Source organism: Propionigenium maris DSM 9537 (assembly GCF_027925155.1).
Lineage (GTDB): Bacteria > Fusobacteriota > Fusobacteriia > Fusobacteriales > Fusobacteriaceae > Propionigenium > Propionigenium maris.
The window spans coordinates 1-57,413 of record NZ_BSDY01000016.1; the positions used below are offsets into that span (position 1 = coordinate 1).

Annotated in this window: 64 protein-coding genes and 1 tRNA gene (1 of these 65 running past the window's edge); 46 read left to right on the plus strand and 19 right to left on the minus strand. The window is 36.4% G+C overall.

Annotated features, from left to right (window positions below):
• Window positions 1-228 precede the first annotated feature (228 nt).
• On the minus strand, window positions 229-441 hold the full coding sequence (locus QMG11_RS14185; protein WP_281836857.1) for a heavy-metal-associated domain-containing protein: 213 nt from the start codon (window positions 439-441) through the stop codon (window positions 229-231).
• 157 nt (window positions 442-598) lie between these two features.
• On the opposite strand from QMG11_RS14185, the gene QMG11_RS14190 reads away from it, so the two are divergent.
• The 7 genes from QMG11_RS14190 to QMG11_RS14220 all read left to right on the plus strand — a co-directional run bounded on the left by QMG11_RS14190 (window position 599) and on the right by QMG11_RS14220 (window position 6,675).
• Entirely contained in the window at window positions 599-1,024 is a 426-nt protein-coding gene (locus tag QMG11_RS14190) for a Spy/CpxP family protein refolding chaperone (RefSeq protein WP_281836858.1), read from the plus strand.
• Window positions 1,025-1,225: 201 nt separating this feature from the next.
• Window positions 1,226-2,068: a fumarate hydratase gene (locus QMG11_RS14195; RefSeq protein ID WP_281836859.1), complete on the plus strand. Its 843-nt coding sequence runs from the start codon at window positions 1,226-1,228 to the stop codon at window positions 2,066-2,068.
• Window positions 2,068-2,610: a Fe-S-containing hydro-lyase gene (locus QMG11_RS14200; RefSeq protein ID WP_281836860.1), complete on the plus strand. Its 543-nt coding sequence runs from the start codon at window positions 2,068-2,070 to the stop codon at window positions 2,608-2,610. Before QMG11_RS14195 ends, QMG11_RS14200 begins: the two co-directional genes overlap by 1 nt.
• Window positions 2,611-2,628: 18 nt before the next feature.
• The gene (locus QMG11_RS14205; RefSeq protein ID WP_281836861.1) at window positions 2,629-3,513 is read left to right on the plus strand and encodes a LysR family transcriptional regulator; all 885 of its coding nucleotides are present in this window, start codon (window positions 2,629-2,631) and stop codon (window positions 3,511-3,513) included.
• A gap of 75 nt (window positions 3,514-3,588) precedes the next feature.
• Entirely contained in the window at window positions 3,589-4,785 is a 1,197-nt protein-coding gene (locus QMG11_RS14210) for an NAD(P)-dependent malic enzyme (protein WP_281836862.1), read from the plus strand.
• A gap of 544 nt (window positions 4,786-5,329) precedes the next feature.
• Window positions 5,330-6,544 (plus strand): putative manganese transporter, encoded by a 1,215-nt coding sequence (locus QMG11_RS14215; RefSeq protein WP_281836863.1) that lies wholly within the window; start codon window positions 5,330-5,332, stop codon window positions 6,542-6,544.
• A gap of 55 nt (window positions 6,545-6,599) precedes the next feature.
• Window positions 6,600-6,675: transfer RNA gene (locus QMG11_RS14220), tRNA-Thr, on the plus strand.
• A 114-nt stretch (window positions 6,676-6,789) separates the two neighbouring features.
• Here QMG11_RS14220 and QMG11_RS14225 read toward each other — a convergent pair.
• Window positions 6,790-7,380: a tyrosine-type recombinase/integrase gene (locus QMG11_RS14225; protein WP_281836864.1), complete on the minus strand. Its 591-nt coding sequence runs from the start codon at window positions 7,378-7,380 to the stop codon at window positions 6,790-6,792.
• 328 nt (window positions 7,381-7,708) lie between these two features.
• On the opposite strand from QMG11_RS14225, the gene QMG11_RS14230 reads away from it, so the two are divergent.
• From QMG11_RS14230 to QMG11_RS14265, 8 genes are all read left to right on the plus strand, one after another.
• The gene (locus QMG11_RS14230) at window positions 7,709-10,516 is read left to right on the plus strand and encodes a DEAD/DEAH box helicase family protein (protein ID WP_281836865.1); all 2,808 of its coding nucleotides are present in this window, start codon (window positions 7,709-7,711) and stop codon (window positions 10,514-10,516) included.
• A 308-nt stretch (window positions 10,517-10,824) separates the two neighbouring features.
• Window positions 10,825-11,157 (plus strand): hypothetical protein, encoded by a 333-nt coding sequence (locus QMG11_RS14235; RefSeq protein WP_281836866.1) that lies wholly within the window; start codon window positions 10,825-10,827, stop codon window positions 11,155-11,157.
• A 306-nt stretch (window positions 11,158-11,463) separates the two neighbouring features.
• A complete protein-coding gene (locus tag QMG11_RS14240; protein WP_281836867.1) occupies window positions 11,464-12,891 on the plus strand; it encodes a hypothetical protein in 1,428 nt (475 codons plus the stop codon).
• Between the two features lie 2 nt (window positions 12,892-12,893).
• Entirely contained in the window at window positions 12,894-13,697 is an 804-nt protein-coding gene (locus QMG11_RS14245) for a hypothetical protein (RefSeq protein ID WP_281836868.1), read from the plus strand.
• 303 nt (window positions 13,698-14,000) lie between these two features.
• Window positions 14,001-14,885 (plus strand): ArdC family protein, encoded by an 885-nt coding sequence (locus QMG11_RS14250; RefSeq protein ID WP_281836869.1) that lies wholly within the window; start codon window positions 14,001-14,003, stop codon window positions 14,883-14,885.
• Between the two features lie 20 nt (window positions 14,886-14,905).
• A complete protein-coding gene (locus tag QMG11_RS14255; protein WP_281836870.1) occupies window positions 14,906-15,463 on the plus strand; it encodes a DUF960 domain-containing protein in 558 nt (185 codons plus the stop codon).
• Window positions 15,464-15,517: 54 nt separating this feature from the next.
• Window positions 15,518-16,192, plus strand: coding sequence for a Rad52/Rad22 family DNA repair protein (locus QMG11_RS14260; protein ID WP_281836871.1), 675 nt, complete (start codon window positions 15,518-15,520; stop codon window positions 16,190-16,192).
• A 47-nt stretch (window positions 16,193-16,239) separates the two neighbouring features.
• Complete coding sequence (locus QMG11_RS14265) at window positions 16,240-16,776, plus strand: hypothetical protein (RefSeq protein WP_281836872.1); 537 nt, start codon at window positions 16,240-16,242, stop codon at window positions 16,774-16,776.
• A gap of 64 nt (window positions 16,777-16,840) precedes the next feature.
• Here QMG11_RS14265 and QMG11_RS14270 read toward each other — a convergent pair whose 3' ends face one another.
• The 6 genes from QMG11_RS14270 to QMG11_RS14295 form a co-directional block, all read right to left on the minus strand.
• Entirely contained in the window at window positions 16,841-17,353 is a 513-nt protein-coding gene (locus QMG11_RS14270) for a hypothetical protein (protein ID WP_281836873.1), read from the minus strand.
• Window positions 17,354-17,590: 237 nt separating this feature from the next.
• Window positions 17,591-19,285 carry a restriction endonuclease subunit S gene (locus QMG11_RS14275; protein ID WP_309302095.1) on the minus strand — a complete coding sequence of 565 codons (1,695 nt, stop codon included), beginning with the start codon at window positions 19,283-19,285 and terminating at the stop codon, window positions 17,591-17,593.
• 1 nt (window position 19,286) lies between these two features.
• On the minus strand, window positions 19,287-20,726 hold the full coding sequence (locus QMG11_RS14280; protein WP_281836874.1) for a type I restriction-modification system subunit M: 1,440 nt from the start codon (window positions 20,724-20,726) through the stop codon (window positions 19,287-19,289).
• Between the two features lie 19 nt (window positions 20,727-20,745).
• Window positions 20,746-21,012 carry a hypothetical protein gene (locus QMG11_RS14285; RefSeq protein WP_281836875.1) on the minus strand — a complete coding sequence of 89 codons (267 nt, stop codon included), beginning with the start codon at window positions 21,010-21,012 and terminating at the stop codon, window positions 20,746-20,748.
• Between the two features lie 11 nt (window positions 21,013-21,023).
• Complete coding sequence (gene hsdR / locus QMG11_RS14290) at window positions 21,024-23,363, minus strand: EcoAI/FtnUII family type I restriction enzme subunit R (protein WP_281836876.1); 2,340 nt, start codon at window positions 23,361-23,363, stop codon at window positions 21,024-21,026.
• Between the two features lie 29 nt (window positions 23,364-23,392).
• Window positions 23,393-24,217: a LexA family transcriptional regulator gene (locus QMG11_RS14295; protein ID WP_281836877.1), complete on the minus strand. Its 825-nt coding sequence runs from the start codon at window positions 24,215-24,217 to the stop codon at window positions 23,393-23,395.
• Between the two features lie 163 nt (window positions 24,218-24,380).
• On the opposite strand from QMG11_RS14295, the gene QMG11_RS14300 reads away from it, so the two are divergent.
• The 3 genes from QMG11_RS14300 (at window position 24,381) to QMG11_RS14310 (ending at window position 25,998) form a co-directional block, all read left to right on the plus strand.
• Complete coding sequence (locus QMG11_RS14300; RefSeq protein WP_281836878.1) at window positions 24,381-24,590, plus strand: helix-turn-helix domain-containing protein; 210 nt, start codon at window positions 24,381-24,383, stop codon at window positions 24,588-24,590.
• A 133-nt stretch (window positions 24,591-24,723) separates the two neighbouring features.
• Complete coding sequence (locus tag QMG11_RS14305) at window positions 24,724-24,909, plus strand: transcriptional regulator (protein ID WP_281836879.1); 186 nt, start codon at window positions 24,724-24,726, stop codon at window positions 24,907-24,909.
• Window positions 24,910-25,998, plus strand: coding sequence for a site-specific integrase (locus QMG11_RS14310; protein ID WP_281836880.1), 1,089 nt, complete (start codon window positions 24,910-24,912; stop codon window positions 25,996-25,998). It abuts the gene before it with no gap.
• Between the two features lie 232 nt (window positions 25,999-26,230).
• On the opposite strand, the gene QMG11_RS14315 is transcribed toward QMG11_RS14310, so the two are convergent.
• From QMG11_RS14315 to QMG11_RS14365, 11 genes are all read right to left on the minus strand, one after another.
• Window positions 26,231-27,355 carry a tyrosine-type recombinase/integrase gene (locus QMG11_RS14315; RefSeq protein ID WP_281836881.1) on the minus strand — a complete coding sequence of 375 codons (1,125 nt, stop codon included), beginning with the start codon at window positions 27,353-27,355 and terminating at the stop codon, window positions 26,231-26,233.
• Window positions 27,309-27,509, minus strand: coding sequence for a transcriptional regulator (locus QMG11_RS14320; RefSeq protein ID WP_281836882.1), 201 nt, complete (start codon window positions 27,507-27,509; stop codon window positions 27,309-27,311). Before QMG11_RS14320 ends, QMG11_RS14315 begins: the two co-directional genes overlap by 47 nt.
• A gap of 35 nt (window positions 27,510-27,544) precedes the next feature.
• Window positions 27,545-27,688 carry a hypothetical protein gene (locus QMG11_RS14325; protein WP_281836883.1) on the minus strand — a complete coding sequence of 48 codons (144 nt, stop codon included), beginning with the start codon at window positions 27,686-27,688 and terminating at the stop codon, window positions 27,545-27,547.
• 2 nt (window positions 27,689-27,690) lie between these two features.
• Window positions 27,691-27,966 (minus strand): hypothetical protein, encoded by a 276-nt coding sequence (locus QMG11_RS14330; protein WP_281836884.1) that lies wholly within the window; start codon window positions 27,964-27,966, stop codon window positions 27,691-27,693.
• 32 nt (window positions 27,967-27,998) lie between these two features.
• Window positions 27,999-28,970, minus strand: coding sequence for a hypothetical protein (locus QMG11_RS14335; RefSeq protein WP_281836886.1), 972 nt, complete (start codon window positions 28,968-28,970; stop codon window positions 27,999-28,001).
• Window positions 28,961-29,665: a ParA family protein gene (locus tag QMG11_RS14340; RefSeq protein ID WP_281836887.1), complete on the minus strand. Its 705-nt coding sequence runs from the start codon at window positions 29,663-29,665 to the stop codon at window positions 28,961-28,963. The genes QMG11_RS14335 and QMG11_RS14340 overlap by 10 nt, the downstream gene beginning before the upstream one ends.
• Window positions 29,666-29,690: 25 nt before the next feature.
• Window positions 29,691-29,903, minus strand: a complete 213-nt coding sequence (locus tag QMG11_RS14345; RefSeq protein WP_281836888.1) for a hypothetical protein — start codon at window positions 29,901-29,903, stop codon at window positions 29,691-29,693.
• Between the two features lie 258 nt (window positions 29,904-30,161).
• Window positions 30,162-30,416, minus strand: a complete 255-nt coding sequence (locus tag QMG11_RS14350; RefSeq protein WP_281836890.1) for a hypothetical protein — start codon at window positions 30,414-30,416, stop codon at window positions 30,162-30,164.
• Entirely contained in the window at window positions 30,406-31,461 is a 1,056-nt protein-coding gene (locus QMG11_RS14355; RefSeq protein WP_281836892.1) for a replication initiator protein A, read from the minus strand. Before QMG11_RS14355 ends, QMG11_RS14350 begins: the two co-directional genes overlap by 11 nt.
• A 1-nt stretch (window position 31,462) precedes the next feature.
• Entirely contained in the window at window positions 31,463-31,918 is a 456-nt protein-coding gene (locus QMG11_RS14360) for a hypothetical protein (protein WP_281836894.1), read from the minus strand.
• 70 nt (window positions 31,919-31,988) lie between these two features.
• A complete protein-coding gene (locus QMG11_RS14365) occupies window positions 31,989-32,195 on the minus strand; it encodes a helix-turn-helix transcriptional regulator (RefSeq protein ID WP_281836895.1) in 207 nt (68 codons plus the stop codon).
• A 155-nt stretch (window positions 32,196-32,350) separates the two neighbouring features.
• On the opposite strand from QMG11_RS14365, the gene QMG11_RS14370 reads away from it, so the two are divergent.
• From QMG11_RS14370 to QMG11_RS14505, 28 genes are all read left to right on the plus strand, one after another.
• The gene (locus tag QMG11_RS14370; protein WP_281836896.1) at window positions 32,351-33,031 is read left to right on the plus strand and encodes a helix-turn-helix domain-containing protein; all 681 of its coding nucleotides are present in this window, start codon (window positions 32,351-32,353) and stop codon (window positions 33,029-33,031) included.
• 211 nt (window positions 33,032-33,242) lie between these two features.
• Window positions 33,243-34,991, plus strand: a complete 1,749-nt coding sequence (locus QMG11_RS14375; protein ID WP_281836897.1) for a site-specific DNA-methyltransferase — start codon at window positions 33,243-33,245, stop codon at window positions 34,989-34,991.
• A 26-nt stretch (window positions 34,992-35,017) separates the two neighbouring features.
• The gene (locus QMG11_RS14380; protein ID WP_281836899.1) at window positions 35,018-37,633 is read left to right on the plus strand and encodes a DEAD/DEAH box helicase; all 2,616 of its coding nucleotides are present in this window, start codon (window positions 35,018-35,020) and stop codon (window positions 37,631-37,633) included.
• Between the two features lie 401 nt (window positions 37,634-38,034).
• Window positions 38,035-38,928 (plus strand): hypothetical protein, encoded by an 894-nt coding sequence (locus QMG11_RS14385; protein WP_281836901.1) that lies wholly within the window; start codon window positions 38,035-38,037, stop codon window positions 38,926-38,928.
• 16 nt (window positions 38,929-38,944) lie between these two features.
• Complete coding sequence (locus QMG11_RS14390; protein ID WP_281836902.1) at window positions 38,945-39,856, plus strand: DUF5655 domain-containing protein; 912 nt, start codon at window positions 38,945-38,947, stop codon at window positions 39,854-39,856.
• A 153-nt stretch (window positions 39,857-40,009) separates the two neighbouring features.
• On the plus strand, window positions 40,010-40,144 hold the full coding sequence (locus QMG11_RS14395) for a hypothetical protein (RefSeq protein ID WP_281836904.1): 135 nt from the start codon (window positions 40,010-40,012) through the stop codon (window positions 40,142-40,144).
• 163 nt (window positions 40,145-40,307) lie between these two features.
• Window positions 40,308-41,558, plus strand: a complete 1,251-nt coding sequence (locus QMG11_RS14400) for a DNA methyltransferase (RefSeq protein WP_496435407.1) — start codon at window positions 40,308-40,310, stop codon at window positions 41,556-41,558.
• Window positions 41,559-41,562: 4 nt separating this feature from the next.
• A complete protein-coding gene (locus tag QMG11_RS14405) occupies window positions 41,563-42,654 on the plus strand; it encodes a phage/plasmid replication domain-containing protein (protein WP_281836908.1) in 1,092 nt (363 codons plus the stop codon).
• 256 nt (window positions 42,655-42,910) lie between these two features.
• Window positions 42,911-43,099, plus strand: coding sequence for a hypothetical protein (locus QMG11_RS14410; RefSeq protein ID WP_281836910.1), 189 nt, complete (start codon window positions 42,911-42,913; stop codon window positions 43,097-43,099).
• Window positions 43,099-43,605: a hypothetical protein gene (locus tag QMG11_RS14415; protein ID WP_281836912.1), complete on the plus strand. Its 507-nt coding sequence runs from the start codon at window positions 43,099-43,101 to the stop codon at window positions 43,603-43,605. The genes QMG11_RS14410 and QMG11_RS14415 overlap by 1 nt, the downstream gene beginning before the upstream one ends.
• A gap of 123 nt (window positions 43,606-43,728) precedes the next feature.
• Window positions 43,729-44,199 carry a hypothetical protein gene (locus QMG11_RS14420; protein WP_281836915.1) on the plus strand — a complete coding sequence of 157 codons (471 nt, stop codon included), beginning with the start codon at window positions 43,729-43,731 and terminating at the stop codon, window positions 44,197-44,199.
• Window positions 44,177-45,955 (plus strand): phage terminase large subunit family protein, encoded by a 1,779-nt coding sequence (locus QMG11_RS14425; protein ID WP_281836916.1) that lies wholly within the window; start codon window positions 44,177-44,179, stop codon window positions 45,953-45,955. Before QMG11_RS14420 ends, QMG11_RS14425 begins: the two co-directional genes overlap by 23 nt.
• Before the next feature lie 10 nt (window positions 45,956-45,965).
• Entirely contained in the window at window positions 45,966-46,208 is a 243-nt protein-coding gene (locus QMG11_RS14430; RefSeq protein ID WP_281836917.1) for a DUF6148 family protein, read from the plus strand.
• Between the two features lie 8 nt (window positions 46,209-46,216).
• On the plus strand, window positions 46,217-47,722 hold the full coding sequence (locus tag QMG11_RS14435) for a phage portal protein (RefSeq protein ID WP_281836918.1): 1,506 nt from the start codon (window positions 46,217-46,219) through the stop codon (window positions 47,720-47,722).
• Window positions 47,723-48,868 carry a head maturation protease, ClpP-related gene (locus QMG11_RS14440; RefSeq protein WP_281836919.1) on the plus strand — a complete coding sequence of 382 codons (1,146 nt, stop codon included), beginning with the start codon at window positions 47,723-47,725 and terminating at the stop codon, window positions 48,866-48,868.
• A gap of 11 nt (window positions 48,869-48,879) precedes the next feature.
• The gene (locus tag QMG11_RS14445; RefSeq protein ID WP_281836920.1) at window positions 48,880-49,224 is read left to right on the plus strand and encodes a hypothetical protein; all 345 of its coding nucleotides are present in this window, start codon (window positions 48,880-48,882) and stop codon (window positions 49,222-49,224) included.
• Window positions 49,225-49,235: 11 nt separating this feature from the next.
• The gene (locus QMG11_RS14450) at window positions 49,236-50,243 is read left to right on the plus strand and encodes a major capsid protein (protein WP_281836921.1); all 1,008 of its coding nucleotides are present in this window, start codon (window positions 49,236-49,238) and stop codon (window positions 50,241-50,243) included.
• Window positions 50,244-50,600 (plus strand): hypothetical protein, encoded by a 357-nt coding sequence (locus tag QMG11_RS14455; RefSeq protein WP_281836922.1) that lies wholly within the window; start codon window positions 50,244-50,246, stop codon window positions 50,598-50,600.
• Complete coding sequence (locus QMG11_RS14460) at window positions 50,601-50,936, plus strand: hypothetical protein (RefSeq protein ID WP_281836924.1); 336 nt, start codon at window positions 50,601-50,603, stop codon at window positions 50,934-50,936. It begins immediately after the preceding gene.
• Entirely contained in the window at window positions 50,933-51,511 is a 579-nt protein-coding gene (locus tag QMG11_RS14465; RefSeq protein ID WP_281836926.1) for a phage tail protein, read from the plus strand. The genes QMG11_RS14460 and QMG11_RS14465 overlap by 4 nt, the downstream gene beginning before the upstream one ends.
• Window positions 51,511-51,990, plus strand: coding sequence for a hypothetical protein (locus tag QMG11_RS14470; protein ID WP_281836928.1), 480 nt, complete (start codon window positions 51,511-51,513; stop codon window positions 51,988-51,990). The genes QMG11_RS14465 and QMG11_RS14470 overlap by 1 nt, the downstream gene beginning before the upstream one ends.
• Before the next feature lie 9 nt (window positions 51,991-51,999).
• Window positions 52,000-52,296: a hypothetical protein gene (locus tag QMG11_RS14475; RefSeq protein WP_281836929.1), complete on the plus strand. Its 297-nt coding sequence runs from the start codon at window positions 52,000-52,002 to the stop codon at window positions 52,294-52,296.
• Window positions 52,296-53,717, plus strand: coding sequence for a phage tail sheath family protein (locus tag QMG11_RS14480; RefSeq protein WP_281836931.1), 1,422 nt, complete (start codon window positions 52,296-52,298; stop codon window positions 53,715-53,717). Before QMG11_RS14475 ends, QMG11_RS14480 begins: the two co-directional genes overlap by 1 nt.
• Window positions 53,717-54,235, plus strand: a complete 519-nt coding sequence (locus QMG11_RS14485) for a phage major tail tube protein (RefSeq protein ID WP_281836933.1) — start codon at window positions 53,717-53,719, stop codon at window positions 54,233-54,235. Before QMG11_RS14480 ends, QMG11_RS14485 begins: the two co-directional genes overlap by 1 nt.
• 48 nt (window positions 54,236-54,283) lie before the next feature.
• Entirely contained in the window at window positions 54,284-54,622 is a 339-nt protein-coding gene (locus tag QMG11_RS14490; RefSeq protein WP_281836935.1) for a phage tail assembly protein, read from the plus strand.
• A 156-nt stretch (window positions 54,623-54,778) separates the two neighbouring features.
• Window positions 54,779-57,163 carry a phage tail tape measure protein gene (locus QMG11_RS14495; protein WP_281836937.1) on the plus strand — a complete coding sequence of 795 codons (2,385 nt, stop codon included), beginning with the start codon at window positions 54,779-54,781 and terminating at the stop codon, window positions 57,161-57,163.
• Entirely contained in the window at window positions 57,156-57,368 is a 213-nt protein-coding gene (locus tag QMG11_RS14500; RefSeq protein WP_281836939.1) for a tail protein X, read from the plus strand. The genes QMG11_RS14495 and QMG11_RS14500 overlap by 8 nt, the downstream gene beginning before the upstream one ends.
• Window positions 57,365-57,413 carry the beginning of a phage late control D family protein gene (locus QMG11_RS14505; protein ID WP_281836941.1) on the plus strand. The gene runs 986 nt beyond the window's last position, so the window shows 49 of its 1,035 coding nt (coding positions 1-49); its start codon is at window positions 57,365-57,367; the stop codon falls past the right edge of the window. Before QMG11_RS14500 ends, QMG11_RS14505 begins: the two co-directional genes overlap by 4 nt.

Here is a 57,413-nt window from a genome sequence, read left to right on the forward strand (position 1 = left end):
GTAGTTTGAGGTATATACATTACTGGTCATATCCTTTCGAGTAGAATTTTGTGTGGTAACTCAATTATTACTCTATATTGGATATGATTTTTAATTTTTTGTGAATTACTTTTGCAACACTCTATTTTATTTTTATAATTAAGTAGATGAGGTATTGTATAGCAGGTTATGGAGGGGATTTTAAAAAAGGAGGTACCTTTTATTAGATACCTCCTTTTTTTCTTTAAGCTATCTGAGCACCTGGAAGACCTCGAAGCCCATAAGTTCGATCCTGTCCCTTATCTGCTGCTCTTCTACACTATCGTCCAGGATTATCTCTCCCCTCTTCTTGTGGAAGTTGATCTTGATATCCTCTACTCCTTCTATTTTCATCATACTCTCCTGAAACTCCAGCATCTGGTTTTCCGCCTGCATCCCGTGAATAAAAAAGCTTAATCTCATAGAAACACCCCCTTTATATTTTTTTGGCAAAAAGTAGATATTTTCCTCTCTTAAAATAATATTTAGCTTTTCCTGAAATGACAAGGTGGTGTCACTATCCCGTCACAGAGGGGAGGTAGACTTAGGCAAAGAGAACGATAGTAAAGGAGGGACAGTTATGAAGAAAGCAGTAGTAGCAGGAATGTTGGTGGTATCGGCTCTTACCTTTGCAACTAACGGGAGCAGCAGACCTATGGATGGACAGAGAAGAGGAGGAATAGAAACTCAGCTTGCAGGACTTACAGATGCCCAGAAAGAGGAGTTGACCACCATGAGGGAGGTCCACAGAAGGGAGAATCAGGAGCTGAGGCTGAATATGAGGGAAGCAGACCTGAAGATGGAGAGGGAGCTTCTCAGGGATAAACCCAACAGGTTGGCAATAAATAAGCTCATCGATGAGAAGGCCAAGTACAGGGTGGCTATGGAGAAGAACAGTATGGATTACAAGCTGGATGCCAGGGAGAAGTTTGGTATAGATGTAGGAAGGCATCACAATAAAAACAAGGGGCACACGGGTTCCAAGGGGAAGCACAGACACAATTAGAATGAAAAACAGAGACCGGATCTTAATTCGGTCTCTTTTTCTATGAAAACGGGACAAAGTGTGACAAAAGGATATAGTGGATATATAAGTGGGTAAGTCATTCATTTCATATATTTATTAGAAAAATAGCTGAAAAGGGTTTATAATAAGTAGAATAGCAAGGTTTAGAACTACATTAAATTATAGAAAAAGGGTGGTTATATGAAGGAGATCAGTTTAACTAGGGTAACGGAAGAAGTAGAAAGAATGTGTATCGAAGCAAACTACTTTATCGGAAGCGATGTGATAAATAAGATTAAGGAAGCACACGCAAACGAGGAGTCTCCAGTGGGGAAGAATGTACTGGAGCAGATCATCAAAAACGATGATATAGCTGCAACAGACAGAGTACCTATGTGTCAGGATACAGGTCTAGTGGTAGTATTTTTAGAGGTAGGTACAGAGGTAAGAGTAAATGGAGATATCTATGCATCTATCCAGGAGGGTGTAAGAAGAGGATATGAGAAGGGATTCCTAAGAAAATCCATCGTAAAGCACCCATTTGACAGGGTAAATACAAAGGACAACACTCCTGCAGTAATCCACACTAAGCTTGTGCCAGGATCTGACAAGGTGAAGATTATCGTAGCTCCTAAGGGTGGAGGAAGTGAGAACATGTCTCTAGTTAAGATGCTGAAGCCTGCAGACGGTATAGAGGGAGTAAAGCAGCTTGTGGTAGAGACTATTAAAAATGCAGGTGGAAATCCATGTCCTCCAATCATCGTAGGAGTAGGTATAGGAGGAAGCTTTGAGAAGGCAGCACTTCTAGCTAAGGAAGCTCTTATGAGAGATGTAAATGACAGCAGCTCAGACCCAATCAACGCAAAGCTTGAGGGAGAACTGTTAGAGCTTATCAACAACACTGGTGTAGGACCGCTTGGACTAGGGGGAAGAAACACAGCTCTAGCTGTAAAGGTTGAGACTCACCCATGCCACATAGCTTCACTTCCAGTAGCTATTAACATTAACTGTCACGCAGCAAGACACAAGGAGGTAGTACTATAATGAAATTAACAACACCTTTTAAAACTGAGGATTTAGAAAAGCTAAAAGCAGGAGATACAGTGGAGATCACTGGAGTAATCTATACAGCAAGAGACGCTGCCCACGCAAGACTTGTGGACCTATTAGAGAAGGGGGAGAAGCTGCCTCTAGAGCTAGAGGGACAGGTGATATACTATGTAGGACCTACTCCTGCTAAGCCAGGAAAGGTAATCGGAAGTGCCGGGCCTACTACAAGCTACAGAATGGATCCATATGCTCCAAAGCTTATCGAGCAGGGGCTAAAGGGAATGATCGGTAAGGGAGCAAGATCTGCAGAGGTAAAGGCAGCTATAAAGGAGCACAAGGCAGTTTACTTTGCAGCAGTTGGAGGAGCAGCAGCTCTTATTGCAAAGTCCATCAAGAAGGCTGAAGTAATAGCTTATGAGGACCTTGGAGCTGAGGCAATCAGAAGACTTGAAGTAGAGAACTTCCCTGCAATAGTAATTAACGATGTACACGGTAATGACCTTTATGAAGAGGGACAGGCAAAATACCGTAGATAATAAGGTGAGGTATGGAGTATGAAGTTATCTCAGATAAGATATTTTTTGGAAGTTGCTAAATGCAAAAATATAACCCAAGCCTCTAAAAAACTATATGTTTCTCAGCCTACAATAACAGTTGCTATAAAGGAGCTGGAGAAGGAGCTGGAGATAGACCTATTCCATAGAGAAAAGCAAAGGATATCTCTCACAGATGATGGTAGATTCTTCTATGAAGAGGTTCTCGAAATAGTGGAGAACCTCGATAATCTGGTAGAGGTAGTAAAGGATAGAAAGAAGGAAAGCAGCCTGAAATTAGGAGTACCGCCTATGACAGGTGCTTTTCTATTTTCAAAGATATTAAAGGGGTTTAGATCCAAGTATCCCCATATCAACCTGGAGATCTATGAGCACGGGACTATAAAATCAAGGGAGCTTCTTCAGGAGGAGGAACTGGACCTGGCCATAACAACCAGTGGTTACTCAAAGCCAAATAATACAAACTTTATTCCCATATTAAAAACGTCATATGGACTCTACACATCTAAGGATCAGCCTATACTGGAAACAGAGAATACTCTGAACTTTGAGGATATCAAGAAGGTTCCTTTGATCCTCTTTAATAAAGGGTTTAACATAAATCAAAAGGTAATAGAGGAGTTTGAAGGGATAGGGGTAAAACCTAATATTCTCCTGGAAACGGGACAGATAGAAACAGCTAAGCAGATAATATCAGAGGGCTTAGCCAGTGGATTTATAATAAAGGAATGCATAAAGGATAGTGATGGCCTCATAGAGGTTCCCTTTAAAAATCCAATGTCTGTAAGTATAGGAGTAGAATGGAAGAGGAAGAAGTATCAAAGCTCAAGTGTGGAATCATTTATAGAGTACCTAAAAAATAACTATGAACTAAATAGTATATGATAGTTAAAAACTATTAAGTTGATAAAAAACAAGTATTTTACATCTGATTTCAGATTGGTTATAATAAGTCATAAAATGTTTAATGGAGGAAGAAGAGTGTCAGTATATGAGGATTCATTAAAGTTACATGAAGAGAATAAAGGTAAGATCGAAGTAGTATCTAAGGTAAGAGTAACTTGCAAGGAGGAGCTATCCCTTGCATATTCTCCAGGTGTAGCTGAGCCATGCAGAAAGATATCTGAGAATAAGGAAGACGTTTATAAATATACATCAAAGGGTAACCTTGTAGCTGTTATCACAGACGGATCTGCAGTACTAGGTCTTGGAAATATCGGACCAGAGGCAGCACTGCCTGTAATGGAGGGGAAATCAATTCTTTTTAAGGAGTTTGGAGGAGTGGACTCTATCCCTCTTTGCCTGGATACTCAGGATGTAGATGAGATAGTAAGAACTTGTAAACTTCTTGCACCAGGGCTTGGTGGAATAAACCTTGAGGATATCTCAGCACCTAGATGTGTAGAGATAGAGACAAGACTGAAGGAGGAGCTGGATATTCCTGTATTCCACGACGATCAGCACGGAACAGCTATTGTAGTTGTTGCGGGAATGATAAATGCCTATAAATTCCTTGGAAGAGACCTTGCAGATGCAAAGGTAGTAGTTTGTGGAGCTGGAGCGGCTGGATCATCTATCATCAAGATGGTAAGGGAGCTTGGAGTAGCTGATATCCTGGCACTGGATGTAGATGGAATTATCGCAAGAGAGGATGCATCTAGAGAGTATGACTTCCTGACAAAGGAACTATCTGAAATTACAAACAAGGACAACGTTACTGGTGGACTAGCTGAGGCAGTGAAGGGAGCGGATATCTTTATCGGTGTATCTGCAGCTGGAATCCTTAAGCCTGAGATGGTTAAGACTATGAACAAGGACAGCGTAATCTTTGCCATGGCTAACCCTACACCTGAGATCATGCCTGAGCTTGCCCTTGAAGCTGGAGCTAAGATCGTGGGAACTGGAAGATCCGACTATCCAAACCAGGTAAACAACGTACTTGCGTTCCCTGGACTGTTCAGAGGAGCATTGGATGCTGGAGCTAAGAAGATAACTGAGGAGATGAAGATGGCAGCAGCTCAAGGTATCGCGGCGATACTTAAGGAAGAGGAGCTAAGAGCCGACTATATCATCCCAGATGCCTTTGATGAGAGGGTAGCAAGGGTAGTGGCAGACTCTGTTATGAAGATAGCTAGGGAGCAGGGAATCTGCAGATAGTCTTGGATATTAGAATAATATAATTTTAAAGGACCTGAGTTTATACTTGGGTCTTTTTTTATTGAGGGATTCGATACTTTTGTCTTGATACAAACGTATCCAAAAAATCAAGTCTTCCGGCAATTGTCTTTGGGAGTGATACAGACTTACCATTGCTCTCCTGGGCTCTCTACAGAGCCTGAAGAAGTTAAACACAATGAAGTAGGTTGTTGTTGTGAAGCTAGACGACAGCCTGCAGACGTCTAATTTAATTCAAAACCTTAATTCGTGTTAATTGGTGTAATTCGTGGTTGCTGATTTTAATTTATAGAGATTTCTTAACTAAAAACCTTTAAAGGTCAAAGATATTTATTCATTTACTAAAGATAAATAATCTTAATAGTTATGAGGTTTACAGAGGAAAAAATATAAACAAAAAATAGTTTACAGGAAAAGTTGACTTTTTAAGTAAGATATTATAAACTTGTAAAAAAGAGCAAGAGTGAAATATTTGAACTTCAAAATAAAAAAATGAACAGAACAGAATGAAGAAGAGGTGGCATAGATGAGGATACTTGATAATTTTTTAGACATAGCTTACACAGCAGCAGCAGATACATTTATAGCTGTGGGAAGTTTCGTGGGAATAACACTATTACTATTTGGTTATATTAACTATAGGTCGGAAGGAAGGCTTATAAGGGCTATAGAGGAGAGGAAGAAACTGCAGGTTGTCATAGGGGCCTTTCTGGGGCTTACACCGGGATGCGGAGGAGCTATCATGGTAATGCCCCTCTACCTCCTGGGAAAGGTAAGCTTTGGTACAGTGGTGGCTACCCTTATTGCCACAATGGGAGATGCCGCCTTTGTAATACTGGTGTACTCGCCGAGGCTGTTTATTCTGGTTTCCCTGGTGTCCTTCATAGTGGCTGTAGTCACTGGATACCTCATGGATCGGTTTAAGATCGGAGTAGATCTTGTGGAGAGGGTAAGATCCAGAGAGGAACTTAAGAACCTTCACAAGGCCTTTGAGGATGAGCCTACAGAGTTTGAGCTGGATGCAGAGAACGGTAGCGTGGCCTTTATGCACATAGGGCATGAGGAGGGGGATATTGTAGATATGGCCCTTCACCATGAGCACAGTGTCCAGGGGAACCTTCACAGGTTCAGACACGAGATAGGCTACAAGCTCTTCTGGATGCTCATAGTTCCGGGATTCATCCTGGGAGTTATGGACCTTATGCAGATAGACCTGGATAGCGGTCTGCCCATTAAAAATCTGACCCTTATAGGGGCAGTGGGAACATTCTTTTCACTTATCTATACAATTATCTCCAAGAAGGTGTTAAAGGATGACAACCATGCAGAAACGGAGAGCAAGATGCACTCATTAAAGGAGACCCTGGTACACAACGCCGAGGAGACAGCCTTTGTGATAAGCTGGGTATTCCTGGCCTTTCTACTATACGAGGTGGGCCTTGAGCTCATGGGGGGAGAGGAGGTTCTTACAGCCTTTATGAGTAAAAGCGGCTTCCTTGTGGTGCTTATAGCAGTCCTTGTGGGGCTTATCCCTGGATGCGGTCCCCAGATCCTTCTGGCTACCCTCTACGTCACTGGAGTGATACCATTTTCAGCCCTCATAGCCAACGCCATATGTAACGATGGGGATGCATTATTTCCTCTACTTGCCATAAATAAGAAGTCAGCTGTATGGGTAAGTGTGTATAACCTTATACCGGCTCTCATAGTAGGCGGAGGATTCTATCTTTTCGGGTACTAGAGGGGAAAAAGTGGTTGACAGTATCTGGAGAAAAGTGTATACTCTCAGTGGAAGTGCCGCCTTAGCTCAGTAGGTAGAGCAATACCATGGTAAGGTAGAGGTCGCCGGTTCGACTCCGGCAGGTGGCACCAGTAAAAATGGTATCTAGAGCAGACCTTGGTCTGCTCTTTTTTTTATCTGGCAAACTTTTGGCAAACCAATTAAAAAAAACTTTTCTGATAACTTATACTAGCCTTCTTTCTATCTTATAAGTTAAATTCTTCTATTATTTTATTCATTTTTTCTTGCGTTATCCCAAGGTACTTCAATGTAGATCTTTCTGAACTATGATTCAGCCTTTCCATTACAAGGGCAATGTTCTTAGTTTTTTGATATACCTGAACTCCCCAGGTTTTTCTGGCTGAATGTGTAGCTATATGGATATCTAAATTTAAGTAGTCAACCACTTCCTTATATACCCTAAATACCTGGATTCTGCTTATGTGTTTCACCGAATTTCTACTTCTATTGGATCTCGAGACAAAAAGATAGGGATTATTTTCATTCATCATAGTAGATTTTAACTCTAAAGCTCTAATAAGTGCTGCCTTAGTATTTTCATTTAACTTCACTCTATTGGATTTATTTGTTTTTCGATCCTTGCCGAGATAATATCCAGTCCTAATAAACCTTTGGGCATCTTTCTCTGTTATTGCAAGTGTATCTGAAATTCTCAACGCTAAATTGAGTGAAACCTTCCAGATGAGATATACTAGTTCATTATTTTTAAGAAGCTCCTTCTCAAAAGCTTTTATCATTTTAAGGTCCTCAAACCCTTCAACAGTTTTATTAATCATTTATCATCACCTTAGCCCTATTTTTTTAAGTTTTCTATGTAACGTTTTTTTAGATGTAGATATTTTAGTATGATGCTGAAATAAATACAAGTACTTTCAATAAATTCTAAGTAACATAATGTGATAATGTTACTTAGCTTCAAAAGGTTAAATATTTTACTTTATATTAATTTTTATAGCTGCATCATTATGGGTTCCGCCTTATTACTGGTGTAGCTATAGAAAATAATATAGGAGTAAGTTATATCCTGCCCCTATGAAGGAGGATAGTGTATGGAAATTATTGATTTAATGGATGGCTAATAATTACAGAGTAGGAGAAAACAACTTGCATCAGACACTGCAATACTTAGAAAAAGAAGGGATTCAACATCAGCTGTTGTATGAAAATCTTCACTATAGCATATTAAAAGGTAAAGCAAACCACGAAGCCTTTAAGGTAAAGCATTCAGAAGAAGAAAAAGTGAATGCAACTGGTGTAAAGGTTATGTATGGCAAATTGCAGGAAAATATATATACAGTTGGCGGGGACATAGATGTTGCAGGTAATTGGAAGTTAGGAGAAGAGATTTTTGAAGAGCTTGTCAGACTATTTCCTTTTATGAGGGATACTGGGATAGCCAGAACGAAGTCTGGAGGCTACAGGCTAAACTTTAAGACGGACTTTAAGGCAGAGTTTGATAGTAAAAAGGTTGCAAAATATGTTTTCAAAAGTCCTTTGCCAAGAGTAGAGGTGGCACCAGATGAAAAGGGAGAGATAGAGTTTTTCTTTAATGCACCTGCTACGATAGCTCCTACAAACGCAACAAATTGGAGGGTGGACAGACCAGGGGTCTACAAAGAACTGAACGATAATGGGTTCCCTTTTATCCCAGGAAAAAAAATTAAAGAGATGCTACTATTTCTTTCAGATAAAGCGACTAACCCTTTAAACAAACAAATAATGGGGATAGGGGGTACTACTGGTGGTGATTCTACTTCACTTTCTATTCAAGGAGAGGACCTGGAGCGACTGATTAATATCCTAAATCTTAACAAACTGAAATATCAATTTAAGGGTAAAGATGTGTGGGTATACAAGTACGACGATGGGAAAAAACCTGATTTAAAGGTTAATCTTTATTCAAAGGGAGGCTTATTTTTTCTTTGGGATAAAAAGGTTATGTTTGGTGAAAAGTTGACTATCAGGGGATATGTGGAAAGTTATGGTAAAGAGTATATCCTTACTCCAGAGGAATTGACAAGAGGGTTAGACAGGAGAAGTAGAGAAGAAGTAGAGACGTACTATTTGAAAGAGGGGGAGAGGGTTACACAAAACGAGGAGTTTATGGCAGCTATAAAGAGTCATACAGAAGGCACTCTGATGATTGATGGTGGTTGTGGCATTGGAAAGACCACAATGGCTGTAGAATGGTTGCCAAGGGTATATAAACGCCCTATTTTAATAGGAGTTCCAACAACAAGTATAAAGGACCAAATTAAAGAGGGGCATGAGGAGATAATTCTGGTTGGAGGAAAGGATAAGAGTGGAAAGAAACTTCCAAGTTTCAATTCTATAAAGGATGAGCTACAGCCAGGGGATGTAGTTGTATTCTGTTATGAGGCTCTAAGGGAGACTGATCCTAAAGAGCTAGAAGGGTTCGTTCTAATTATTGACGAGGCCCACAAAATAACTGACGATGCAGGATACAGAGAATTACTATTCCTTGTAACAAGGTTACAATATGCAGATATAGGAATCCTTCTGTCAGGTACAACATTTGATATTCCAAAAGTCTGGAACAGGTTGATAAGGGTGAAAGGTGGAGTTAAGTTTCCTGTAAAGCTTCATATGTTTACTGGAAAGAATGGGAAAGAGCTGACAAGAAGACAGAAGTTCATAGCCTTTCAGAAGCTCAGAGCTAACTGTCAGAAACATAATATACCAATTTTAGTTGTATGTGATACCAAGCTTGACTCTAAAGAGAAGTATCTGGGGTTTAAAATTCTTACTGCTAGAGATAAAGACCATGAATACTATCAAAACATCTTAAAAGGGATACAGCCTGATCTTGTTGGCTTCACCATGTTGATAAGTGAGGGGGTGAATATCATGACACCTGGAAGGGTTGCTGTGTGGTTAGATGTAGAGCCTGTAAATACCAAAGCAAGCACATTTATTCAGTTACCTCAGAGGTGGAGAAAGGCAATCAGGATAGACATGTATGTGGTGGAGAAGTTACCAAAGCAATCATGGGCATCTGAAAAAGAGATTCGAAAAGAAATTGGAAAAGTACTAGATAGTTTCAATAATAAAATGAATTTCATCAACATAATGCAAGATATAAAAGCTTCTATAATGCCCTATCTATATTTAGAGGATGGAAAGTTTAAGTTCAAAGAAGAAGTATTTCATGTGTATTATACCCTTCTGAACAGTGGAGCAAGCAGAACCAGGAACGTTTTGAATTTTGTAAGTGAAGATAGAGGATGGCCTTTATCAATAAAAACACTAGATGATTTTGAAGATGAAGATAAAGAAACAGAAAAAGAGGTACAACCTAAGAAGGCTCACAGAAAGCTCTTGATGAATGGAGATAAGTTGAGAGAAGGAGCGAACCTCTTAGTGAGTGTCCTAAAGGCTGGAAAAAAACCAGAAGAGAACCTGAACCTTAAAGATTACTATTCAGATATAGTAGCTGATTATTTTAAGATGATATTGGAGCCAAAAGTTCAGGTGAACTTCAATAGAAAGTTGAAAGAGTGGAGAGAAGATAGAGAAAAGACAACAGAGGAGCAGATACTGGATTACTTCAAAGTGGAAAAACAGTTCACATTCGAGGTTGATGAAAAGATAGTTGAGAAGATTTTGGGAAAGAATAACTATAGAATCGACACTAGAAGGTTCCTGGAAACTAAGGATATTATAATAAGTGTGATAGGTTATGTCTTTACCAGAGGACAAGATGCTAAGAATGAAAAGATAGTTAGGTACATTCTAAAGGAAGCTGGTCTTAAGGTTAGAGAAGAGAAATCGATTAAAAAGGTTATTATTTATAGAAATGTAGTTGTCGGTAACAGAGGAACTAAGGAATATAAAGCTTCAAAAGCTATGGAAAAAGAAATGTTACTAAGAGCCAGGAGTGAAATATCCTAATATTGCAAAATTACCCACAGAAAATGCTATAAAGTCTCTATATAAGATTTTATAGCAAAACTTGTGGGTAAAAAAGCAAGATTCATACCTCAGGTGGAAATCATGGAAATAGAATTCTATGATGGATTAAATCAGGAGACATATACATTCCTAAAGGTAATATGGTTTTCAATTTTGAGAAACCAGTTATCTTAAATAAATTATCTGGAAGATTTTTAATTGCTACTAAGACAATGTATATTAATGTTTTGAAAGGGCAATTAGATTTATAAATATCACTATTTTTAAAATTATGGGAGGGATCTAGCATGTTTAAGATAAGAATTATCGATGATGGTGTCTATAACTATTTTATGACAGAGAAGGTTGATGTTTTCAATTATAGTGACACAAGGAAGGTGACAATGCTTGATGAAGGTCTTGAAGGTGATGATACGTCTCAAGAAATGGAGATGAAAATTGATCTCTGTTCAGTTCACATTTATCTAAAGGAAGACAAGGAAAAAGAGTGTTACATATACGAAGTTCATAAGAATATAGACCCTCTAAAAATAAGTGTAGAGGTTCAAAACTGTACGACCGTTGTTGATGATCTCTTGATAGATGGGATTTCAGTGCTTTCGGTTCAAGAAAAAAGTTAGAAACTCTATATCTAACTTTATATAGTAGGAATGTTTGTAAAAGGGTTAATTTTTACTCCTCTTCTGTCATAATATATATAGAAGGGTGTCAATATGTTTATTTTAGAGAATTTCTTGACTCAGATTATTTATAGGATCTTATATAGCCTGGTAGTTGCACATATGCCGCTGCCAGGTTTTTAATATGTTTTATAAAGTAATCAATTATAAAGAAGGAATACATACGATTACTTTATAAAAGCTATATATGGTTCATTTTAAAGCTTTAATGTTAATGGTTTCTAAATTTTATTTTAGGAGGTGACTATGAGTAGGCAGTTTTTAAAAGATGTTACTACAGAAGGTGTAACGCAAGTAATTGTTGATAGCAACTGTATAGAAGGTCTTCCAAATACTTTGTTATCTGATACATTAAATGAACTTAAGAAAAGAGGTATAGGCTATGAAGAAAGTAATGACCTTCTTAAAACAAGTATGGAGTATGGTGAAGATGAGGGAACTAAGAGGATCTTCATTATATCGAACTCGACACAGTATCGAAGGAAGATAGCAAAGATAATAGGTAGGAGGGTAGATTTTTACAGCCCCTTAAACCTAAAAAAGATACGGGATAAAAGAAATTTAACCTATGTAGCTCTTGGGATAGCTGCCCTTGTGCTAACGATAATTAGTATAAATAACTATGATATCAAGAGGGAGCTACAAAGTGATAGGGGACTCATAGATGTTAAACCACAGACTAAACATCAAGTAGCACCTGAAAAAAGTGAAGATAAGGAAAAAGAGAGAATAAGAGCATTAGAGGAAAAAGAGAGGATAAGAGCATTAGAGAAAAAAGAAAGGGAATCGTTAAAATCTGAAAAAAAGAAGTTAAAGACTAAGATTCAGATAAGTGAAACTATTTATAGGGAGCAGCAGCGGCAAGCAAGGGTTAAGACTGAAAGAAAAATTGAAAGAATAATAAATGGCACTCAAAATAAGTTGTTGTCAAATTTAGGTCCATTTTATAAAGAAACATTCGCTGCTTCTTCAGTTACTAAAATATCAAAACTATATTTAGAAGATGTCTGGAATAAGTTGGTTCATAAAAAAAATACTAACTTCGCTGAGGGGAAGATAAATTCACTGACAAACAAGTATTTTACTAGTATTATGCTGGAAGGGGAGAGACAAGTTAGCAGAGAGATTAATCTCTATATAGGGAGTACAAAGGAAAAATTATTTAACAGGTCTGTAGAGGTAATCGGTGAGTTTGATCGGTTCAACACTCAAAATTACACAACAATAAGTGCCGAGACCTATATAGTGGACACGGTAATGCTTACGAGCACAATTAAGAAAAACATTAATTCCAGGGTTCTTTTGGTACCCCTATCTATATTTGACCTTATTGAGCTCTCAAGGACTGTAATCGTTATAAAAAAAATAAGTGCCTATCTAGGAAGGTTAGTGATCAAAAGACTAGCAAAGGGAGGAGCGGTGGCAGCGGTAGACGGGAACCTCCCTATTGCAGATCTAATTGCCGCAGGGATATTTGCCTGGACTATATATGACATAAAGGAAGCATTTTTTGATTTTAGGTCTGAGTTGGAGATAAAGTTAAAAGAAGATATATTGAGGTATGCTGACCAATCTAAAAGGGAAAGGAAATCAAACCTCGATAGTGTCGATAAGAATTTTTCTGAATTAAACAAGGAAATGACAAATAAATCATTAGCTAAACTAGGAGTGTAGATATGAAGAAGACATTACTATTATTTATAATGGTTTTTAATATCATTTACTCAGCACCGGCTTCTGTCATCGATGATGTAATAGAAATGATATTTAAGTCCGGAGATGAAGTGGTAGAGTTCAGCTCGAAAAAAGCTGCAAGAGAAACTCTGGAGAGAGGTGTAGGAAAATATGGCGATGAAGTATTAGATGTAGTAAGAAAGGGCGGAATAGAGCTGCTGGAAGCTTCCGGAAAGTACGGAGATGAGGTTTTGGAGTTAGCGGTTAAAAATCCAGATGCCATATACAGCCTCACCCATAACACCGATGAGATTCTCGGTCTGGTCAGAAAACACGGAGATAAAATTTTAGAGTTAGAAGGTTTTGCACCGGGAATATCCAAAAGGATAATCGATAACTTCGGAGATGATGCAATAGGCAAACTGAGTAAAGTTGGTAATAAGTCGGAGTTATCTAGGGTCATCGCATACGGCGAGAAAGCTGATTCACCTGAAACACGGAAGCTATTATGGAAAAATTACGAGAAAAATGGTGCTAAGTTTCTAGATAAAATAGACTATAAAATGGTAATGGCAGGAGGGCTTACAACATCAATGATAATAACGGCAAATAATATCAGTGGAGGGGTCGAAGAAGGGATTAAGATAGTTGCTGAAGAAAACTCTGAAGTACTTTCAGATGTAGTTTCTGAGCCAATTAATGCGGTGATGAAACCCTTTGTACCTGCTATTACAATTTTTACAGTAGGTCTGGCACTTCTATATCTAGTAAAGGTTTATAAAAAGCTATTTTCAGGAAATAAATAAAGGAAGAGCTTACAGTACTTGCTTCACAGCTGGATTTGATGGATTAGTCCGGGATTTATATAGACTTCCAGAATGCCTTTAAAAGCAAACCTGAGAACAGCTCATATAAGTCTACTAGTTTAAAAAGTACATATAAATTTCAAGAGGAGTCGAGACGGACTCCTCTTTTTATTTCACTTAAAGGCCAGTTTTTCGACAGTAATTATAAACCTCTTTCCCTTATAAGGTGGGTGGTATTTTTATTTACTGAAATAATAATAGAATCTATATTGTAATTTTTAAGAAATGATGGAGGTGGTGAATATGGTAAGACAACACACTAAAGAAGAAAAAAGAGAGGTTTTCAGAAAACAAATGGATGAACTTAAAGGTGGCATCGAAGATAAAATACAGGACTTTCTAGATAATTCAGAGGAACTCAACAAGTTTATAGAGTTCAGGAGGAAGCATTTCCACAGTTACAGTCTAAATAACAGTCTCCTCATATTTAGGCAGTATCAAAAAGCTACGTATGTTGCTGGATATAAGAAATGGAGTGAACTAGGCTACAAGGTGAAGAAGGGATCTAAGGCACTAGCTATACTCATTCCTCTAATCAAGAATGAAGAAAATAAGGATACTGGCGAAGTGGAAAGGAGGCTTTATGGCTATAAGAAAGGTAATGTCTTCGATATCAGCCAAGTAGAGGCTACTGAGATGGCCCAAGAGCTACCGAATATAGATGTAGGCATAAAAGCAACTAAAGATATCTCGTATACTCCTGTACAGCTTTTCAGTGCTACTAGAGAATTTATAGAACAGTATTGCCCAGTGATAGAGTCTAAGGAATTGGGACAAGCTATGGGGATGACTAATGGTAAGGAGATCTTTATAAAGCCTACTAAGAATCTGATGGACATGGCAGGAGTGTTGATACATGAGTTTCACCATTACTATAATCACTATAAAGAAAATAGAGCGGAACTTACAAAGGACCTGAAAGAGACAGAGGCAGAACTATGCACTCTCATCTTTGGGTCCTTTTTTAATCTCGATATAGAGGGAACCTATAAATATCTAGCTATGTACAGAAAAGATAGATACCTAACCTACTGTTTTGAGAAAGCATACAATACTTTCATTGAAATATTGGAAGGTTCTGAAAATAAGGTAGGGCTAGAGAGCATCCTAGAAGCCCAAAGTTATTAAATTTTAAAGGAGGATTAAATATGAAGATACAACATAAAGACTTTTATAGGATGAATGAAAATCTTGAAGAAAATACTTTGGCTGAATGGGTTAAAGTATTGGAAGAAAGAGCTATTGAATTATTAGATGATGGGAATCCTATAAGTACGGCTATGATGGAAGCTTGGAGTAACTTATATGAATTAATTCTAGAGGATAGTGAAAGGTGGAATTTTTATATATTAGACTTACGGGAAAGATTTTTTGATGGTTCTATAGGAAAACTTAGAGAATATCAAGTTTCTTTAAATGATAAAGAAGAACAATTCCATTTTTATATTACAAAAAATGTCGGCGATTCTTTAGATGGAAAATTACTTATCTATATTCAGAGTTTAATAGAATCTATGAACGTAGAGAAAGACTATCTCCAGGTGTTTGAGATCTCAGGTAATACACTAACCCATAGTCAAGAGGAGCCAGAGTACTCAAAGGAGTACAAACTAAATGAAAAATATGAGAATGGTAAGCTCTTCTGCATAAGGACTGCTGAAGAAGAAAGTAGTTTTTGGACACTTATGTTTGCCTATGAATATTAATATTTTTATGTATGGTTATCATCATTTATAAGTATAAGAGAATGGAGGTATATTATGAACAAATCAATGGAAGATATTGTAAAGGAACTTAAAGCTCCATTTGATGAAAATAAAATAGAGTTTAAAGTAGGAGCAACAAATCAGGAAAAGACTATGGGGCTGGCGTTAGCATATGTAGAAGCAAGAGCGATTCAAGAACGGCTAGATGAAGTAGTAGGTTTCACAAATTGGAGTGTGTCATATAGAGAAGTCCAAGGCGGCTTCCTTTGTTGTTTATCTCTAAGGATAAATGGGGAATGGATAGCAAAAGAAGATGGAGCACAAGTTACGGAATATGAATCTCTAAAGGGAGGCATTTCTTCAGCGTTTAAACGTGTGGCTTCAAGTGGATGGGGAATTGGAAGATACCTCTATGACGTAGAGAGCCGGTGGTATTCTATACGAAAGAGAGGAAAATCCTATGAGTTTACTATTAATCCAACTATCGCCACACAACCTAAAGGCGAAATGCCTCCTAATAATAGACAGTTAAATAATCAAGAAGAGATACAGGATAAACTAAAAAAATCTCTGCTCATGAAGGTTTCTTTTGGGAAGTATAAGGGTCTGAGCCTGGGAGAAATTTTTGAGCTAGACTATAGATATATTCAATATCTTATAGATAAATCTAGAGATACCTCTTTGGTCAATGCTTGCAGCTATCTTAAACTAAAATATGGTAAAAATTAGAACTAGGAAATTTCCTGGTTCTTTTTATTTTTAAAGGAGGGTTAATTATGAGATGGAATGATAAAAATAGCGATTACGCCAAGGAAAGAAGAGGTGAAGATAAGGAGCTAGACTGGAGAGAAGATCATGTAGCAGGTTGGGATCGGTGGTCTTTAGCTTGCTTAGGTGCAGGAGGAGAAGAGAACCTTTTAGAAGAAATTAAACAAAGGAAGGTAGAAGAGCTGGATATTCAGATTAAAAGGTTGGAATTGAAGGTGTCACAAATAGTAGAAGCTCCCTTTGAACTATACTGTATTAAAGATAAACATGACAGGATAGCCGCTAAACTAAGAGATAAGCATCAAGAAGTTGAAGATGGTGAGGTGATTTATTTTTATAGAGAAAGGTATTGGAGAGAGATAGAAGAAGTAGAGGTGAATATGGATTGGCATAACATTCATCGAAAATTAGAAGAATATGAAAAGAAGAGTGAGTATATTGAGACATTAGAAAAGATGTATAGTAAAAGAAAAAAGCTCAGCATGGATTTATCCAGAGAGGAGCTTTTTTCTTTTACTGTAAAATATAATTTAAGACTTAATTAGGAGGTGGTTTTATGGAAGGGGTGCTGAAGGTTAAAAAAAGGGGCTTCTCAGCCCCTAAAATCCATTATTCGTTTACTTCTTCTAGTAATTCTATAATCCTATTATAATCTTCCTCATTTATTTTGCAAAATGTACGCCCTCTAAAAAACAATTTCTGTAAATCAATATCTACCTTATTTTTAGGTAGAAAATTTTTATAGCATCTTACATCGGCAAAATGTATATAGCCTCTATCTTCGCTATTTAGCTCTTCTCCGATAAAGGTATCAAATTCTTTAGTAGAATAGTCATTTAGTTCTTCGTTGTTAATTATTGTATCCCTCACATAAGCTACTGTCGCATGTCCATATACGTTATTTCTAGCAGAATCAAATAATATTATCTTCCATCCTTCTTCAATCTCATTGAGGTGGCTTCGGTATGCTCTTTGTCGAATACTGGAAATAATATCTGTTCCTTCTTCATACTTGATAGTCTCTTTCCATGTTCCCAAACTTTCTTCGTGATCGGGGTTATGAAAATCCTCAGGATCCCATCCTTGAAATACATTAATGTTTCTGTTCATAATGCCATACATAACAATACCTCCTTTTTAATATGAGATAATTAGTTAGCTTATTTTTAAATTAGGGATCTTATACATCACGCCATGCTTATATTAATAAAATAACACATAGTTAATTTATTTTCTATAGTTTTTTAAAATTCTAAAACCTTGTAATTCCCTCTCTAAGGACCAATAAATACAGTAAATACTACTCTGAGTAAAGGGGACCCTAAAAAGGGTTCTTAGATAAGAGAAGTTATCTTCTTATCAAAGCTGCATAACACTCCCCATAAGTGCTTCCATCTCTCTCTGAGATTTCTCCACCTGCTCTTCCAGCCTGTCACAAAGCTCCATAAGCTTGTCTACCCTCTGGACGATCCTCTTCTGTTCTGCTAGAGGAGGTAAAGGTATTGTCAATTGATTTATAATACCTAAATTAATATTTTTTTGTGCTGTTGCAGGCGCAAAACTCTCAATATTTTTTTGAGTTAATTGAAAGAATAACTTAACGTACTTAGGAGTATACTCGTCGCTTAAAGATATAAAACCTACAACACTATCAGGGAAACAGGCGTCAATACCCAGAAATCCTACCTCAGCTATATTAGCAGCTATTGTTATACAAAAAGTCCCTTTTTTCCAAAGCCGACTCTGCTCTAATCCAAATTCATTATAAGTTTTTGAATAATTCTCTATAACGTAGCCGTTAGATTTTGATCTAGCAACATCACCTGTTTGCACAAATGGGTAAGTTCCATTTGTAAATAACTTCTCGTCATTTCTAGGTCTATGCTTAGATTTTCCTCTTTCAAATAGTCCAACATTACCTAACCTTGCCCATTCCCAGCTCTCAGGAAGGTCAAATGGCTTCTCCTCCTCAGAGATGGAAGCAAGCTTCTTAGACCTCTTTATCTTCTTCTCAGCAACTAGCCTTGCTTTCTCCTCCTCTATCCTCTCCAACAGCACACTGGCAGGCTCATCTGAGCTGTCCTGTGGTACCAGTTTTCCCTTCACTGCCATGGAAAGCACCAGGTCTCTGATATCCTTAATATCCTCCTTCCTCTTCACCACGATATCGAAGTTCTGGAAGATTAGCTCCAGGTTCTTGAGGAGTTCCTTATCATCAGATGACTTCTCAATCTCAGCCATGATAGATCTCTTAAGGCCTTCTCTTGTTTTTTCTCTTGTTTGTATCTCATCTCTGAGGTTATCTATGATGCCTTTTAGAGAGTCTATCCTTTCCACTATTCTATTTTGTTCAGATAGAGGAGGTAGAGGAAGTATTAAATTCTGTAATTTCCCTAAATATATCCCTAACTGAGCAGTTCCTTTTGCATTAGCTATCATTTGAGAGTTAAACATATTAGAGGTAAATAAATAACTTAAAAAATATGGATTGTTTAACGTCTGTATTACAGCAACACTTCTTTGTAAAGTAAATTTCTCTTGAATCTTACCTACTACAGCTGATCTTCCTATGCTTCCAACAATATTTAATAATATATCCCCTGATTGTATTTGTGTCCTTTTATCTTCTTTTTCAAACTCTTCCTCTGATATTAACCTACAGCTTTCATCAAAATCTATATAATGCTCTTTTATGTTCTTAGCACTTAACATTTTGAAACCTTCATCTTTTTTTCTAGGAGGGTTATGTGAGCCATCAGTTAGTTTATTAGTTATCTTCCCTAGTCTTACCCACTCCCAAGAGTCTGGAATGTTGAAGGGAATCTCTTCCTCAGATATGGGTTCTAGCTTCTTACTCTTCTTTATCTTTTTTTCAGCTATGAGTCTAGCCTTCTCCTCTTCTATTCTCTCAAGAAGTACACTTGCTGACTCATCTGATTCGTCTTGAGGTACTAACTTCCCTCTTACAGCCAGATCTAGGATTATCTCCTCTAACTTCTTTAGGTTTTCTTCACTGTCAAATAGCATATTAAAATTATCTAGTATAAAATCCATCTTACTCACCCTTTAATGCCATCTCCAGCTCAGATTTCAGCATCTCCTTTAACTTTTTTATCTCATCTCTTGTAGCATTGTACCTCTCCAGTACCTCTTGTGGGTCTCCGTATACAACCTCTTCTTTTGTAGGATTCTTGAAGTCCAGGTTATAGTTCTTAGCTGCTATATCTTCAGCACTTACCTTCCATGCATACTCGCTTCCCTTTCTCTCATTCCACCATTCCTTCTCCAGGTCAAACTCAGAGAGCTTTATAGGCTTGGTCTTGGTATAGTTCTTGTATCCCTTAGGAAGTGGATGCTCAAAGAACCATACATCCTTGGTAGGAGTTCCCTTATCAAAGAATAGCAGGTTTGTGTTGATTCCTGTGTATGGAGCAAATACACCGTTAGGCATTCTTACTATTGTATGTAAATTAAACTCTTCCAGAAGCTTCTTCTTGATATTGGTCTTTACTCCCTCACCAAATAAAAATCCATCTGGAAGTACTACTCCTGCTCTTCCTCTGTCCTTGAGTTGATACATTATCCTTGTCATGAAAAGATCAGCAGTTTCACTAGTCATAAAATCATTAGGAAAGTTCTTTTTTATCCCCTCTTCCTCACTTCCACCAAAGGGAGGGTTCATAGCGATTATATCCATCTTCTCACTTGCAGGGATCTCTCTTACCTTTACTGCAAGTCCGTTATCATGACGGACATTTGGTGTATCCACATCGTGGAGGATCATATTAGTTAAACATAACATATGGGGCATAGGTTTCTTCTCGATCCCATAGATAGATCTTCCCAAAATCTCCATATCTCCTGTATTTTCTTTCTTTCGCATTTTTTTCATATGATTTAATGCACTTACAAGAAATCCTCCTGTACCGCAAGCAAAGTCTCCTACTTTATCACCTATTCTTGGATCTAGTCTATCTATAATGAAGTCTGTAACAGCTCTTGGGGTATAATACTCTCCTGCATTACCTGCACTCTGGAGATCTTTTAGGATGCTCTCATATATATCATTGAAGGCGTGCCTTTCCTCATAGTCATCCAACTCTATTTCATTTATCTTATTTAGAAGCTGCCTAAGAAGGGTTCCTGACTTCATGTAGTTATGAGAGTCTTCAAAGAAATCCTTAATTAGTGCCTTTCTAGGATCAGTATCTGCAGAGACCTCTAAGTTCTTTAGGTCTTTAAACATGCTCTCTACAAATTCAAGAAGTTCTTCTCCGGTGATGCCTTCATCATTAGCAGCCCAATTTCTCCATTGGTATTTCTTAGGAATGATAGCTTTATAGTCATCTTCTAACTCCCACTCTTCCTCCTTTACATCAAACATCTTAAGAAACAGGACCCATACAAGCTGTTCTATCCTCTGAGCATCTCCGTTTATCCCTGCATCCATCCTCATTATATCCTGTGTACCCTTTACAAAATTTGTTAATGACATCTCTATCTCCTAATTACTCTTATTTTTTATATCTTATCTTATATATATCGTCAAAAATTTGATATGTTGTTCTGCCTTTTTCTATATTTACATCCAACTTATTGTATTCCACATACTCAATTAATATCGTTTTAATAGGAGTCTTAGACACTACTCCATTGACTAATACCTGCATGGCATGCTTATTGTCCTCTCTTCTGATATAGATGACTACAATTTCCTCATCTACTTTATTTATAACTAAACTCTTCATCTCTTTGAAATCAAGCTTAAGTGTTTCCTTCATTTTCAGCCTCCCTATTGTGCATAAATCTCTTGTTCTAATTCCCTTACTGCATTCAAGTATCCATCCTTGCCACCAAACATCTTTACAACTTTTGCCGGAGATCCTCCTATTTTCTTAAATTCATCCAACTTAAGCACTTTGATGCCCTCTATCTGGGAGATCCCCTGGTTTGTATATTTAGTTAGAAGTGCTTCTAATACCTCTCTGGCCTTTCCCTCATACTTAGAGAAGTAATCCTTCTTTTTTACATTTTTAGCCCTCTCCCTTCTTGTAAGAGGCTTCCTGTCAAAGGCAAGGTGGCATATGAGATCAAACTCATCCATATCTCTTCCTATCTCCTCCTTGAGCTCATCAAAGAAAATTCCCTTCTCGTGAAGTTCAGCCAATACTGCTTCCTTCTTCTGACTTCTATTCCAGATGCTCAGGAATTCATCTAAGGTTGCAAATTGCTTCTTGATATTCTTCTTAGAGTAATCTACCAGAGACTCTGTAATCAACTTTCCAGAGGCATCCAGGTACTGTACCCTCTCATTGATTAATTTTACCTCTACATCGTCCACATAGAACTTCTTAGGTGCACCTCCATATTCACCTTCAGGTTCATCATCCTCATCGCCCTTACCCTTTGGAGGTTTCTCACCACTATAGCCACCAATACTTGTTGGATCAAAATCTTTATCTGGTATAGGCTCACCGTCAAAATCCGGATCCGAGAAGAGTCTGGTTACATCTCTGAAGTCCATTATAGTAAAGTATGACTTACCGTAGGCTTCGTCTACCCTAGTTCCCCTTCCTATGATCTGTTTAAACTCAGTCATGGAGTTTATATTACTATCTAATACTATAAGCTTACACGTCTTTGCATCTACCCCTGTAGTCATAAGTTTAGATGTAGTAGCTATTACTGGGTAGGCAGTTCCAGGATCAATGAAGTTATCTAACTGTGCCTTCCCCTCTGGGTTATCTCCAGTTATTCTCATTACATATTTAGGATTTTCTCTGACTAGGTCACTATTTTCATTTATAAGTGCTTGTCTCATCCTTTCAGCATGATCTATATCTATGCAGAATACTATGGTCTTACTGAACCTGTCGGTAGCCTTTAGAAATTTTGTTACTTCCTTAGCTACAGTTTTAGTTCTCTCCTCCAGTACTAGACTCTTATCAAAGTCAGTTACATTATACTCACGGTCGACTATCTCATTGCCGTATTTATCTACCTTTCCTCTTTCAGGTCTATATCCAACTAGATCCTTGTCTAACCCCTTTCTCATAACCTTATAGGGAGCTAGGAATCCATCCTCTATTCCTTCTTTTAGTGAGTAGGTATAGAGAGGTTCACCAAAGTAGTGAATATTGCTTACTTCATTGGTTTCTTTAGGAGTAGCTGTAAGGCCTATATGCGTAGCGCTGGAGAAGTAATTAAGGACCTCCCTCCAAGCACTATCCTCCTTGGCACTTCCTCTGTGACACTCATCTACAACTACTAGGTCAAAGAACTCTGGACTGTACTCCTTGAAGACCTGCTGCCACTCTTCTGTACCTGTCATAGATTGATAAAGTCCTAAATATATCTCGTGAGCCTTGCTGATATTTCTTCTATTAATCTTTATCATCTTGTCGTCAAAATCTCTGAAATCATTGGCCATAGTCTGGTCGATAAGTATGTTTCTGTCTGCAAGAAAGAGGATCCTCTTCTTTTCCCTAGCCTTCCAGAGCCTATGTATAATTTGGAAAGCTGTATAAGTCTTTCCCGTTCCAGTGGCCATTACTAGAAGTACTCTATCCTGTCCCTTGGATACAGCCTCTATAGTCCTGTTAATGGCTATTCTTTGATAATATCTAGGAGTTTTATTACCTAATTTAAAAAAGTAGTCCTGTTTAACTATTCTTTCAGCTTCAGGTGTAATCCCTCTCCCAACACAGTATCTCCTCCATAGCTCCTCTGGTGACGGGAATTCATCTAAACCTAGCTCCACTTCTCTTCCAGTAAGTCTGTCGTGCTCTATGAACCCATCTCCATTACTGGAGTAGATAAATGGGATATCTAGCTTCTCAGCATGCTGAAGCCCCTCTGAGTAATCTATTCCCTGTTGCATTCCTGATCCCATAGAATGTTTATTGCTCTTGGCTTCCACTATTGCTAGTGGCATATTAGCCTTGTAGTAGAGCATGTAGTCCACCTTCTTTTTAACTCCTCTGGTAGCCCCCTTCTTGCTTACGATTATCCTACCATCGGTGAAGCTGTGCTCTCTCTTTATTTGGTTTTCGCTCCATCCCCTCTTTAAAATAGAAGGATCTATATACTTACTTCTTATATCTGTTTCACTTAATTCTTTCTTGTTAAACATACAACCACCCCGTAATTGATTTGAATGTGCTAATACTCTTTTTCTGAAACGGCTTTAACAATTCGACCTTCTATCGTCAGTTTCTTTACATCTTCATTCATAATATATCTATCTGGATACTTAGTATTGTTGAAGTTTTTTAATATGACCATACTTTTAGCTGGAGTAGCTATCTGAGTGATAAAGGTCTTTTCTTCATAAGTTACAAGGTATATCTTATTCTCTATGATTTCTTTTTCGTCAGGATCTACTATTATCCAATCCCCAGGATTAATCTCAGGGCTCATGGAGTCATTTAAAATCTCAATTATAAAAGAGTTTTTTAAAGCTTTATTCGTAAAGATCTCTTTAGTTCCGACTTGTTTACTTTTGTTTATATTTATTCCACCTGTTTTTGTTTCTTTATAAACAGGCAACTTAAGATTAATCATTCCGTGTATTTTTGTGATAGATTTTTTAGTTTCTATTTTATTTTTGCTATATGAATTGATTTTCTGTAGTAAATCATCATAATTGCATGTAAATAAATTAGAGAGCATTTCTTTAAAAAGCTTTGTTTCAGTTTTTCCTTCAGCTATAAAAGTAATGATTTTTTTAGCATCAGAATTTTCTTTTCTTATACTTTCTGGAGTCCTTTTGTAATCCTCATACTTTTTTATATTTTTAATATCTTCATCAGAAATTTTTAAAACCTTGATGAGTTTATCACCAATTTCTTTCTTAGGGAAATTACGTCTTCCTTTTTCAATATCGTTTATATATCCGACACTTTTATTAACTTCTTCAGCTAATTTAGTTAAAGTATAGTCTTGCTTTTCACGATACTCTTTGATTATATCACCTGTTTTTTTCATTTGCAGAATCCCCCAATCCCCTTAAATTTACTAAGACTATTTTACATCTTACGCTAAATAAAAGCAAAATAAATTGACTTTTAGAAAAAAAACTTTGACTTTACGCAGAATAAATGGTAAAAAATATGGTGTAGAGTTTTTTAAATAAGTCAGGAGGAATGTAGTGAGTGAGCATTATGAGGTAGCAAATAATATTAGGGCAGAAATCCGAAGGAGAGATATGACTTTAGAAGATGTAGCAAAAAAAATAGGTTTGTCTAGACAGAGTTATACAACTAGATTAAATCGTTTTGCCAGGGGTGAAGATGTTTTATTTAGTTTTCTCGAGAAAACAGCCATGGCTTTAGAGGTACCATTAACTATATTTTTTTAGAAAAAAATTACGCTTTTTTAGCGTAAAAAACAGGGTGGAGATTTTTTTAAGTTTTACCGATTTATAAAACATAAAAAAATAAATTATTAGAGTTTTATTATTAGAAAAAGAAACAAAAGAGAAGGGGATAGGAATGAAACAGCTATTAAAAGTAGAAGATGTAATGGAGGTATGTCAGGTAAAGGTTGGAAAAGCATATCAGATAATGAAAGAAGTGAACAGAGATATGGAGAATGCAGGATACATTACTATAAGAGGAAGGGTAAATTCTAAGTTTCTTTGTAAAAAATTAGGAATAGATATAGAAAGGAAAAGGTAGATGCCGGTTTATAAAGATGGTAAAAAATGGAGAGTAGTTTACACTTACAAAGAAAGAGGGGTTGTAAAACAATCTCAGAAGAGAGGGTTTCTTACTAAAAGAGAAGCAAAACTTTGGGAAAGTGAGTATAAATTAAAAGGAAGTAGGTCAGTCAATATGACATTCGCCTCCTTCTATAAATTATATATGGCCGATGTAAAACCAAGAGTAGAAGATACTACCTATCATCTGAAAGAAATTATATTTCAAGGTAGTATTCTTCCTTACTTTAATAATATGAAGATGTCAAAAATAACCCCGATTATTGTTAGAGATTTTCAAAACCGGCTCATCACAGGGGTCAATCCAAGGAATGGGAGACCATATAAGGCTCACTATATTCAGAAGATAAATGCACAACTTTCAGCTCTTATGAATCATGCAGTGAATTTTTATGAATTGAGTGAGAATCCATGTAAGAAGGCAGGACCTTTAAAATTAAGGTATGAAAAGAAGGTAAAGTTTTGGACACTGGATGAATTCAATAGATTTGTGAAGGTGATAGAACATAAACCAATGAGCTATATAGGTTTTCACGTACTCTTTTGGACTGGTATTAGGACAGGCGAACTCTTAGCGCTTAGTTTGAAGGATATAGACTTAATTAATGGAACGATAAAAATAGACAAATCATATGCTAGGTTGAATGGAAAGGATATAATTAAATCAACTAAAAATGAAAGCAGTGAAAGAGTTATAAAAATGCCCAAGGATCTTGTAAAGTTGTTAAAGAAATATATTAGAGTGCTCTATGGGATAAGTAGTGATGGCAGACTCTTTAATATGACAAGGGAAGTTTTTAAAAATGATCTCTCTAGGTATTGTCATAAGGCAGGTGTTAAAAAGGTTACACCTCATGATTTAAGACATTCTCATGCAAGCCTGCTGATAAATGAGGGGGTGAACCCTTTGGCAATATCCAAAAGATTGGGGCATGCTAAGGTAGATATGACGCTTAACACATACTCACATTTATATCAATCTACTGAGGATAAAATGGTGGACATTCTAGATGCTGCTTATGGCAAAGTTTTGGCAAAGAAAATATAAAAAAAGGGTGTAAAATGTTACAAAAAACAAATAAATAAAAAAGAAATAAATGAAAACAAAGGGATAGAAGGTATATAAAAAATCATAAAAGCATGGTAAGGTAGAGGTCGCCGGTTCGACTCCGGCAGGTGGCACCAGTATTTATAATCATTAGAGCAGAGCTTACCATCTGCTCTTTTTTTATTGGTAACAAAATGGTAACATTTTGAAAAAATAAAAAAGCAGCAAGATTTTAAACCTTGTTGCTTTCATTTATTATATCTATTATCTTTTCTTCTTTGGATGGATATAGGTGAGCATAGGTGTTAAGAGTAATATCCACCTTGGCATGTCCTAGCCGCTTAGAGATGATAAGTGGATTAACATCCTTATTGATAAGGAAGGATGCGTGGCTGTGTCTTAGATCATGTACCCTGATTTTTTTCACACCGGCTTTTTCATGGTATCTGGTGATATCATTTCTAAAAAGGTGTTGTGTGATAGAGAAGAGCCTTTCCTTCTCCTTTATCTTGTAGAGCATACCAATATATCTCTTTAAGATTACTGCTAAATGATCATCGATCAATATAGTCCTCTCACTTGACTGGGTCTTAGTGGTTCCTATTACCTCTTCTCCTCCGACCAATTTACTATAGTTTCTCCTAATGTGTATTTTTCTATTTTGCAGATCCATATCTTCCCTAGTAAGTGCCAGTAGCTCACCCACTCTCATACCTGTCCAAAAGAGGAGATTAAATCCTGTATAGCTTATTGGTTTATGTTTTATGACTTGAATAAACCTGTTGAATTCTTCCACACTCCAGATCTTGATCTCCTTTTTTTGCTCCTTAACATGCTGCCTGAGGCTCTCGACTTTTGTGAAGGGGTTAGAATTTAAGCCATAGTACCTTACTGCATAGTTGATGAGTGATTTTAGCTGAGCGTTTATTTTCTGAAGATAAGCAAGTGTATAGCAACTTCCGGTCCTTGGGTTGGTTTGACTCATTAATTCATTCTGAAAGTTTCTGATCTTAAGCGGGGTGATATCTGTTAGCTTTATTTCTCCAAAGAAGGGAAGTATCTTAGTGGAGAAGATATATTTTTTAGTTTCCAGAGTTTTAGGTTTTATCCTCAAGGAAATATCTTTTAAGTACAGATCATAAAGAGTATTGACCTTCATATCGGTACTACCTTTAACTTTATAATGGAATTCCCTTTCATATTTGAGAGCATCTTTTTTTGTTTTAAAGCCTCTCTTCTTTTTCTGGATATTCTTATCCAAGATCTCATCTTTGTAACGGAAGAGAAGGGTCCAGGTCCCATTATCTTCCTTATATGCTGGCATTGTCTCTCTCCAAGTAATCCTCTTTGAATCCAAACTTTTCAACCAGGTAGATCTTGTTGACCTTTCCACTTATGGTTAGGTATCCCTTGGATGCCATTTCTTTATTTATTTCTTTGATTACCTGATAAGCTCTAGCTCTTGATACACCTAGTAGCTTCTCCACTTCCTTAGCTCCATACAATAACATATTTACTCCTTTCCAAATAATAAAATATCTATTTGTTACTCTTCAACAAAATATGGACATCCGCTATCATGGGCATTCATATTAGCTTCTACAGTATCACAATAACCATCTGCCCCGTAGTTTTTACAATTACAACACATTTCACTGACTATTAAGCTGCTGCCATCTAATATGTTCACGTCTATTCCACCTCTTTTGTATGTACATCTATTGTCCAAACGGGCTCATTACTAACTGTATATCTATCAAGAGCCCACTCCCAACCTTCATGTTTACAGTGTTCAGCATCTCTATGGACATAGCTTTGCTTAGGTTCTGCTGGATTTGTAACAATACAAGCTCCTGAAGCATACCCCTTTAAAAAACCTTCAGCTTTTTTTACAGCATCATCCCATGTACAATCTTTAGTTACAACAACACAAGCCTCTTCATTGTCTATATAAGCCATTTCTACCATTTTTATTCCTCCTTTAATAATTCTTTATTTGACTATACACAATATTTTTCTTCAATTTCATACCATTGAAGTCCCAGAGTGTCTTTATTCTCTTGCCACCATTCATATGCCCTGCTTCTCCACCAATCATCTTTAAGATCTATTTTAGTATGAGTCATGACACCTTTCCTCTTGTTTTTAATTTGTATTAAATGCTCCATCAGATTTTTATAAACTGGGTCTTCATTGAAATCTAACTTAAGGTTATTAACTTTAGATAGCTCCTCTACAACCTCTGCCCTCTGCTCCCTCAATCTTTTTAGCTTTCTTTCAGTTTCCAGCAGTTCGGTTATTTCTCTATCTATATCCTTCAGTTCCTTGGTAAGCTCCTTTACCCTCTCGCTCCTTCTGTCATCTTCAATGACAGCAGCCTTTAATGTCTTGCCGGGAGTGATGATTTTTCTTTCATTTTTAATTTCTGTAGCTGTAGTTATCTCTCCGGAATAAAACTTACCTCTCACTTCTTTCGGAGACTTTTCAAGTTCTCCGATTATTCGTTGTGATGCCCCCTCCAGTTTTTTGCCTATCATCTCCGGATTGTCCACAGTGCGGACAATCTCAGCTTCTTCTATTTCTTCAGGTTCATTCACTAAGGAAGAAGTGGTTTTCTCTGGAGGATCTAGAAGGATACTTTCTTCTGTACCAGCATCAAGAAGAAATAAGTCATACTTTTTTATGAAGGTATAAACTTCCATCTTCTTAAAACCTAATTCACTGTATCTCTTTTCAAACTCTCCACTTCCTTTTTTGGAATATCTCTCCTGTAACTCCTTTAATCTCCTCCCAATCTCTCTAAAGGAAAGGATAGTAGTTCCTCTTAGATGCTTAAGTTCATTCCAGAGGATGTTCTCATCACTGTCTGTTAGGTCCCTGGTCAAATATTTGATCTGTTTGGGGGTATGAACCAATGAAACTTTTAAAGCCTTAAAACCTTCTAAGTCACTATTAATATCCATTACTCCCATGTGATGATCACATCCATAATTTCGTCATATACAGCTTTTGATTCTAAAGTTTTCTTAGACCTAGAATCATAGATACTCTTACCTTTTAAACATAGCCGTCTTTCAAAAGCGGTATGTTTAATTGCTTTAGTGAGATACACATTGGTAGATTCAAAGAATTGATCAAGAGCATCATAGATATCTGTTTCATCTTTTGTTCCTAAGAAGAGGTTAGGAACTACACAGCTAACCTTTTCTATATCTACAGTCTCCTGGAGTCTCTTAATTGCTTTAATAGATGCACCATCAAGCTGAACCGGGATGATGATTTGGTGTGTGACTTCTGCTGCAATTTTAGAAAGCTGGTCTTCTTTGGATGGGGCTCCATCAACTACTACAATGTCATACTCCTTATCGAGTCTTTCAAAAGCTTTAATAACCTTTTTCCTCAATCCTGTTCCTATGGAATTAGTTTCCAGAGGGTAATAGTCAAGGTCTTTTCTAATCCTGATTTCGATATCTTCTCCGTATTGAGAAAAGTATTTCAAACCTTTTTTGTCTGTAAATTCCTGCCCTAGAAGGATGAGAGAATCATTCTGAGAGTCACCACTAACCAAAGCAGTTCTAAACCCTTTAGTAGTAAGGCCATGGGCTAAGTTCCTTGAGATTGAAGACTTTCCTGTACCTCCCTTATTATTTTTCACATATATGATCATAAACTTCCTCCTAATTTTTTTATTTTTAATAGGACTGCTTTCTTTCGTAGAGGTCCAGGGTATCAAACTTATCATTGAAGAACTTATCCCTCATGGCTAAGATCTGCTCATCTGTAAAGTCCTCTGTAAGATCATCATATTTACTGTCCCATACCTCTTTCATGGCCTGGTCAGCTACCCATCCCTGATCTATATAGCTCTTGCTTTCCTTTATTAATTCCTCTATAGTTCTCTTCATCTATAAGCCTCCTCTATCACTTAAAAACTTTGATGATAACTTCTTTCTGTTGATAGGTAGTTACAAACCTGGCCCCGCAGGAACACTTGTAGTACCTTTTTTTCTTACTGCCGTATAAATATTTGGTCGAGTAGTGTTTTACCCTTTCTGAGCAATTTGGGCATTTTTTCATGTGAGCCCCCTAAAATTATATTTATAAGTAAAATCTTGTGTTATACTAAGAGCAAGAACTTTCTTCAGGTCTTCTTTGGTCGGGATTCACTGAAGGTTATAGTTCTTTCTTACGAGAGCAGCTGTCAGTCCCTTAATATCTTTAATCTCACGGTTAAAGGAGTATAGGTCCCTGAGGGCTGCTTTTACATTTTCCTCCCTGTATTTGTGGGAGAAGATCCTGAGGTATTCCAGATACTCCCATGTTCCCCTCTTGAGCCTGGACACGGCTTTGGATACATAGATATTCTTTCTTGCTCTGTTTAGAGCCTTTTCCAGATCTTTGTTATAGCTACTGCACATAGACACCTCCCTTGGCTAGATATTCGTTAAACTTTCTGCAGAGGATGTTTCCCAGTTGATCATCTACTCCAGTGCATTCAAAACCAATTTCACTTAATACTAAGCCCCTCAACCTTCTCACTTCAGTTTCTCCTAACTTAGATGCCATAAACTCTATTTTTTCATCTCGTCTGATCTCCTTTGGGGTTATGCTTCCAGAGTTTTTATAGTCTCCATCCCTTAAGATGGCCACAAGGATACCTGGAGTCATGCTCTTATTCTTGAGTTTCATAAAAGCTATGGCTCTTTCTACCTCTTTGATGTCACCATTGGTTAGGGTAGTGATATTTTTTAGGGTATTGGAGTTGGTGTTTTTTACAGCTGACTCCAGGAGGAGGTTCTTCAGGTTTTTAGTAAAGTCATCTTCAGGGGCAGCAGTATGATTTTCCTTCCTCTCTGCTACTACTCTTTTATTATCTCTAATAGGTAATACTCTAATAGGGTCGAAACTTTCGACCACCTCCAAGTCGAAACTTTCGACTGGTTTATCAGAAACTTTCGACGGGTCGATATTATCGACTTCGAGGATTTTAGGAGTCTGAATTTCATCTTTTATCCTGCTTTCCACCTCCATAACGATATCCTCTTCAGGTCTATCTTTTACTTTTCCCAGGTAAAAAGTATCTGCTTTATGTTGCTCCTTTATTATTTTTAACAACCCTACTGTTTCTAATTGTTTTTTACATTTGATAATAGTGTCTCTGGATTTATTCAGCATCTCTGCTAAGGTAGTAACAGAGAGCTTGATATAGACCTTTTTATCTTTATCAAACCATCCATTCTGAAGAGAGTAATTCAAGTACCGGCACATAACACCGTATACAATTTTAGATGTATCTGATAGCAGTTCCTCGGTAGTATTAATTTCCTTGGGAACCATTAAACTCTTTTCTTTGACTTTTTTGATTTTTTTGACCCTTTTCTGGTAGTGTTTATTGTTAAATAGTTTTTCTGGAATAGGGTAAAACCCCTGATTGGCTATATCTCCAACTGTGAAATATTCCATGCTACTTCTCCTTTTTTCTCTTTTTCTTATTCAGGTTCTCTCGGATCATCTGCATATCTATCTTTGAACTCTCATTCTGGGTCCTTTCCAGGGAGGTGGCCAGGTATTCCATGAGCCACTCCCTCAGCTTGTCGTCCAATTCTTCATAGTGCAGCTCCAACTCATGAAGGGATTTCTTCTTGTCTGTGTATTTTTTCTTAAAGTCTGATATCTCATCCTTGGTTTTCTTTACTAGGTTCCAGTTTTCCAACTCTATGGCTTTGTCCAGAAGTCTCGTGAAGTAGATAAGCATATCTTCGGTATGCTTATCGAAACCAAAGGATTTAACTCTTCTATCATCATCTGATTTATCTATAACACCTCCATATCTCATGTAATCCTGTATAGTCATGATCCTGACTTGAAGATTCATTCTTTGTTCCAGTTCTAAGGACAAGTAACACTCAGGTCTACTCATAGCTTCCCCCCTTATGATTAAATTATTGTTGTATTTTATTATTTACTATTTGTAAGTAATAAAATTTTACTTACAAATTTGATATTAAGTTTAAATAGTCTATATCAAGAACTTTGGCCCACTTTTTTATAGTTTTGACAGTTGGAGTGTGACCATTTTCCCAACGCTCAAGGGAGTTCCAGACGTGTTGGCGTGTTACCCCTAATCTTTTAGATAGTTCTGATTGAGTCATATTTATCTCAGACAAACGATCTTTTACAACTTTACTTAAAGACATTCTTTCCTCCTGTGTAAACTTTTTTTATTTACACTTGGATTTTACAACCTTGTACTCAGTTTGTCAACTTTTTTTGTTTACACTTTGTAATCAATTTTGTTTACAAAGTCATTAAAAAACAATAAAATCTTTATATCAAGTAAAAAGGAGAAGCTATGAGTTTTGGAAATTTTTTAAAAGAAAAGAGACAAAAAAAAGGTTATACACTTCGACAAATGGCCTATAAGACTGGATTTTCACATACCTATATTTCTGATATTGAAAAAGAAGTAGCTGCTAAAGTGGAAACTATAGAAAAAATTGCTGATGTATTGGAGTTAACCAAAGATGAGATAGCTTTTTTAAAAAGAGAAATTGAATATTTTAAAACCCCTAAGAGTGTTTTAGAAGAACTTAACCGTCTTAAAAAAGAAAAAGAATGTAAAAAAGAGGAAAGTAATATCAGCCACATAGTAGAAGGTGACTATATACAAATACCACTATATGATAGTGTGTCTGCCGGAATGGGATTAGAACCAGATCCTATGCCTGTTGATTTTATTCCTATGCCTGCAAGTATGGGAAAGGGGTGTGTTGCCATCAATGTAGAGGGAGATTCTATGGAGACTACTATTAATAATGGATCTGTAGTACTTGTAAAAAAGGATACTGAGGTTGGGAACAATGAAATTGGCGTATTTCTCCATGAAGAAGAGGCTGTGGTTAAAAGGTATAGATGCATCGATAAGAAGTGCTATTTGGTTTCAGATAATAAGGAATATCCAGCCAGAGAAGTAAGGAAAGGGGACAACTTTAAGGTTTGTGGTAAGGTTGTATGGATAATGAATAAGGCTTAATTAGTGGGGGAAAACATATAATTTGAGATCTTATGAATGGAAGTATCTCAGTTGGAAGAAAGCTAGGAAGGGGAGAATAAAATTTAACAATCTAATGTATTATAAGAAATGATAAATATTTTCTAAATTCTATAATGATTGAAATAGAATGGAATTTTAAGTGAAAAAATTAAATTAAAGAATAAAAGAATCAATGAAAGGATAAATAAATATGCCAATGCTTGAATGGATAGGAAAAGATAAAGTTATTAATCACCATCAAGAGATACCATTTAGAATACTGAAATATAGGTATGGATTTGATAATGGGAAGGAAAGCAAAGAAAAAACTGAAAGTGAGAATAAAATAATACATGGAGATAACCTAGAGGCACTAAAATCATTACTTCCAGAATATGAAGGAAAAGTCAAATGCATTTATATAGATCCACCTTATAATACAGGAAAAGAAAATTGGATTTATAATGATAATGTTAATCATCCTAAGATTAAAAAATGGTTAGGAGGAGTAGTAGAAAAAGAAGGAATAGATTTATCTCGACATGATAAATGGCTTTGTATGATGTATCCTAGGCTCAAGTTATTGCAAAAATTATTAAAAGAGAATGGTGTTATTTTTATTAGTATTGACGATAATGAAGAAGCAAATTTAAAATTGATTTGTGATGAAATATTCGGATCCAATAACTTCGTTTCGAAATTAGTTTGGAGAACAGAAGGGCATAGTGATAATCAATTTCATATAAAAGTTAATCATGAATACATTTTAACCTATGTCAAAAATAGAAATTTTATAGATTCAGCAATTGGACATGCTATTGATCCAACAACTCGTGAAGAAAGTAATATTTGGAAAGGTTATGCAGAAAATTCAATTACAAAAAATGGGAAAAAAAATCCCCCCTCATTTATAGATTTACCTGTTGGGTTTCCATGTTTAGAAAGGAATGTGAAAATAGAAAAAAGTACGATTTCTGATGATTTTTATATAGAAGTTAATGACCAAAAGTTTATCTCTAAGGAAATAAGAAATAAATATAATTTAAACAATAAGATGCCTGTTAAACTTAATGACCTAATTGTATCGAATTACAAACTAGAAGAAAAATGTACGGTTTATAGTGGGTGGGCAAACGCAAATAAATTAAAAGACTTCATAGATAATGGTTTTAAACCACTAAAAGAAAAAGATGGAGAAATAACTTTTTATTTATCAAAAAATGGTGTGATTTATTATAAAAAAACAAGAGAAAAAGCAAGAAATATATTATCAGTGATAACCGAAATGGGAACAACAGAGCAAATGAAGACAGAATTAGAAAGAATGGAGATAAAAAAATTTGATTATCCAAAGCCTAACAAACTTATTGAATACTTGTTAAAAATTGGTGCTCCGAATTCTGAGGACATTATACTTGATTCATTCGCCGGATCAGGAACGACAGGTCATGCAGTTTTAAATTTGAATCAAGAAGATGGTGGGAAGAGGAAGTTTATTTTAATAGAGTTAGAAGAGTATGCTGATACTGTAACTGCAAAGAGAATTAAAAAAGTAATAACTGGTTATGGAAAAGGTAAAAGCTTCATAAAAGGAATTAAAAGTAACTTTAATTTTTATGAGCTTGGAGAAAGGTTATTTACACCGGATAACATATTGAATAAAAATATCGATGAAGAAACTTTGAGAAATTATATTTATTATACAGAAACAGGGGAACAATTAGTCAAAGAGCAAGTAACAAAAAATAAATATTATTTAGGAAGTAAAAATAATTCAGATTATTATTTTTATTACGATAGTGATAAAATCACTAAACTTAATTATGAATTTCTATTAACTATAGATAAGCCGTCAGAACAGTATATAATTTACGCTGATGCATGTAGTATCGATAAAAACGAATTACTAGAAAAAAATATTATTTTTAAAAAAATTCCAAGAGATATCACACAGCTATAATAAAAATATATTTGGACGGAGGAGAAATGGAATTAAAACAATATCAACAAAAAGTAATGTACGATTTAGAAGATTTTTTAGAAATTTTGAATGAAAAGAAAAAAATTAATATTTCTTATGAAAAATTTTGGAATAAAAGAGGAATTGCTATAGGACATGGAGGGATGAAACCTTACAAAAATAACATAGCTGGAGTGCCTCACATCTGTTTAAAAATACCAACAGGAGGTGGAAAGACTTTTGTTGCTTGTAACTCTATCCAACCTATATTCAAAGCAATGCCTTCTATTAAAACTAAAGCTGTAGTTTGGCTTGTACCTTCAACTACAATTTTGGAGCAGACAATAAAAAACTTAAAAAATAGAGAACACCCTTATAGACAAAAGATTAATACTCATTTTAAGAATAGAGTAGAAATCTATACAAAAGAGGAACTTTTAAGTGGTCAGGGTTTTGATCTTGGTACAGTAAGTGAACAGTTAAGTATATTTGTACTTAGCTATGACGCTCTTAGAAGTAAAAAGAAGGATGATAGAAAAATTTATCAAGAAAATGGTTATTTGTATAGTTTTGATAAATTAAATGGAAATAATTCATTTAAAATAGAAAATGCAGATGAAACGTCGTTAATTCAAGTAATTAATAAATTAAATCCTCTCGTAATTGTGGATGAAAGTCATAATGCAGAAACTTTTTTAAGCCTAGAAATGCTCTATAATTTAAATCCGTCCTTTATACTTGACTTGACAGCAACTCCTAAAGCGAATAGTAATATAATCTCTTATGTTGATGCAATGCAATTAAAAAAGGAAAATATGGTAAAGCTACCAGTTGTTGTATATAATCATCATGACAAAGAGGAAGTACTAATTGATGCTATTGAACTCCAAAAAAATCTTGAAATTAAAGCTATTCAAGAAGAAAAGTTAACTGGGAATTATATTAGACCAATTGTTCTTTTTCAAGCTCAGCCTAAAAGAGGAGAAGAGAGTGAAACGTTTGATAAGATTAAGGAAGCATTAATAGAAATTGGGATACCTAAAGAACAGATAGCTATAAAAACTTCTAATAAAAATGAGTTAAAAGGATTGGATTTATCAAAAAAAAGTTGTGAAATCAGATTTATTATAACTGTTAATGCGTTGAAAGAAGGATGGGATTGTCCATTTGCTTATATTTTAGCCACTCTTGCAAATAGAACATCACAAGTTGATGTTGAGCAGACATTAGGGAGAATTCTAAGGCAGCCTTATGTAAAAAGACATCAGGAAGAACTATTAAATTTATCATATGTTTTTACTTGTTCAAATGATTTTTATGGGACTTTAGAGAATATAATAAAAGGACTTAATAAGTCTGGTTATAGTGAAAAGGACTATAGAATAGTTGGTGACAATATTCAAGAAAATAAAATTAATAATAATGAGCTTTTTAATTTGAAGCAACAATCAATTTCTCCATTAGTCCCAGAAAATGGAAATAAATTTGAATTTCAAACCAATAAAATAGTTGAAAATACTGAAAAGACTATAGAATTTACGGAAAAAATTATTGAAGTAGCCAAAAAAGAAGAAAGTAAATTCAAAGAAAAACTTCATGAAATAAAAGATGAAAATCCTTTTGACTTGGTTGCTGAGGAGTTGAAATCCAAAATGAAAATATATCATATGAACAAAGAATTTGAAGAAGAAGCTAGAAAGTTAAAGTTACCTCAATTCTTTATAAAAACAAAACAAAATAGCCTTTTTGATATAAAAGCTGACAAAAAATTATCTAAAGAAGATTTGTTAGAAGGTTTTTCTTTGAAGCAAGAAGATATTAAAATTGATTTTGATATTATAAAGGCTGATATTGTAAAAATTGATCTTGAAAATCAAGGTAATGATGAATATATACCAAAGTATCAAAAATTGGATAAAGAAGCAATAAGTTATATTAATGAACACGTCTCGCAGAAGACCGATTCTGAAAAAATAAAAGACTTTAAAAACATTATCTTTGCTCAATTAGGAAAAATAAATTCTATAAGTGAAATAGAAATCAAAAATTACATTGAAAGAATTTTAGGAAACTTTACAAAAGAGCAAATACATGATCTTGAAGCCACACCTTATAAATATTCTTCTTCTATAAAGAAAAAAATAAAAGAACTTCAAGAGAAGTACCAAGAAAAAATATTCTACTCATCTATTGAAAGTGATAAGATTTTTTGTAAAGAAAATTATATGTTAAAAAAAGAAATAAATCCAGTGAATACATCTTCAGGAATAGCAAAATCATTGTATGAATCAGAAGAAAGTGGAAATAAATTTGAAAATAAAATAGCTTTAGAAATAGCGAGTCTTAATAATGTAAAATGGTGGCATAGGAATATTTCAAAAAAAGAATATTACATAAATGGTTTTATAAATCACTTCCCTGATTTTTTGGTCTTAACACAAGATAGAAAAGTCTTAATGATCGAAACAAAAGGGGATTACTTAAGCAATGAAGAGAATTTAAAAAAACTACGTTTAGGAAGGAAATTGGCAGAATTAGCTGGGCCTAAATATAAATATTACATGGTCTTTGAGAGTAAAACTCTAAAAGAAGATGGAGCTTATAATATAGAAGAATTTTTAAAAATTTTGAGAGATCTGTAGTATGGAAAGCCGATATTTCTAATAGAAAAAGGTCATTAGAAGGAAGAGTGTTGAATTTTTCTTTATTTTATCTTTCAAATACCAATCAATAAACCTCTTGTAATATCTTAAATAACATTAATGTTAAGAGATATATTTTGGGGGGATGAGAAGTAAGGTATTCAAATTAATTGAGATAAAACTATAGATTTTTAAGAATAGTAGCTCTATATTTACCATTATCAATATAAATCCAAAGTATAGTACGCTTGTGATCATTTTTACTCAGATATTACTATAAATATTATTGAATAGAGTTTTTTAGTAATACTCAGACAAGAAGATAAAAAAGCTTAGAAATAAGTGGAAGTTAAAATGATAATACAATATATTTTTTTTAGTAAAAATATGTTGTATTTAATGTGGGGGGGAATATAATTTTACTTGAGATTTTATTGTGCCTAATATTATACGCCTTTTATTTAGTTACTATTACAGGAATAAAAATAAAAGGCGTAAAAAGGTTATGTAGCTTATTAAAAAAAAGTGATTTAGATAAGGAATTCCTTAAGATAATTTTGAAGTCAATTGTATCTTTAGACTGGGTTAGTGCTCATTTAGGGAAAATATATCTTAAAGGTGAATTTAAAAGGAAAAAATTAGAAAGAAAGCTAGCTAGATACATAAAAAAAAGAAATTGTATTAATCTAGCAATTTCAATTGTAATGTTCTTTTTAGCAAATTTACCTGTGAAAATTATAAGTTTAAACTATGTTCTCTACTTACTTATATATCGTTGTATTTCAAGATCATTTGAATTAATCTTTGCATTTGGGAAAGATGTAGTTGAACCAAAAAAATATATATTAAAAAATGCTAGATATGAAACTGAAAGTGGAGAAATAGAAGTTAGAGAAGAAAAAATCAGAAAAAAATCATCTAGTTTGAAATCACATGAAAGAATAAAACTTGCAATCAATAGTTATATAGAGTTGAACTTAAACTTTGCAGTTCTTTATCATTTGTTAAACTTAGAAGTTTCTAAAGGTTTTCTGAAAGAATTATCTTCTTTTAAAAAGGGGATCGCTTATAATTTTTTTAGAGATATTTTTAAAGGAGATTTTTTATTATATGATTTACATACTCAAAGCATAGAGACATTAAGTATTATGGAAAGCTTATATAAATCAATCGGTATTTCAACTGCTTCAGGAATAGGAAGCAGTGAACTTGGTTTCTTTTCAGCATTACAATCGATAACAGTAATAGTTCTTGTGATCTTTGCAATAGCAACATATCTTGGATCAGATGATTAAATAAAGGAGGAAAAATATGCCGCTATTTAATAGAGGGGGTAATAAACTAGAAACAATAAAACAGAAAAACTTTCCTCTAGAAAAAGACTTACAAAATTTAGTGGAAAATAACCTTGAAGAGATCTTTAGTTGCAGGTTTGTAGCTTCAGAGTTTCATACAGGTAATGTTCACTCTGGAAGGATTGATTCCCTTGCTATATCAGAGGATAATAACCCTGTGATAATAGAGTATAAGAAGGAGGAATCCTCCAGTCTTTTAAATCAATCCTTATTCTATTTATCATGGTTAAAGGATCACAAGGGAGACTTTCAAATGGCTGTAAATAAAACCCTTGGGGATGTAGAGGTGGACTGGAGCAGCATAAGGGTCATATGCATAGCTCCAGGGTATAAGAAGTATGACCTTCATGCAGCAGAGATGATGAATGCACCTATAGAGTTATGGAAGTATAAGAACTATGAGAATGGGATGTTCAATCTAGAGGAGGTCTTCAGCAGAAAGGATATATCTACACCTAAACCTATGAAGGTGAATAAAGGGAAAAAAGAGTGTAAGGAAGAAGCGTCTATCCATACCTATGAGGACCGGAAAAGCAAGCTAGGAACAGAAGAATTAAAGAACCTGCTAGATGAAATAAGAGATTATACAGTGGACCTGGGAGAGAGTGTAGAAGAAGCTCCAAAAAAACTGTATGTAGCCTATAAGACATCTAAGAACTTTATGTGTATAGAGTGTCAGAGAAAGAGGATAATCCTTTATCTAAAGTTTACCTCTGAGCAACTAGAGGAGTATAGTTCTATAGGTAGAGATGTGACCAATGTAGGTCACTTTGGGACTGGGAACTTTGAGTTCATAGTAAAAAGTCTAGAGGATCTGGATAATGGTAAAGGGCTTATTAAAGCTTCCTTTGAGAATATAGGGGAGTAACCTTAAGAAAAAAGTACCGTTTCTGGTACTTTTTCTTTTTGTACCCCTAGTAATTTAAATACAAACTCTATATACTCCTAATATAAGGATCAGAGATCTATTTGAAAAGTTATTTGACAAAAATTTTATTTAGGATTATATTAGGGGTGAGTTATGAAGGAAATACTTAAAAGAATTGAAAAAGAAATTGAAGAGGTTTCCAAGGATAGTGGACATGGAGAAATTCTTATAGAAGTACATAATGGAAAGGTCTGTTTTATTAGACCTACGAAAAGCATAAAAATTTAATATCTTAGAGCGACTAGGCAAACCAGGGCTCTTATCTCATTTTAATATGGGATAAGCGCCCTTTTTTATTTGGAATTTTATCCTTATCTTAAAGTATGAGCTGGTTTAATCGTCTTTTAGGCAATATCAGCTCACCCTTTGGGATAAGGATAAAAGTGAGGAGGTGGATATGAAGATTGAAAAGGTTAATATTACAGAGTTAGTTCCTTATGCAAACAATGCCAAGGAACATCCTCAGGAACAAATAGATAAGATAAAAGCGAGTATAAAGGAGTTTGGCTTCAATGACCCCATAGCTATAGATGAAAACAATGTCATCATAGAGGGGCATGGAAGACTTATAGCACTGCAGCAGATGGGAAGTGAAGTAGTAGATGTTATAAGGCTAGAGCATCTATCTGAAGTACAGAAAAAGCAATATATTCTAGCTCACAACAAGCTGACTATGGATACAGGTTTTAATATGGAGATGCTAGAGCTAGAAATAGAAGCCATAAGAGTTATGGATGGCGATCTCATCCTCACCGGATTTGATTTAGATGAGATAAAAGATATAAATCTTAATCTAAGTGAAGCCATAGAAGAGATTCAAGAAGATGAGGTTCCAGAAGTCGATCTAGAGAGGGAGCCCTTCTCACAATTAGGTGATCTATGGAAGCTGGGAAAGCATAAGCTATTATGCGGTAATTCTACCAACCAGCAGCATGTTAAGACTCTTATGGGAAATGAAAAAGCACAGTTAGTAGTGACTGATCCTCCGTACAACGTCAACTATGAAGGAGCTACCAAAGAGAAGCTAACAATCAAAAATGATAATATGAGCGACTCTAAGTTTTATGAGTTCTTATTGAATTCATATTCTAGGATATATGAGAGCCTGGAGGATGGTGGTGGGATCTATGTATTTCATGCAGACACTGAAGGGATGAACTTCAGAAAAGCTATGATGGAGGCGGGCTTCTACTTTGCCCAGTGCTGTGTATGGGTAAAGAATAGTTTGGTAATGGGAAGGCAAGACTACCAATGGCAGCATGAACCTATATTAGTGGGATGGAAGCCAGGGAAGGCACACAACTGGTATTTAGATAGGAAGCAGACCACAGTATGGAGGTTTGATAGACCTGTAAGAAATGATATTCATCCTACTATGAAGCCCCTTAACTTAATAGCTTATCCAATAAGAAATAGTTCAAGGCCTGGAGATATAGTTATTGACTTCTTCGGAGGTAGTGGATCTACCCTTATGGCCTGTGAAGAAACCAAAAGAGTTTGCAGGACTATGGAGCTAGATCCTAGATATGTAGATGCAATAGTTAAAAGGTATCTATCTAGTAGAAGAGAGGATATCAAGCTAGTTCGTGAAGGCAAAGAGATTTCTTTAGAAGAGATAAGAGCTCCCTTATTTGAGGAGTGATTAGATGGAATTAGATCTGAGGAGAGTGTGTAGGATAGGAATCGACAGGATAGTTATTAGCAATATAGAGTTTACTTCCCCCTCACAAGCCTCAATGAGTATAGAGGGGGAGGACTGGATAGGAGAAAGGGTCAAGCTAGAGGATGACTACTATACTTTAGAAAAGGTGGAAAAACTTCAAGACAATGGAAAGCATACAGTATGGAGTAATCTTTCCTTCAATCCAAATAAGGTATTGGAGGGTCACAATATAACAAATGCAAGAGGGGTTGAGTTGAAAGAAGCCCTGGCTATGATATTGGATGAACTAGCACAAAATAAGGTAGAGGTTGATATCTCAAGAGCTATTATTAGTGAGATAGAAATAAATATAAACCTTGTGGTCAAGTTTGAAGAATATCTTCAGGTCTTGGCATTGTTATTTTTAAATCTTCAAAGGTTAAGAAAGATAAGCAATAGACAAAAGACACTGCAATATAAGAACTTATTTAAGGACTCCACCCTTGATGGTGGATGGAACAATCATGGAGTACGAGCCTATGACAAGATAGAGGAATTGCAAAAAGAAGCAGCCTTCAACAAGCAAAAAGTTGTATTACCCAAGATAGATCTACTGCGTATAGAGTGGTGGCTGCTAAGTAGCTCATATAGTTACTACACAGAGAAGCTAGGAAAGGACAACACCTTAAAAGCCTTATTAGCAGATGACTCGATCATAGATAATATCTTTAGAGAACTATCACATAACAAACTGTTTGTAGATGCATATAACTGTCTAGAGAAGGAGATCGTACCAAGGTTAGAAGCAGAGTACCTTGCTTTTAAGAGGAGCTCTAAACTAGCTAAAAAAAGCGGGAGAAGAGTCCCCACCAATGTGTATAAACACCTATTAGAAAACTATTGGGTATTTGATTATGAACACCTCATAGATATAGTTAAAAAGCATGATAGTAAGCATAAAGGAAGAGAAATCAAGAGAATAAAAGACAAATATTTTCACTTAAATAACATGGAAAAATTAAGTTATTTAGTGGAAATAATTTTTCCCCACAAATCCCGAAAAGTGGGGAAGAATCTCCCAGGCATAATCGTCTAATAACACTATATTTTATAGGGGTTACACAGAGGAGTGAATAGAAATTTAATTCAAGATATTCCCTAGAGAATTCTTTATAATGAGCTCAAAAATACCAAGGGGTTTATGACAAAAAAATGACACCAGAATAGAAATACATGGAGGTGATCTTATTTTAATCTTACTGGAGATAGATCAACTAAAAAAACTAATGGAAACTGCAGAGAAATATGGAATTAGTACTCTATCAACAGATAACAAGAATGAGACTATAAGCATGTTGGCAAACACGTATATCTACACATGCAATAACCCATTCTTTACTGTAGAGAGTACAAAGGATGTAGAGGAGCTAAGAAAGAGAATTATCCAGTACATAAACACAGAGGAGTGCATGGGTGAGAAGATCATAGACCTCATGGAAAACAGACTCTTTATAGGCCTTAGTACCTTGAGGGATGATTGATGGCTAAATATAAAAAAATACCTACTCAATTAAAGACTGAGATAAAGAAAGCCTATGAAGCTGGAGTCGACTTAGTAGATCTATCGATAAAGTATACAGTGAATTATGGAACCCTCAGAAACATAGCCAGCAAGGAAGAGTGGCAGAAGGGAAAGAGTAAAGCAATCCTGCAGCAGGCAATCATTGAGGATGATATAAGCAAGAGAGTAGAGTTGAGGGATGAAATAATTGGTTATTATCAAAACCTCCATAAATCAAACCTATCATATCTAATGGAGCTAGAAAGAAAAGGTGAAAGGCCACTTGTTAAGTCAAAAGAGGAAGCCCTGAAGAATAGGATAATGGCAACCTCTGAGTTATTCAAACTAGGCAAAGAACTATTTAGTATCTTAACACCACTGGAGCAGGTGGAGCTTGATCTCAAGAGAGTAAAGTATGAGGTAGGGAAGAGAGCAATAAAGGATGGAGTAGGAGTGATGTTTCTCAGCGATAAGGAGGACGGATAAGTTTTGGGTCCTTCTGGGGAATTTTAAAAGGTTTGTGCGGTGGGGAGGCTCGGGCTCTTCCTTGTGACAGATTTTTTTTTAGGCAGTTCCGATTGAAAATTCCCAGATATATTTGGAGGAGATATGCAGGAGATTTATGCAGATATAAAGTTTTTATCAAGAAGATTTAAAATTTCAGAAAGGTATGCAAGGGATATATTTTTAGATGCTAGGAATAAGAAGGGGAGCTATGACTTCCTGGAGTGCATTAATCTCTATATTGCGTATAGGGATAAACAGTTTGAAGAAGTAGATGCAAAGCGGGACAAGCTTGTGGATATTAAGGCTGAAGCTGCTCAGTTCAAATTAGATGTGCTAAAGAAAAAATATATTCCAGTGGATGAAGTAGAAATCATACTTGGCGAGGTAACCAGTATGACTAAATCAAAAGTGAGAGCTATTCCTAGTAAAGCAGCACGGCTTTTAGAAGGAGAGACTGAAAGATTAAAGATAGAGTCAGTTTTAAAAACATTTACAGATGAGATTCTAAATAGCTTATCAGAATACAAAGATCTGGAATGGGAGGAGAGAGATGAGGAAGGTATCAAAGATTAATAGCAGAACTTTAAAAATATTAAGAAGAGCTCTCAAAGGCTTTAAGCCTCCTAAGAATCTTAAGGTATCGGAGTGGGCTGATAAGTATAGGGAACTAGCAAGTGAGTCATCTGCTGAAACTGGAAGGTGGAATACAGATAGAACCCCATATTTAGAAAGAATAATGAATTGTATCAGTGAGAATCATATAACTGAAATAACTCTAATGTTCTCAGCGCAAACAGGGAAAACAGAGGCAATTCTAAACACCATTGGAAGATACATGCATCTAGATCCGTGTCCAATAATGGTAGTGCAACCTACGGTAGATATGGCGAAAGCTTTTTCTAAGGACAGAATAGCACCAATGATAAGGGTTACAAAAGTTCTTAAGGACATAGTTCGGGATCCAAGAAGTAGGGATTCAGGAAATACAGTAATGCAAAAGATATTTCCAGGGGGACATATAACTTTTGTAGGAGCTAATTCCCCCTCATCCCTGGCTTCAAGACCTATAAGAATAGTTCTTTCAGATGAGGTAGATAGATTTCCAGAATCAGCAGGAAAAGAGGGAGACCCCCTAACCCTGGCAGAGAAGAGAACTACAACATTCTGGAACAAAAAGCATGTCAGAGTATCTACTCCTACCATTAAAGGAAATTCAAAAATAGAAGATTTATATAATGTGTCTTCTAAAGAGAGATGGAATCTTCCTTGCCCTAGCTGTGGAGAGTTTCAACCGCTGGAATGGGACAAAGTTAAATGGGGAGAGAACATTGAAGGAATTGTAATGGAATGTGAAACTTGTGGTTCTCTTCACACCGAGAAGGAATGGAAGAGCGAGAATCAATTGAATGGAAAATGGATAGCAGAGTTCCCAGAAAATCCACACAAAGGCTTCCATTTAAATGAATTGGCTTCACCTTTTAGGACTTGGGAAGATGTTAGAAAGGACTATCTAGAGGCTAAAGGGAATCCAGAAAAGCTAAAAGCATGGACAAACACTTCTCTCGGTGAAACATGGGAAGAAGAAATAAAAGACAAGATAGATTATCAAGCACTTTACGATAAGAGGATACCTTACCCGGCAGATCTACCTAATGAAGTATTAATCCTGACTGCAGGAGTGGATGTGCAGGACGACAGACTGGAGATAGAAGTAGTAGGCTGGGGACTAGGTGAGAGATCCTATGGAATTGAGTATAAAAAGTTCTATGGAAACCCTGCTAAAGATGAGGTATGGGAAAAGCTAGATGGTTACCTTCAAAAGGATTTTTATTATGCTGATGGATCACATTTAAATATTACCAATACATGCATAGATACAGGGGGACATCACACTAAAAAGACCTATGACTTTATAGCTCCAAGAGAAAGTAAGAGGGTATTTGGTATCAAGGGTAGAGGGGGAGATGGAGTCCCTATTATCAATAAGCCTAGAAAAGATAAGACAAATAAGATTCACCTCATTCCAATAGGGGTAAATGCTTTGAAAGATCTACTCTTTTCCAGACTGAAAATAGAGAGTGGACCAGGGACTTGTTATTTCCCTACCAACCCAGATAAAAATTACGATATTAAATATTTTAGATCTTTAACAGCTGAAGTTAAGACCTTTGAAAACGGAAAGATTGTCTGGAAGCAGATAAGAGATAGAAATGAGGGGATAGACCTTAGAGACTATGCAACTGCTGCATTTACTTTACTAAGAGTCAACTTAGAGAAATTGTCAGAGCTGAGAGCTAAGAATAATGCAGGAAAGATAGGAAGATTATAGGTTGTCCGCAGTGCAGACAAAAGGAGAAAAGATGATACTGGAAGAAGCGAAAAGAAGGCTTGCCATGTGGCTAGAAGCGGAGGAAGCAGTTGCCATAGGAGGGCAGAGCTATGAAACTCAAGGTGGCAGAAAGCTTACTAGAGCCAATATAAGCGAAATCAGGAAGTATGTTGAGTATTATGAGCGGAAGGTAGCAAGTTTAAGTGGAAAATCAAAGATGGGGCGCAGAGTCATCTTTAGAGATGATTTATAGGAGAAAAAATGAATCTAATCGACAGAGTGATAAATGAGATCAGCCCCAGAGCAGGGCTAAAAAGAGCCTATGCAAGACAAGGGCTAGAAATAATCAATAAGGGGTATAGTCATCACGGAGCAAGTAAAACAAAGAGCACATTTCTCTCCTGGATACTAGGGAGAGGCGGGCCTGATGAAGATATAGTGTCTAACCAAAAAGAGCTTATAAAGAGATCTCGTGACCTGTATATGGGGACTCCATTAGGGTGTGGAATCCCTAAGAAATTTAGAGCTAATGTAATTGGAGCAGGACTTGTTCCAAAGCCTGTAATTGATTATGAATTTTTAGGACTTAAAAGAGAAGAAGCACTTGAAATAGAAAGGACCATCAAAAGAGAGTTTGAACTATGGGCAGGATCTCCCAATGCAGACAGTATGAGGATGCACACATTTTATATGTTGCAGGCTTTAACAACATTAAGCTGGGCGATGAATGGAGATGTTTTCGCTATTCCTGTCTTAAAAAATAGGCAAGGAGTCAGAAGCAAGTTGTCTATCCAGGTTGTAGAAGCTGACAGAGTAATGAATCCTTTTGAAGGAAGTAGTGATGCTGACATAAAAGGCGGTGTTGAACTAAGTGCTACAGGGGAGCTAGTGGCTTATCACGTAGCTGATAAACATCCAGGAGATGAGTATACGTACTCTACAAAAAGAATAGAGGCTTTTGGAAAGACTGGAAGAAGAAATATCCTCCACCTATTCGAACCAGAAAGGCCAGGACAAAGGAGAGGAGTCCCAGTGATAGCACCTGTGGTGGAAGCATTGAAGCAATTAGGAAGATATTCAAAAGCTGAATTAGATGCAGCTATCATAAGCGGGATATTTGGGACATTTGTAAAGAGTGACAGAGGAGAGGATGGAGAATTTGGAGCACTAGGGGGAGTAGAAGAAGGAGAGAAAATAACTGATTCATCAAAGCTGGAAGTATCATCAAGTAGTCTTCAGACATTAAACCCAGGAGAGGATATTGTAACAGTATCTCCTTCAAGACCTAATGCACAATATAAATCTTTCGTAGATTCAATAATTGAGGAAATAGGCTGTGCTTTGGAAATCCCTAAGGAAGTATTACTAAATAGGTTTGAAAGCTCTTATTCAGCTAGTAGGGCAGCTATAGAGGAGGCCTGGAAGAGATTTGTAGCAGTCAGAAGGTTAATTAATGATTATTTCAATCAACCGATCTATGAGGAATTTGTCTTGGAGCTTGTAGCAGATGGAAAGATCAAAGCTCCTGGATTTTTTGAAGATGAGCTTAAGAGAAAAGCATACTGTAAAGCTATGTGGGTAGGGCCTAAAAAGGCTAGTCTTGATCCTTTTAAAGAGGTTAAGGCGGCACAAATAAGAGTACAGGAACACTTTACCACGAGGGAGATTGAATGTCAGGAGTACGGAAATGACTTCGAAGAGGTAATTAAGCAAAGAGGGAATGAAGAGAGGCTGATAAGGGAACTAAACATAGAAGGAGGGGAATAGATGCCGGGGGAACATAAAAAAGTAGGGAAGTTCTGGAACTTTTCTACAAACAAAGAAACAAAAGAAACAGATATTTATATTTATGGAGCAATTACTAAGTGGGCCTGGAAAGAATTAGGGGAAGTTAGTTCACAAGCTTTTGTAAGAGAGTTGCATGCAATAAATGCAAAGGACACAGAAATAATAAATCTTAATATTAACTCGCCTGGTGGAAATGTTTTTGAGGCTCATGCCATAGCAAATAGTTTAAAAAGGTATGCAGCTAAAAACAATATCAAGACAATAGGTACTATTGATGGTATTGGAGCAAGTGCAGCTAGTTATTTAGGAGTGTCGTGCCAGGAAACAAGGATGTGCCTTGGGGCTGAAATGATGATTCACAATCCTTCAGGGCTTGCTATGGGAGAAGCTAAAGATTTTAGGGAAGGGGCGGATAAATTAGACAAAATAAAAGAAGATATAATCGATGTTTACATGACTAAAAGTAACCTTACAAGAGAAGAAATATCTGACATGATGGATAAAACCACATGGATGAATCCTGAAGAAGCTTTAGCAAATGGATTTATAGATAAAATAGAAGACTTCAGTAACTTAGGAACTATTGAAAATTTTGAAGAATTTGAAATCCTAAATTCTTATGACAATACTCCTGAAGGTCTTATTGAAAACTTGAGAAATAGAGGGAAAATCACTGAGCCTAAAGAACCTGAAGTGAAGCCGGTAAATGAGTCAAAGATAAAAAATACAGTAAATGAGGGGGAAAAGATGACAAAGGATGAGCTAAAAAATAAATATCCAGAGCTTTACAATGAAATCTATAACGAAGGTAAGGAAGCAGGAGTATCTGAAGGAGTTACTAACGAAAGAACCAGACTCCAAAAGCTGGATAATCTAAATACTAAAAATGGAGGAGCTGAGATAGTAGCCAAGGCAAAGTATGAGGAAGTTAAAAATGCTGAAGAAGTAGCTATGGAGATCCTTAATTCCGATACGTTTAAAGCAACTTCAGAAATACATGAAAGACAGGAAGATTTTGAGAACAGTGGAGCCAAAGGAGTAGGGCAGCCCACACCAACGAACACTGGTGAAGAACTTGATGAAGCAATATTGAATGCAGCTGCAGCTGGATATGAAGCTGTATAAGGAGGGGAAGAATGAAAAATACAATAACAACTTTTGAATGGGAGGCAGCTAAGGCGGGCCTTTTTCCCGAAGTAGTAGGAAAAGCAATAATAAAGTCAGGAGCCGTATTAGAAGCGGGATCCCTCCTTGGAGAGCATTCTGATGGGACAAGTAACATAGCAGGGGAAGTCGATTATACAGATATCAATGCGATACTCATCGAAGATGTAGACGCTACTGCAGGAGACACTGAGGTAGATGTGATACTTACAGGAGAGTATAACCAGGAATATCTTAAGGTTAAAGAAGACAGCGATATAAAAAGCTTTATCAAGGCTGCTAGAAAGAACTCTATTTTTATAAAAGAAGTTTATTAACGGAGGGAATAATGGGAATTTATAACAGCAAAACAATTAGAAAAATAAGAAAGAAACAGAAGGTTAAGAGAAGCTTTTTAAGGGATTTATTCTTTCCAACAAGAGTAACAGTAGGGGAGGAGGAAGTCTGGCTAGAAACAACAGCTAATGGTAACCAGGTAGCACCTATAGTATCTCCGATAGAAGATGGTAGGGTAGTAAAAGAAAAAGCGATAAGTACTAATGCAATAACAGCTCCTAGCATATCTCCTAAGTATGTATTAACGCCTAGAGATGCGTTTAAAAGGGATGCTGGAGATAGTCTTAATGATGGTAAAAGTGCAAGTTTAAGAATGGCAACTAGGGTTGGAAAGATCTTAGGAAATCAAGAAAATCAAATCACTAACAAAGAGGAGCTGTTTGCAGGACAGTTTTTAAGTGAAGGAAAGATTACTTCTTCATCAGGAGACCATCCATATGAGATTGATTATAAGATGTCAAATAAGGGGACTTTAGGAGTTGGAGAAACTTGGGATGTAAACACAATAAAAGCATTAGACGATCTTGATGGATTTATTGTAGAGGCTGAAAAATACGGAACAAAAGTAGGGGCAGTGGTAATGGATGGAAAGGCTTCATCAGCTTTTGTAAACAACCCTCAAACATTAGAATACTTAGATAACAGAAGGTTGGAAGCAATTGAATCTAAGCAAAAGGACCTGGCTCCAGGAGTAGCCTATATAGGTTTCTATAAGAAGAGATCTGTTCATATATATCAATATGATAGAACACTAGAAGAAAATGGTGCGATCAAACCTATTATCCCAGAGGGGACAATAGTGGGAGGTCCTACTTATGGTGAAGTCCTGTATGCTCCGGTTGTTTACTTTAAAGATGGAGGGAAGGATATTCACGAGGAAATTAGACACTCAAGGGTGAGTATAAGTAAAAATGGAAAAGAAAAATCTATTTCAACTGAGTCAAGGCCTGTTTTCCAGCCTTCAGACATGTCAGCTTACTTCTCATGGAAGGTGGTGTAAATGAAAAGGTTTATTCGAAAATATAGGACAGCTAAAAAGACATATGAAATAGGAGATCTTGTAGACATAAAGGATGAGAAAGTCCTGGAGAGTCTTATAGCCAACGGTACTGTAAAGGAATTTAAAGAAAGTAAAAATCCTCTTGAAAAAAGAATTGAGGAGCTGGAGGCAGAAAATAAGAACCTTAAAAAGTCTCAGGAAGACAAGGCACCTCTTTCTTTTGCTGAGCTCATGAAAATGACTGTTCCTGATCTTGATGGAGTTGATGAAAAGCTAGATATAAAAACTACTGGAAATAAAGCAGAGAGAGCAGCGGAGGTTTGGGCCAAGTTAAGCGAAGGTTATGAGGTTAAGTAGATGGTAACCTTTAAGGATTACCTTAACAAGGATATCGCTAATACCTTTTTTAATTCAAATGAATTTGCAGAGAAGGTGGTTATAGAAGGAATTGAGATGACCGTTCTCTTTGAGGAGGAACAATCAAAAAGAACTAGGAAAAAAAGTACCTATGACTATGGGTATAGTAATAATTCAGAGGCCACTAAAATAGTTTCTTTAAAGGAGAGCGATTATGCTCTCCTAGGGAGTCCAGGAAGAGAGGAGAGACTTCTTATAGGCTCTATTTCCTATGAGATAGTTGAAACCGAGGAAGATGATGGGGTTATAAACCTGAAGGTGAAGGTGTACCGGTGATATTTGTAGACCAAAAAGAGTTTGAAAAAGCTAAGAAAGAACTAGAAGGGATTAGCGAGCGGGCTGGATCTGCCTTGAGTGTGGTGACAGCAAGGCTAGTAAATGAAGCAGCCAAAGAAGCAAAGAGGGAAGTTGTAAAGAAAATTATAGAGGAATACTTCATAGATAAAAAACCCATAAAAGAATCCTTAACAATAACTTCAGCAAAGCCAGGGAACATTGAAGCAAAGCTTGAAAACAACCGGAAGAGAAACAAGGACAGGTTCACCTTAGCAAGGTTTAAGGTAGAAGTTCCCTCCAATGGGCCTATAAAGGTAGCTCAAAGTAGAAGCGGAGGATTAAAGGAACTGAAGAGAGCTTTCTTGGGAGAAAAAAGGAATCAACCGGGAAATATGCAAGTCTTCAGAAGGTCTGGCCCCAACAGATATCCTATGGATGTGGAGCGGAGTTACTCAGTGGGAGGGATGATAGGAGCCTCTAACCTGGATAAGTATATAGAGGAGACTGCCCAGGAGTATGTGGACGAGAGGTTCCCTCAGATGGTGGATGAATATTTTGAAAAGGCAGGGAAATAATGTCAATTAGAAATCTGGAAGAGGAAATAAAAAAAAGAATTAAGGAATCAACCAAGGGAATAAAACTCATTGATATTGAAGGAGAGTACGTAGATCCTCTTATTGAGATCGGAGCACTTCCCAAGAAGGCAGCTAAAGGAAATCCTTATATCCTGATACAGACAACCTACGTTGGGGATGAGGCCAATGAGAGTGATGTAGAAGTAGCAGTCCTTTACGGAACTGTAGGAATGAGCGAAGCAGATCATAGAAATGAAGAAAAAATGAAACAGACATATGCCTATGGGCATTGGGATGTGATTTCTATCATAGATAAAATTAGAGAAAACTTTTTAAAGGATACAAACTTTAATTTTGGTCACTTAAAAAGGAAGATGAAGCACGAGGTTTTTGGAGAGGTAAAATTCCCTTATTACCTAGGGGAAAGTAAGCTGAATTTTACTGTGGCAACAGTAGCACCTCAAGATGATTACCTGTAAGGAGGAAGAATGTCTGAAAAGAAAAAGACAATGGAAAGAAAGGAAACAAAAGCCAAGCCAAAAAAGAGACCACCTATTTTTTATATAGGACCTACTGTAAGAAGAGGGATCCTGGAGGAAGGTATGGCTTTTAGAGGAGGGCTCCCAAAAGAAGTAGAGGAGCTGAAGGAGAAGTATCCATTAACAGCTCCTCTTTTCATTGAAAAGAAAGACTATATAGGAGCTTGCCAACAACTCAAAATTGCTGAGTCGAGGATGAGTATCATATATGGGAAAGCCTTGGAAAGTATCAGAGGAGGTAAATAATGTCAGTAAATCACGGTGTAAGAGCAGGAGAGAGTCCTACTTCCCTGTCTACAATCTTACAGATGGGAAATACCGCTGTAGTGGTAGGGACAGCTCCTGTAAATATGGCAACTAGTCCTAAAGTCAATACACCAGTTATCTGCTATACAGAAAAAGAGGCTATAGAAGCCTTTGGGTATAGCGACGACTGGAAGAAATATACTCTTTGCGAAGCTATAGATGCATTTTTCAGGTTATTTAAAACAGGACCAGTAGTTATGATAAACGTTTTGGATCCAGCGATTCATAAAACCAGCGTAGCAGCTGCATCAGCTACTTTTGTCGATGGAATAGCAAAACTAGAAGATACAGGTGTCCTACTGGATACTTTAAAGATAACAGGAAAGGAACTAGGAACAGATTACACAGCGGCCTTTAATGAAGATGGGACTGTTAACCTTGTGGCAATAACCATAGCAGACGGAGCCCAAACTGTAGATTTTGATAAGTTAGATCCTTCTGCAGTAGATGATGATGACATCATAGGAGGAGTAGACCCAGTATCATTTAAAAATGAAGGGTTTGCCCTTATTCCTAATGTTTTCACAAAATTCAACAGAGTACCTAATATAGGGCTGGCTCCAGGGTGGAGCCATATCCCGGCAGTAGCTCAGTCTCTGGTATCAAGTATGAAAAATATCAATGAGGTCTTTAATGGAATAGCCCTCACAGATATAGAAGCAAAAACTGTGGATAGCTATAGTAAGGTTCCAGCTTGGAAGAATGATAACAGTTACATCCATGAAAACCAGTATAACTTCTGGCCTAGAGCTAGTCTAGGAGATAAAATCTATCATATATCCACTCTTGTAGCTGCCTCAATGTATGTCATAGATCAGAAAAACAAGGAGATGCCTTACGAATCGCCTTCAAACAAACCTCTTATGACTACTGGAATTTGCCTTGAAGATGGTACAGAAGTGGAGCTTAACCTAGGGCAGGCCAACTATCTAAATGACAATGGAGTGGCTACCTCGATCAACTTCAATAATGGGTGGAGGCTATGGGGGAACAGAACAGGATGCTATCCAAGCAACAGGGATATTAAAGACAACTTTATTAATAACAAGAGGATGTTTATCTGGGATAATAACAACTTTATCCTTACTTACTGGTTAGATGTAGACAAACCCGCTACACCTAAGCTGATGGATAAGATCGTAGACTCTTATAACGATTATTACAATGGTCTTGTAACCAAACAGGCGATATTGGGAGGAAGAATAGAGTTCAATCAAAATCAGAACCCCACTACAAGCCTTATGGACGGTAAATATTACTTTAAGAGATATATGGCACCTGTGGGAGTAGCAGAGCTTATAGAATCAGATCTAGAGTATGATACTGAGTATTTAAAAACACTATTTGGAGGTGGTAACTAATGTTAGGAGGAATTCCTACTTCCCTACAGGGATTTAGTGTTTATGTAGATGCATTAAAAGAGCTTGGAGTTGTGGATATAGAACTTCCTAATATCCAGTTTATGACTGATACAGTATCAGGCTCTGGAATAGCTGGGGAGATAGATATGCCAATAGCTGGTCTTACCCAGGGGATGCAGATAAAGATCAAGAAAAGGTCTCCAAATATGCAATTTTCAACACTGCTGGCCCCTAGAACTCATAACCTAACTTTTAGAGGGAAGATGCTCGTAGAGGACTCAGGACACCCGCTTTCTAAGTCAAAGGCTAGAAATATTAGAGTAGTGGCTAATGTGAAGCCAAAGGGTAAGAATCTAGGTAAGGGTGAAGTGGCAAAATCCATGGAAACTGAAGCTGAATTTGAGGTAATCAGTTTATTGGTATTTATGGATGAGATCCCTACTCTTCATATAGACAAGTTTAATAATAAATTTGTTGTGGATGGCATAAATTACCTGGACGAAGATGATTTTTTATAAGAATTAGAATGTCCGCACTTCGGACGTTCTTCTAAATATGGAGGAACAATGGGAGAACAAAATAAAAATGAAGCAAAAAATAGCGAGATTAAAATAGAGAACGGCACCATATCAATTAAATTAAGCAAAAAAATGAAGTTCAATGATGTAGAAATTGAAAAGGTTGATTTAGATCTTAACTCGTTGACTGGTGGCGATATATGTGAAGCGGAAACTAATTTTAGAGAGAGATTCTTTCAACCTATACCAGATGCAAACTACTCGCAAGCATACCAGGCTGCAGTAGCTGCAAAAGCTTCTGGGTTACCTTATGAATTCATCCTAGAGCTTAATCCTAAGGACTTCTCAAGAGTAACAGGTGCTATAAAGGGTTTTTTGTTGGGGTAGACCTTGACTCTGAAAAAAAGCTTAAGAAACTCAGAGAAGCGATACTCCTTGCAGGAAAGATAAGTAACAGTGGTGCTGATTTTTTTCTAAGCATGAAGCTTACAGAGCTAGTAAAGTGGTTGGAGGTGATCCCGACTGGGCAGTAGAGATTTCATAATGAAGATAGGAGGGAGTGTTGATCCCTCCTTAAAAAAAGCTTTTGGAAGTTCTTCTAAGGAATTGCAGAAGTTAAGCAATGAAATGAAGGATATGAAGAAGCAGGAAAGATACTTTAAAAGCCTAAGTAAAACAAGCCTTAAACTTGAAAATCAGTTTGAAAGTGGAAGGGCAGAGTATAAAAAACAGCAAATGGAGCTCATAGCAACCAGTGCCAAAGTAAGTGAGCTAAGAAAAGCGTTAGACAGTACAAAAAGACCTACCAAGGCAATGGTTAATGAGTTTAAAAGAGCAAAAAAAGCTGAAGACAAGTTGAAAACAAGCACTCAAAAGCAAAAGCAGGCGCTTGCTGAGAAGATGCGTGAGATGAAAAAAGCAAAGGAAGAAACAGCTAAGTACTCAAGATCGCAAAAAGAGCTCGCCAACTCTATGAAAAAAGTGAGGGAAGAACAAGAAAAAGTCAAAAAATATGAAGGGCTTAAGAGGTCAGTATCTGATAATGCCGGAGGGACATTTGCCAGGTCTGCTGGAGAAGCAGCAACAATAGGAGTTGCTGTAAAGTTTGCAATAGATGATGAGACTGCATTTGCTGATGTAAGGAAAACTACAGGATTAGCTGGAGAAGAGGCTGAGAGATTTAAAAAGGAATTGAAAGCAGCTACTAAGGATATTCCTAAATTTAACTCTGAGATATATGAGATTGCTGCAGCAGCTGGGCAAGCTGGAATAAAGTTAGATGAAATCCCTAAGTTTGCCGCAGATACTGCCAAGGTATCAGTAGCTTTTGATATGGATGCTAGAACATCAGGAGGTACTCTTGCAACTTGGAGAGAAGCCTTTAAAATGAGTCAGAAAGAGGTAATGGTACTTGCAGATCAGATGAATCTAATAGGAGATAGTATCAAGGTAGAACCTGCTCAAGTAGCAGAGATGACTACAGCTGTAGGATCCCTTGGAAGGATGGCTAACTTCTCTGAAGCTCAAACAGCTGCACTTGGTGGAACCCTTGTAGCATTAGGAGTAAAGGATTCAAGTACCGCTTCAACAGCTATAAGGAAGCTATATGGAACCCTTGCTTCAGGAGAAGCGGCAACTAAAAGTGTTTCCTCTGCATTTAGTAAGATGGGACTTGATGCTACCCAGGTAGCACAAGATCTTCAGAAAGACTCTGAGGGCACTCTACTGAAGGTATTTGAAGGTTTGAATAAGCTGGATAAAGCGGAACAGCTATCTGTTACAAAGGAACTGTTCGGAGAAGAAGCTATGAGTAGTATGGGGCTCTTAATAAGCAATACAAGCTTTTTAAAAGATAACTTAAAGCTTGTAGGAGATACAAGTAAGTATTCTGGAAGTGTTATGAATGAATACAATAACAAACTGGATACTACAGGCACTTCCTTAAAGTTGGTCGGAAAATCTTTAGTCAACTCAGCGGGAACTTTAACCCGAGTATTCCTTCCTCCTATAAGAAGTGGAGCCGATGCTTTAAGAACATTTAGTGATGGGCTTGCCAAGCTTTCAGAAGAGAATCCTAAGATGACAAAAGCTTTAGCATATGGAGCAGCTGGATTTGTAGGGTTAAAGTTAGGAACTAGCGGAGCTGTACTCGGGATTAAGCAACTTTCTAAAACAAAGGAAGACTTAATGTTTTTGAAAAATACAGCGATGCTGGTTAAGGATTGGAAGCAGTGGGGACCATTGTTAGGAGGACTTAAAACAGGGGTAACAGCTCTTGGAAGTGCTGGAAAAGCAATGCTATTTAATCCTTGGGTTCTAGGAATAGGCGCTGTCGTAGCAGGAGGATACCTCATATATAAAAACTGGGACCTTATAAAGTCAGGCTTTAAAACAACATATGAATATGTTACCGGTGGATTGAAGAAGCTATGGGAGCTTTGGAAAAAGTTTACTATACCGGGTAAGATTTTTAGCTTTGGAATGGATAAATATAAAGAATGGAAGGAGAAAAGAGGTAAGGATAAGGGGAACTCTACTAATACTATACCAGCCTATGCAAAAGGCGGTGTAGTAAGCAAGCCGCACCTCGCTCTAGTAGGTGATGGAAGGACTCCAGAATCGATAATTCCCCATGATAGATCAAGAAGGTCACAAGGACTGTGGTTTGATGCCGGAAAGAAGATGGGGATGTTTGCAGGAGAGGGAATCCCTGCATTAACATCTAAAGTTCAATCTAATGTGTCAAAAGTTAATTCAGAAGTTAGAAATGAAATATCAATAACATTTGCTCCAGTAATCCATGGAGGGAGCAATATACTAGAGCAACTAAAAAAAGAGTTACCACAGCTATCAAAATTAATTGAGGACCAGGTAGAAAAGGCATTACAAAAGGCTCAAAAAAATGAAAGGAGGATGAGTTTTGGATAGGAAGGTAGATATTTATACTACTCTCCAAGGAGATATGTGGGATGGAATCAGCCATAAAGTATATGGAAGTGATAGATATTCTATGGAGCTTATTAAAGCTAATATCAGGTATGCCAATGTAGTAAAGTTCAGCTCAGGAATTGACCTTATATGCCCTGATATTCCAAGCACTTCTGAAATTCTTCCTCCTTGGAGGCAACAATGAGAGCAAGAAGGAGTTACGTAAAGATAACCTATGAGGGAAAAGATA

Coding starts and splice junctions, on each gene's coding strand:
- QMG11_RS14185 (WP_281836857.1), bottom strand. CDS start 441: ATGAGATTAAGCTTTTTTATTCACGGGATGCAGGCGGAAAACCAGATG.
- QMG11_RS14190 (WP_281836858.1), top strand. CDS start 599: ATGAAGAAAGCAGTAGTAGCAGGAATGTTGGTGGTATCGGCTCTTACC.
- QMG11_RS14195 (WP_281836859.1), top strand. CDS start 1,226: ATGAAGGAGATCAGTTTAACTAGGGTAACGGAAGAAGTAGAAAGAATG.
- QMG11_RS14200 (WP_281836860.1), top strand. CDS start 2,068: ATGAAATTAACAACACCTTTTAAAACTGAGGATTTAGAAAAGCTAAAA.
- QMG11_RS14205 (WP_281836861.1), top strand. CDS start 2,629: ATGAAGTTATCTCAGATAAGATATTTTTTGGAAGTTGCTAAATGCAAA.
- QMG11_RS14210 (WP_281836862.1), top strand. CDS start 3,589: ATGTTTAATGGAGGAAGAAGAGTGTCAGTATATGAGGATTCATTAAAG.
- QMG11_RS14215 (WP_281836863.1), top strand. CDS start 5,330: ATGAGGATACTTGATAATTTTTTAGACATAGCTTACACAGCAGCAGCA.
- QMG11_RS14225 (WP_281836864.1), bottom strand. CDS start 7,380: ATGATTAATAAAACTGTTGAAGGGTTTGAGGACCTTAAAATGATAAAA.
- QMG11_RS14235 (WP_281836866.1), top strand. CDS start 10,825: ATGTTTAAGATAAGAATTATCGATGATGGTGTCTATAACTATTTTATG.
- QMG11_RS14240 (WP_281836867.1), top strand. CDS start 11,464: ATGAGTAGGCAGTTTTTAAAAGATGTTACTACAGAAGGTGTAACGCAA.
- QMG11_RS14245 (WP_281836868.1), top strand. CDS start 12,894: ATGAAGAAGACATTACTATTATTTATAATGGTTTTTAATATCATTTAC.
- QMG11_RS14250 (WP_281836869.1), top strand. CDS start 14,001: ATGGTAAGACAACACACTAAAGAAGAAAAAAGAGAGGTTTTCAGAAAA.
- QMG11_RS14255 (WP_281836870.1), top strand. CDS start 14,906: ATGAAGATACAACATAAAGACTTTTATAGGATGAATGAAAATCTTGAA.
- QMG11_RS14260 (WP_281836871.1), top strand. CDS start 15,518: ATGAACAAATCAATGGAAGATATTGTAAAGGAACTTAAAGCTCCATTT.
- QMG11_RS14265 (WP_281836872.1), top strand. CDS start 16,240: ATGAGATGGAATGATAAAAATAGCGATTACGCCAAGGAAAGAAGAGGT.
- QMG11_RS14270 (WP_281836873.1), bottom strand. CDS start 17,353: ATGTATGGCATTATGAACAGAAACATTAATGTATTTCAAGGATGGGAT.
- QMG11_RS14275 (WP_309302095.1), bottom strand. CDS start 19,285: ATGGATTTTATACTAGATAATTTTAATATGCTATTTGACAGTGAAGAA.
- QMG11_RS14280 (WP_281836874.1), bottom strand. CDS start 20,726: ATGTCATTAACAAATTTTGTAAAGGGTACACAGGATATAATGAGGATG.
- QMG11_RS14285 (WP_281836875.1), bottom strand. CDS start 21,012: ATGAAGGAAACACTTAAGCTTGATTTCAAAGAGATGAAGAGTTTAGTT.
- hsdR (WP_281836876.1), bottom strand. CDS start 23,363: ATGTTTAACAAGAAAGAATTAAGTGAAACAGATATAAGAAGTAAGTAT.
- QMG11_RS14295 (WP_281836877.1), bottom strand. CDS start 24,217: ATGAAAAAAACAGGTGATATAATCAAAGAGTATCGTGAAAAGCAAGAC.
- QMG11_RS14305 (WP_281836879.1), top strand. CDS start 24,724: ATGAAACAGCTATTAAAAGTAGAAGATGTAATGGAGGTATGTCAGGTA.
- QMG11_RS14310 (WP_281836880.1), top strand. CDS start 24,910: ATGCCGGTTTATAAAGATGGTAAAAAATGGAGAGTAGTTTACACTTAC.
- QMG11_RS14320 (WP_281836882.1), bottom strand. CDS start 27,509: ATGTTATTGTATGGAGCTAAGGAAGTGGAGAAGCTACTAGGTGTATCA.
- QMG11_RS14330 (WP_281836884.1), bottom strand. CDS start 27,966: ATGGTAGAAATGGCTTATATAGACAATGAAGAGGCTTGTGTTGTTGTA.
- QMG11_RS14335 (WP_281836886.1), bottom strand. CDS start 28,970: ATGGGAGTAATGGATATTAATAGTGACTTAGAAGGTTTTAAGGCTTTA.
- QMG11_RS14340 (WP_281836887.1), bottom strand. CDS start 29,665: ATGATCATATATGTGAAAAATAATAAGGGAGGTACAGGAAAGTCTTCA.
- QMG11_RS14345 (WP_281836888.1), bottom strand. CDS start 29,903: ATGAAGAGAACTATAGAGGAATTAATAAAGGAAAGCAAGAGCTATATA.
- QMG11_RS14350 (WP_281836890.1), bottom strand. CDS start 30,416: ATGTGCAGTAGCTATAACAAAGATCTGGAAAAGGCTCTAAACAGAGCA.
- QMG11_RS14355 (WP_281836892.1), bottom strand. CDS start 31,461: ATGGAATATTTCACAGTTGGAGATATAGCCAATCAGGGGTTTTACCCT.
- QMG11_RS14360 (WP_281836894.1), bottom strand. CDS start 31,918: ATGAGTAGACCTGAGTGTTACTTGTCCTTAGAACTGGAACAAAGAATG.
- QMG11_RS14365 (WP_281836895.1), bottom strand. CDS start 32,195: ATGTCTTTAAGTAAAGTTGTAAAAGATCGTTTGTCTGAGATAAATATG.
- QMG11_RS14370 (WP_281836896.1), top strand. CDS start 32,351: ATGAGTTTTGGAAATTTTTTAAAAGAAAAGAGACAAAAAAAAGGTTAT.
- QMG11_RS14375 (WP_281836897.1), top strand. CDS start 33,243: ATGCCAATGCTTGAATGGATAGGAAAAGATAAAGTTATTAATCACCAT.
- QMG11_RS14380 (WP_281836899.1), top strand. CDS start 35,018: ATGGAATTAAAACAATATCAACAAAAAGTAATGTACGATTTAGAAGAT.
- QMG11_RS14390 (WP_281836902.1), top strand. CDS start 38,945: ATGCCGCTATTTAATAGAGGGGGTAATAAACTAGAAACAATAAAACAG.
- QMG11_RS14395 (WP_281836904.1), top strand. CDS start 40,010: ATGAAGGAAATACTTAAAAGAATTGAAAAAGAAATTGAAGAGGTTTCC.
- QMG11_RS14405 (WP_281836908.1), top strand. CDS start 41,563: ATGGAATTAGATCTGAGGAGAGTGTGTAGGATAGGAATCGACAGGATA.
- QMG11_RS14410 (WP_281836910.1), top strand. CDS start 42,911: ATGTTGGCAAACACGTATATCTACACATGCAATAACCCATTCTTTACT.
- QMG11_RS14415 (WP_281836912.1), top strand. CDS start 43,099: ATGGCTAAATATAAAAAAATACCTACTCAATTAAAGACTGAGATAAAG.
- QMG11_RS14420 (WP_281836915.1), top strand. CDS start 43,729: ATGCAGGAGATTTATGCAGATATAAAGTTTTTATCAAGAAGATTTAAA.
- QMG11_RS14425 (WP_281836916.1), top strand. CDS start 44,177: ATGAGGAAGGTATCAAAGATTAATAGCAGAACTTTAAAAATATTAAGA.
- QMG11_RS14435 (WP_281836918.1), top strand. CDS start 46,217: ATGAATCTAATCGACAGAGTGATAAATGAGATCAGCCCCAGAGCAGGG.
- QMG11_RS14440 (WP_281836919.1), top strand. CDS start 47,723: ATGCCGGGGGAACATAAAAAAGTAGGGAAGTTCTGGAACTTTTCTACA.
- QMG11_RS14445 (WP_281836920.1), top strand. CDS start 48,880: ATGAAAAATACAATAACAACTTTTGAATGGGAGGCAGCTAAGGCGGGC.
- QMG11_RS14450 (WP_281836921.1), top strand. CDS start 49,236: ATGGGAATTTATAACAGCAAAACAATTAGAAAAATAAGAAAGAAACAG.
- QMG11_RS14455 (WP_281836922.1), top strand. CDS start 50,244: ATGAAAAGGTTTATTCGAAAATATAGGACAGCTAAAAAGACATATGAA.
- QMG11_RS14460 (WP_281836924.1), top strand. CDS start 50,601: ATGGTAACCTTTAAGGATTACCTTAACAAGGATATCGCTAATACCTTT.
- QMG11_RS14470 (WP_281836928.1), top strand. CDS start 51,511: ATGTCAATTAGAAATCTGGAAGAGGAAATAAAAAAAAGAATTAAGGAA.
- QMG11_RS14475 (WP_281836929.1), top strand. CDS start 52,000: ATGTCTGAAAAGAAAAAGACAATGGAAAGAAAGGAAACAAAAGCCAAG.
- QMG11_RS14480 (WP_281836931.1), top strand. CDS start 52,296: ATGTCAGTAAATCACGGTGTAAGAGCAGGAGAGAGTCCTACTTCCCTG.
- QMG11_RS14485 (WP_281836933.1), top strand. CDS start 53,717: ATGTTAGGAGGAATTCCTACTTCCCTACAGGGATTTAGTGTTTATGTA.
- QMG11_RS14490 (WP_281836935.1), top strand. CDS start 54,284: ATGGGAGAACAAAATAAAAATGAAGCAAAAAATAGCGAGATTAAAATA.
- QMG11_RS14495 (WP_281836937.1), top strand. CDS start 54,779: ATGAAGATAGGAGGGAGTGTTGATCCCTCCTTAAAAAAAGCTTTTGGA.